Genomic DNA, 55233 nt, shown 5'->3' on the forward strand with positions numbered 1-55233 from the left:
AAGGGTGGGGTAGCAGTCTGCTTGAAGGCAGCCAGCGGCGGCAGCTGGGCCCCAGCGCCGCCAGCGCGGCCGCGGCGCGGCGCGGGTCGGCGCGCAGCTTGGGTAGCAGGTAGGGCCCCAGCCACTTCACGAAGGGCGGCATGGTGGCGTAGCGCCAGGGCCCCCGCCGCTTGTGGAAATAGGGCCAGGCGGCTACCACGCGGCTGTTTTCGCGGGCCAGCACTACGTCCCAGGTGCCACCTTCGGCGCAGGCATCGAGGTACCACGGCTGGGCAAACACCGGCAGGTCGGGCGCGGTGCAGCAGAAGGCGTGGTAGTCGGCGTGGGCGGGCATGGGGCAGGGGAGGGGGCGAAAATACGCCCCGCCGGGCGCGGGGTTATAAAATTTGGGGCCCTACCTCAACCATCGCCGCGCCCCAGCGTATTAGGCTCTAAGACGCCCTGCTGGGGGCCCTGGCCCGCAGCTCTTTCACGATTCTTTCACTTTCTACTTACCCCCTCCCCATGTCGTACTACGAAGAAGACAACAACGCCGGTAAAATCCTCCTCGCCGCCCTCGCCGGTGCCGGTGCTGGCATCATCGCCGGTATCCTGCTGGCTCCCGATAAGGGTTCGAACACCCTCGAGAACTGGAAAGGCGCTGCTACTAAGTACAGCAGCCAGTTGGGCGACCAGGCAACCAAAATCGGTGCTGACCTCGAAGAAAAATTCAAAGAATACTCCAGCAAGCTCGAAGACCTGACCGGTGCTGGCAACCTGCGCCTGCAAGGCAACTGGGACGACCTGAAAGGCAAGTTGAAGCAGCAATACGCCCAGCTCACCGACGACGACCTGACTTACGCCGAGGGCAAAGGCGACGAGCTTGTAGGCAAGCTGCAAGACAAGCTTGGTAAAGGCAAAGCCGAAATCACCAAAATGCTGAACGACCTGAAAGCCTAGTGCGCTCAGTTTAGTTGACTTGAAAAGCCCTGTGCCACCCGGTACGGGGCTTTTTTCATCGCTGATTTTGTTGATTAACCGTGATTACGCTGATTATCTTAGACTTTCCATTCGCATGAACGACGACAAAGGCAAAGTGATTTTCTCGCTGATAGCCGGTGCTACGGCCGGCATCGTGGCCGGCCTGCTGCTGGCCCCCGAAACCGGCGACGAGGCCCGCTCCCAAATCCGCGAATCGGCCTCTAAGTGGGCCGACGAGCTGAAGAAGCGCGCCCAGCGGGCCCTTGGCCAAACCCCCGGGGCCCCCACGCCCGGCACCGACGACCAAGCCGCCGCCGATGTGCTTCTGCGCTCGATGAGCCAAGAAGCAGCCGAAGCTTTGGATTAAACCGACGGCTGGAGCGGTTCCGGGCTTTGACCTGTACCACCAAGCTGTGCTTGGTCTTGCCCTGGGGCCCCATACGCGAGACCGAGCATAGCTTGGTGGTACGGGCTCCGCCGCCACATACGACCGATTTCAAAACGCAAAAAAGGCCCGCACGAATCGTCGTGCGGGCCTTTTTTGCGTTTTGTATTTCTGTTAATTAGTCCAGCTTTTCGGCCTTCATTTGCGGGAAGAACAGCACGTCCTGGATGGAGTTGGAGTTGGTCATGATCATGCTCAGGCGGTCGATGCCAATGCCCAGGCCGGCCGTGGGCGGCATGCCGTACTCCAGCGCCCGCAGGAAGTCCTCGTCGAGCACCATTGCCTCCACATCGCCGCGCTTGCCCAGCTCCAGCTGGTCCTCGAAGCGCTTGCGCTGGTCGATGGGGTCGTTGAGCTCGGAGAAGGCGTTGCAGATTTCCTTGCCGTTGCAGATGGCTTCGAACCGCTCCACCAGGCCCGGCTGGTCGCGGTGCTTCTTGGCCAGCGGCGACATCTCCACCGGATAATCGGTGATGAAGGTGGGCTGGATGAGCTTGGGCTCCACGTACTCGCCGAAAATCTCGTCGATGATTTTGGACTTGCCCATGCTGGGGTCCAGCTTCACGTGCAGCGTATCGGCCACGGTGCGCAGGGCTGCCTCGTCCAGGGCCCCAATGGCGTGGCCCGTAAACTTCTCAATGGCCTCGAACATCGTCAGGCGCTGCCAGGGGCGCTGGAAGTTGATGACGTTTTCGCCCACCTGCACCTCGGTTTTGCCGTGCAGCGTCATGGCCACGCGCTCCACCATTTCCTCCACCAGGTCCATCATCCAGTGGTAGTCCTTGTAGGCCACGTACAGCTCCATCTGGGTAAACTCGGGGTTGTGGAACCGCGACATGCCCTCGTTGCGGAAGTCCTTGCTGAACTCGTACACGCCATCAAAGCCGCCCACAATCAGGCGCTTGAGGTATAGCTCGTTGGCAATGCGCAGGTACAGCGCCATGTCCAGCGTGTTGTGGTGCGTTTTGAAAGGGCGCGCCGCCGCGCCGCCGTACAGCGGCTGCAAAATCGGCGTTTCTACTTCTAAATAGCCCTTGTCATTCAAAAAGTTGCGCATGGATTGCACCAGCTGCGTCCGCTTAACGAAGGTGTCGCGCACGTGGGGGTTCACCACCAGGTCCACGTAGCGCTGGCGGTAGCGCTGCTCGGGGTCGGTGAAGGCGTCGTACACGACTTTTTCGCCGGTGGCCTCGTCCACTTTCTCCTTTACCACGGGCAGTGGGCGCAGGGCCTTGGCCAGCAGTTTCAGCTCCGTCACGTGGATGGAAGTCTCGCCTACCTGCGTCACGAACACGTGGCCTTTCACGCCGATGAAGTCGCCCAGGTCGAGCAGCTTTTTAAATACGTTGTTATACAGCGTCTTGTCTTCGCTGGGACAAATTTCGTCGCGGTTGATGTAGAGTTGGATGCGGCCCGAAGTGTCCATCAACTCCGCAAACGAAGCCTTGCCCATCACGCGCTGCGACATCAGCCGGCCCGCCAAGCTCACTTCCTGGAAGTTGTTGAGCTCGGGGTGGTAGTTGTCGAGGATTTCCTTGGCGTAAAACGTCACGTCGAACAGCTCCGACGGGTAGGCTTCCACGCCCAGCTTTTCCAGCTCTTCGAGTTTGTGGCGGCGCTGGAGTTCTTGTTCGCTTAAATGAATCACGGATTTTTGCGGATTAGGGCGGATTTTTCGGATTTTGGGGACGGCGGCTAATGTTTTTTAGCCATGGGGCTCTGTATTTGGCGCGCCATTGAGCAAGTAGGCAACGGGGCAACACTGTCGCAAAAGTAGCCAATGAAAAAGCCGCTCCTAAAAAGGAACGGCTTTTCAATAATAAAACTCCGGCAAGTGCTACTGGTTTGGCCACCGACAATAATATTGCAGACGGCCGTCCCCAAAATCCGAAAAATCCGCCCTAATCCGCAAAATCCGTGATTTAGGCGGCCATGCGGTAGGTGGGGGCCTCCACGGCCACAGCTGGGGCCGTGGGCGGCGTGGGGGCCAGCACGGGCTCTACGCGGGTGCGCAGGCGCTCCTGGACAAAGCCGGCCTGCAAGTGAGCGGGCAGCTCGGCCACCAGCTGGCGGTAGCGCTCCAGGCCCAAGGCCTTGGCCACGTACGTTTCGTGGATGCCGTTGAGGTAGCTCACAATGTTGAGCAGCGAAGCGTGGAACAGCTTGAAGTCGATATCGGCCTCCACGTAGCGCTCAATCTCGCGGCTGCTCTGCGAGATGCGCAGGCGGCCCAGCAGGTCAAAGATGGTGGTGTAGCCCAGCCGCCAGGTAATCTGCTGCCAGTGCGCGCTGGTCCACTTATCAAGGGGCCGGCCGGTTTTCTGGCTGCGGATAGCCGTGTTGGGGTTGGCCTGCACCTGAGCGCGGGTCCACTGGGCCTTCATCTTGCGCGTGGTGCGCAAGAACTGGCCGATCTGAGCCTGGGCATCAATCTCCTGGCTGGCAATGTGCAGCCCGGCCTTATAGCCCGCCAGCGGCAGCCGGTGGATGCTAAAGTCGCCGTAGGCCCCCGCGGCGTAGAACGATACCGGGCGCGGGTAGGCGTTCTTCACCACCAGCCGGCCCACCTCGCGGCGCACCAGCTGGTTGTTGTTGCTGCGCACGCCGGTGGTGTATAGGAAAGCCTGGAGGCCCGAGAGAATGGCGTGGTAGGCCTGCGGGAACGTCCAGTGTAGGGCGTTGCGCAGGAAGTTGTCGTCGCCCAACTCAGCCGTGGCGCGCAGGGCGTACTCCGTACTCCAGCAGGTGTGCAACAGCTTGGTTAGGGCCGTCACATCGGCGTCGCCCAGCTCGGCCGCGTGGTTGCGGAAGAACGGCAGGTGCTGCAAGCCGCCCAGCGCGTCGTCGCTTTCCTGGATGTGGTAGTTAATGGCAAAGAAGTAGTTCAGAAACACCTGCGCCGGAATGGACTTGCGCCAGGCCTCATCGGCTACCAGTTGCTGCGGCTCGGGGGCCCCCAGGTCGGCCTGTGGGATGAGCGGGATGATGCGGGTTGCTTCGTGCGTCATAGTCATACCGAATAAACGTATTAAGAGAGCTTTTTAGTTGCTTGTTTGCTAATTATTTTAACAATCTATTATGATTAGTATAACACTGGTTATTAGTAAGTTGAAAAACATATTAAGCGAACATTAAAAATTATTTTTAGCAGTCGATTTACTAACTGGCCTAGTTGCTAACGGAACCTACAAAAAAAGCCCTCAGCCGCAGGGCTGAGGGCTTTGGAAACGGCAGGTGTCAGGGCCGCTACAACTGGTCCTGAATGATCGAAACGGCTTCGCCGATGATGATGTCCTTCTTAAGGTTTTTGGTGAAGCGCTGGTCGCGGTTGATCTTCACCGTGTCACCGTTAGCGGCTTGCACGTCGGCGCGCAATGGCGAGAAAGCCAGGGCCGTTGTTGCTTTCTGGGCAGCTTCGTACTTCTCCGCCTCTACCTTGTTCTGGCGCTGGTTTGTGCGGTACGTTACCAGGTTCAACGATTCCATCGATTCCTTCTTGCGGGCTAGCATCATCTGGCTGGATTCGGTCATCACCTTGAAGCCGGGGCTGGTGGCCACGCGGGCTTTGCTGGCGGCGCGCAACTTGTCGTAGGCCGGCTGCGTGTTCCAGGAGCGGTAGCGGGCGGGGGCAATCTCGTCCCACTTCAGCGGGTAGTCCGAGCCTTTCTCGCCCTCCTCCAAGTACGAGTACATGTCTGGGAGAATGATGTCCGGCACCACGCCCTTGAACTGGGTCGAACCCCCGTTCACGCGGTAGAACTTAGAGGTGGTGAATTTAAGCGAGCCGAAAGGCTTGAGGTTATTCAACTCACTCGGCAGGCTCTCGTCCAAGTCCACGATGCGCTGCACCGTGCCCTTGCCATAGGTGCTGGCCGAGCCTACCACCACGGCGCGCTTGTAGTCCTGCATGGCAGCGGCCAGAATCTCCGAGGCGGAGGCGCTGTACTTATTCACCAGAATCACCAGGGGCCCACTGTATTGCACCTGGGGGTCCTTGTCCTCCAACACAGTGGTGCGGCCGCGGCGTCACGAATCTGCACGATGGGGCCGCTGTCGATGAACAGGCCGCCCATGTCCACGGCGTCGTTCAAAGAACCACCGCCGTTGTAGCGCAGGTCCAGAATCACACCTTTCACACCTTCCTGGGTCATCTTAGCTAGCTCCTTCTTCACATCCTGCGACGAGTTCGGGCTGCCATCGTTGTTAAAATCGGCGTAGAACGTCCGCAAATCCAGGTAGCCAAACTTCTGATTTTTGTCCGTAATGGCGGCCGAGCGGGCATACGCCTCGCTGTTAATCACCACGTCGCGGATGATGGGCACCACTTTGGTCGTACCATCGGCCTTGCGCACCGTGAGGCGCACTTCCGAGCCTTTCTTGCCCTTGATAAGCGTTACGGCCTTCGTGATGCGCCAGCCCTCGATGCTCACCGGCTCGGCGGCACCCTGGGCCACGCGCAGAATGGCGTCGCCCTTTTTCAATTCGCCCTGCCGGGCCGAAGCTGAACCGGGCAGAATGTCCTCGATGTAAATCAAATTATCCTTTTCCCGTAGTTGGGCCCCAATGCCTTCGAAGCGGCCAGTGAGCTGGTAGTCGAAATCTTCCTTGGCCTTGGGCGCAAAGTAGTCGGTGTGCGGGTCGTAAGTGTTGGCAATAACGTTGGCGTAGCTAGCCAACTGGTCGTTGGCACTAACCTCTAGCAACTCCTCAAACTGGTCGTCATAAGTCTTCAGCACGCGCTTACGGGCTTCGGCTTCCATCTGGGCGGGGGTACGCACTGGTTCGGGGGCCGTAGGGGCCTTAGCGTTGGCGGCCGCCGGGGCAGCGGTGGCCACCGAAGGTTTGGCCGTTTTGGCTTTTTCCTGAGCATCCATCATCTCCGATACCCGGCTCAGGGTTTCGAATTTCAGCATTTTGCGCCACAACTCGTGCTGGGCAGCTTTGTCGGCGGGCCAAGTAGCTTTTTCAAAATCGGTCTGGAACGTCTCGGCGATAGTGAAGTCGAACGGCTTGGCCAGAATTTCGCGGTAGAGAATCTGCATCTCTTTCACTCGCTGGGTCATCAGCTGGGTGCTAAGGTCGAAGAAGTCACGCCGGCCGGTTTTCACCTCGTCGTCAATGTCGTTCCGGTACTTGCCTAAGCTTTGGATATCGCTGGCCAGCAGAAATGTCTTGCGATAGTCGTCGCGCTTCAGCGACAAGTCAAATACCCGGTTGGAAAACGTGTCGTCCAGCTTTTCGGGCTGGTAGTGGGCACTGTTCAGGCCCTGCACCATGGTGCCAATGAGTACCTGCTCTTTGGTGGGGCCCGCCGAAGTATTGCGGCGAAATAACCGATATGAAGCTAGGACGAACACTGCCATCACCAGGAAGGCATACAGTCCAATTTTTAAGCGAGGAAATGACATCAGCGAGGAGAAAACAATAGGAAAATCAAATATACGCGAAATCACCAGCGGCCCTGCGACGTAGCCGTTCACCTTTCAAACGCCCACAACGGGCGAATAAGTGCCCTGCGCCGGCTAACTAAAAATCTCTGTTAACTCTACGTAAAGCCAGTTTTAGCGGATGACACGGCGTAATAAAAAAGGCTGCTCCCATCGGGAGCAGCCTTTTTCTTATACCAATGCTAGCAATAAACTAGTAACGATAAATTTTGTCGCCGTTGTTGCGACGAAATTCCTCTTCGAAATACTGAGCGTCTTCGGCGTTGCGGGGCTTCACGCCCATCACAATGCCGCCGTTGTTAACGCCTTGCTCGTATTCAGCAGCGTGCTCCTCGGGGATGCCCGAGCCAACCAGTGCGCCTACCAAGCCGCCGGTCAGGCCGCCAGCGCCAGCACCCGCCAAAGCGGCGGCCAGCGGACCAGCGATGATCAGGCCCAGACCGGGCAGTGCTACCGACGTCCCGATGGCTGCAATGGCACCGATGATGGCGCCAGCCGTGCCGCCGATGGCCGAGCCTACACCCGCGCCTTCCATAGCCTTGTCACCAAGTTCAGTCTGGGCGGTGTCGTCGCCGAAGTGCGTTTTGCGGGTTTCATCCGACATCAGCAGGTTCACATCGTCTTTGCCATAACCGCGCGAATGCAGCGAGTTATACGTCTTCTCGGCGCTCTCGCGGTCGCTAAAGATGCCGCTCATCGTGCTCCCCTGTTTGTAATTGTTGTCGCCCGTTACTGCATTGCCTACTGCATTAGCAGCATCAGAAGCGGTGTTCTGCACAGCATCAATGCCAGCACCAACGGCAGCTCCGGCCGAGCCAGCTACCGCTGCGCCTTTTTGGGTTGCGCTGTAATCATGGTCGTTGTTTGTAGCATCCGTTACGGAGGCACCCGTCCCAGCATTGTAGCTGGTGCCCTCGTTGCTCATGCCGGTGCTGTTGCCTACGCCCGTGCCAGTGGTGGCCGTGCCGAAGTTAGCGCCAGCGCCAGTACCTGAGTTTTGCGGGTTGTTACGATCGTTGGTGTTCATAATAGAGTGGGAATTTGTGAATGAAGAAAAACAAAGCCCTGGCAAAGCCGCGGCCAGGTTTGTAACGGGGCAGCCCCGTGCGGGGTTGCGTTATCATTCATTATTCACGCCCATTCAGGGCCCCAACGTGGGGTTCAGGCGAACTCTTGAAAATTGGCGTCGTCGAGCCAAAAATCCCGGCACGTGCGCACCAAGTTTCTCAGGAAGTCCTCGTCTTGCTTGAGGGTGCGCCACTCGCCCATGCCGAGCTTTTCGCACAGCTTGTAAAAATTGTCGCCCTGGCCCTTCGAACCGGGTACCTTCACCAGGCAGCTCAGCGGGGGCCGGCCTTCGGTATGCTCGGTGGTGGATATTTCCGCGAGCATTTCATTCAGGCGCGATTTTTCGTGCGAAATGTCGAGGTTCAGGCCTAGCTCGGCTTCCTGCACCAAGGTAAGGTAGCTGGCGGTGCCAGTTTGCTGGCGGGCGTAACGGATGAGGTAGGTGCGGATGCGACCAGTCATAATAAACGAAAAGGGGGCAGCCTGTGCGAAAAAGAACAGGTGGGCCAGCGTACGGGCCCATAAAAATAGCCGAACCGGGTGGTGCCACCCCAATATAGGGATATGGCACCACGGTTCGGAAACGGAGCGGCCGGACGATTCCGGCCGCGACCGGCGCATTACCACAGGCAATTGTAGTGCCAGGCTGCGCAATGGGGCCCCATTACCGGCCCCGGCGGCGGCGCAACTCGCGCTGCACCAGCAAAAATTCGCGGCTGCTTTGGCCCGCAATGGCCGTGTTTTCGTTGGCGCGGCGCAGCAAATACGGCATCACGGCCTCGACGGGTCCGTAGGGCAAGTACTTGGCTACGTGGTAGCCGGCGTGGGCCAGGTTATAGCTTAGGTTGTCGCTCATACCATAGAGCTGGGCAAACCACACGCGGGCATCGCCCGGGGCCAGGCCCGCCTCCTGCATCAGCTGGGTGAGCAGCAGCGAGCTGGCCTCGTTGTGGGTGCCGGCGCAGAAGCTGATGCGGGCCACGTGCTGCACGCAGTAGCGCAGGGCCTCGTCGTAGAGGTCGTCGGTGGCCTGCTTGCTGGGGTTGATGGGCGTGGCGTAGCCGCGCTGCTTGGCGATGCGGGCCTCTTTTTCCATGTAGGCCCCGCGCACGAGCTTGGCCCCTACGAAAAAGCCGGTTTGGGCCCCCGTGTCGTGGGCGGCTTGCAGGGCCTCCAGGCGGTCGTGTCGGTAGAGCTGGTAGGTGTTCCACACAATGGCCTGCTCGCGGTTGTACTTGGCCATCATCTCGTCGGCCAGCGCGTCGATGGTGTGCTGGAACCAGCTTTCCTCGGCGTCGACAAACAGTCGGATGCCGTGCTGGTGGGCCCGGGCGCAGAGGGCCTCCACGCGGGCCACGGCGCGGGTGTGGGCGGCTTCCTCGGCGGCGCTCAGGGCTTGCCCGGCCTGGATTTTCTCCAGAATGGCCGCGCTGGCCACGCCCGTTACCTTAAATACGGAAAAGGGGATGTGCGCCGAGCGGTGAGCTTCCTCAATTGTCGCCAGCAGCTCGTCGCGGGTGCGGTCGTAACTGGCGTCGTTGCCCTCGCCTTCCACCGAATAATCGAGGATGGTGCCGATGCCGTAGCGCCCGAGGGCCGCCACCACCGGGCGGCACTCGGCAATGCTTTCGCCTCCGCAAAACTGCTCGAAAATGGAGTGTTTGATGAGAAACTTGGTGCCCGGCAGGCCCCATTTCAGGGCGGCCTGCATCAGCCCGCTGCCGGTTTTCACGAGCCCGTTGTTGTTCATGGCCGCAAACAGACCGTAAGTTTTGCGCAGTTGGGCGTCCGACTTGGCCGCGAAGGCAATCTGGGTATTATCGAACGATACGGGTGGGGCCAGGGTGGGAGTGGTCATACAAGAGCGGTTACGGTGGGGCCCCAGGGGCCCTAGCGGGTGCGAAGTTAGCCGCTAAACACCCGCCTCGGGGCTGAACGTTTCGTGGGCAGGGCCCCATCTTTGCGGCAACATGGAAATCACAACTACTCCCACCACTTTTTTTACCCGCTTGCTGGCCCGCAAGGGCCAGCCCATCCTCATCGCGGGGCCCTGCTCGGCCGAAACGGAGGCCCAAACGCTGGCCACCGCCCGCGGTGTGCAGGCGCTGGGCAACGTCGATTTGTTCCGGGCCGGGGTGTGGAAGCCGCGCACCCGCCCGGGCTCGTTTGAGGGCGCCGGGTCGGCGGCGCTGCCCTGGCTCCAGCGCGTGACGCAGGAAACCGGCCTGCCCGTGGCCATTGAGGTGGCCACCCCGCGCCACGTGGAAGAAGCCTTGGCCCACGGCATCCAGGTGCTCTGGGTGGGGGCCCGCACCACTGCTAACCCCTTTGCGGTGCAGGAGCTGGCTGATGCGCTGGCCGGCACCGGCGTGCCGGTGATGGTGAAAAACCCCGTGAACCCCGACGTGTCGCTGTGGGCGGGGGCCCTGGAGCGGCTGGCCCGCGCCGGCATCACCGACCTGGCGGCCATCCACCGCGGCTTCAGCACGTTTGCGCCCAGCAAGTACCGCAACCCGCCCACCTGGATGCTGGCCATCGAGCTGAAAACCCGCTTCCCGCACATCCCGCTCATCTGCGACCCCAGCCACATGGCCGGCCGGCGCGACTTGCTGCTGCCCATCGCCCAAAAAGCGCTGGACCTGGACTACGACGGCCTCATCATCGAAACCCACCCCGACCCCGACCAAGCCCTCAGCGACGCCGAGCAGCAGGTGACGCCGGCGCGGCTGGGCGAGATATTCAGCGAGTTGAAGTATCGCCGCCGCTCCTCCAGCAACGAAGATTACCAGGCCAAGGCCGAGGAGCTGCGCCAGAAGATGGACGTGGCTGACCGCGAAATAATGGAAGCCCTGGCCCGCCGCATGGCCCTGGTGGAGGAGCTAGCCGAATACAAGAAGGCCAACGACGTCAAAATTCTCCAGTTCGACCGCTGGAAGGAAATCTTCGCCACCCGTTCGGCCTGGGCCGAAACGCTGCACCTGAACAAGGACTTTATCGGCGAGCTCTATAAACTGATCCACCTCGAAAGCATCCGCAAGCAAACCGAAGTGCTGAACGGGGCCCCCGCCGAGGAACCCGGGCACCTGGGCCCCGGGCTGTAATTATTAGCTGCTAGCTATCGGCTTTCGTCCAATGCCGGCGTGCGTTTGCTTTTAGCTGGCTACCTGAAGTGCTAAGTAGCTGGCCCGCAAAATGGGCAAAAGAAAAGGGCTGCTCAATTGAGCAGCCCTTTTCTTTTGCCTTCCAGAGCTGTGCTGGACTAATCCACCACGTCCCAGAAGATTTTGGTGTACTGCGTAGTCCCGGTGGGGAGGTTGGCAGCGTTTGTGCTCACCTCGCCCAGCGGATAAATCAAGCGCGTGGGCAGCTTGTCGGCGCGGGGCGACTGCGACTGCGACGAGGCTGGCAGTTTTGGCTGCGCGGTGCGGCGGTAGTCATCCCAAGCCTCCGTGCTGGCCACCGAGTTCAGGGCCAGATACTTCTGGTAGATGATGATGTTCTGCTTGCCCAGTGCTCCATTGACAACGGCATTGTCAAAGCTCACCAACGGGTTGGTGGCATTGGTAGCGGCGTTGACGTACGTGTTGTACTGGTCGATGCCAGCAGCACCCGCCATGGTAGAGGCCTCGAGCGTGGAAGCGTTGATGGTGGCGTTGGTGGTAGCCGCCGCCCGGTAGAAGTAGATGAACGAGGCCTTGATGCCGTCGAGGTAATCTTGCTTGGCACTAACATCGCCGCCAGTGAACAAGTTACGAGTTTCAGCTTCCGCCTTTGAGAACAAGTGCTCCGACAACAGCATCAGCGCGGTGGGGGCAACGAGGCCCTTCAGGATGCCACCGGTAGCCGTAGCGGCGTTGGCACCGCGGAGGCGCGAGGCAACAATTGGGGCCACAAACGTGGGGGCGTTGCTCTGGCCCGGCATGGCCCCAATGTACTCGGGGGTCGTAACCGCATTAGCATCAGTACCTACGGTGCGGGCCCCAATCGTGTACAACTGCGTGAGACGCGGGTCGTTGTTGCTGATGTACTGGTTGAGGATGTACTGCGTAGGAATCTGGTACTGGCGCTCCGTGGCGCTGGTGCCGGCCGCCGTGTAGGCGTAGCGGTTGTAGAGCGGGTTTTGCTGGCCAGCGCTTTGGGCGTAGCCGGGCTGTGCCACAACATCGGCGGTGATGAAGCCATCGGCGGCGGTTTGCAGCGCCGCCATTTGCTGGGTCACGGAAGTGGTCAGGGCCGCGTCAGAAGTCTGCGACTCGCGCAGCAGAATCCGCAGCTTTAAGCTATTGGCAAACTTCTTCCACTTTTTCATATCACCGCCGAAAACGATGTCCTCGGAGCCCACCGCGAGCGGAGTGAACGTGGCCGTAGCTGTGGCGTCTGTCTTGTTAATGTCATCAATGGCCCCTGCCAGCTGCACGAGCAGATCCTTGTAGATGTCAGCCGCTTTATCGTACACGGGGGCAACGTTGGTGCCGCCTTGCAGTGCTTGGGTGTAGGGAATATCGCCGTATTCGTCCACCAGCAACTGGTAGTTGTAAACCTTCATGATGCGGGCAATTGCCGCGTGGTAGGGGTAGCCATTGGCTGCTCCCTGCGTCTGAATGATGTTGTAATCGTTCAGGTTGTCGTAGGTGTTGCCGAACAGGCCCGCGTAGTATGAAGAAGAGTAGTTGTAAGTAAGCTCTTCGCCGTAGCCGCTTACCACCCCCGTTTTGCCCCAATAGCTGGCCACCCAGCTGGCGTAGCTGTTGAAGCTGGGGTTGTTGCCCGTGTAGTTGGCCGCCGTGGTAGAAAGCGCAGTGGCCAGAATGGCACTGGGGGCCACGGTGAGCGCCTGGTTGGGGTTAGAGTTAATGTCGAGAAACGACGAGCAGCTGGAAGCGGCAGTAGTAAGCGCTGCCGCTGTAAGCATCTTAAAAAGTATTTTCATCGCTGATTAATTTAGAAAGTTGCGTTGAGGCTAGCACCGTAAAACTTGGTCGGCGGCGTCTGCAAGTTGGTGTTGATACCAATAGCGTTAGAGTTCGAGAAGCTGAATTCGGGGTCGGTGTATATGTTCTCCTTGGGCACCCACGTAAAGATATTTCGGCCGTAAACGTTCAACGACAGGCCTTTTATGAAACCGGTTTGCGCCAGCAAAGCAGCGGGCAAAGCGTAGCTCAGCGAAACTTCCCGGATTTTGAAGAATTTGCCGGAAGTCACGTAGTTCTCGGCTACCGTCCGGTTCCAGGTCGAGTTCTGAGCCCAGAACTCTGCCCCACCAGGCGTGAAGCCGGTCGTGTTGGGCACGTAAGTAGCACCATTGTCATTTGAGATGGCCGAATTTGGGTAGATGAAGTCTTGGCGACCGTACATCGCGCTGCGTGCGCCACTGCCCGTGAAGTCCAAGTCTTCGCCGATGGCGTTGTACACTACGTAGCCGGTGCGAAGCTCGCCCTGGCCCGACAGGGTCAGCCCTTTGTAAGTAGCGCTGGCGTTGAAGCCGTACTTGAACTTAGGCTGGGTGTTGCCGAAGTCGATGTTGTCAGCCGCTTTGAGGGGGTAGTAGTAGATGGTGGGGTCGCTGGCGTCGTAGGTGTTCCGGGTCGTAGCCATTTTAACGCGGCCATCCTCCGTGCGCTGGTAGTGCGAGCCCGACAAGGTGGGGTAGGGCAGGCCGGGCTTGGCGTAGAGCTGGGCGTTGCCACCCGTGGAGAGGGCCAGCTGGGTGAGGCCACCCGGCAGCGAAATCACTTTGTTGTTGTTGTAGTTGAAGTTGCCCCCAACGGTAATCGTCAGGCCGTTGTCGAGGCGAACCGGAACAATGTTCAGGTCGGCTTCAACGCCGCGGTTCTGTACCTCACCGGCGTTGAGCAGCAAGCTGCTGTAACCAGTAGCCCCCGAAATGCTCGTCTGAACCGTCTGGGCAGTGCTTTTCTGCGCGTAATAGGTGACGGCACCCGATACGCGACGCTTGAGGAAGCTGAGTTCGATACCGGCTTCAATCGAGCGCGTGGTTTCGGGCAGCAGGCCCGGCTGCACCAGGCCGCCGTTGGCGGTGAAGGAGGCCAGCGAGCCATAGGGGAAGCCCCCGCCGAGCGAGTAGGTAGAGTTAAGAGCGTAAGCGCCGCCGGTCTGGTACACGCCAATGCCGGTGTTGCTGGCCAGGTTTACCTGGCTAACCTTTGAGATGCCACCCCGGAGCTTGCCGTAGTCGAGGAACGAAACGTCCTTCAGAGCGGGGATGGCGTTGGTGAAGATGAACGAGGCATCTACGCCAGGGTAGAAGAAGCTGCGGTTGTTGGCGTCCAGCACGGAAGTGTTATCGAAGCGGCCCGAGCCGTGCAGGTAGAGGTAGTCCTTGTAGCCCAGGGTTACGTCGGCGTAGAATGCGTAGAGGCGCGACTTAGCGCTGGCATCACTGCCGGCTAGGTTGCCTACTCGGTTCGAGAGGTTGAACAGATCTGGGGTAGCCAGAGCGGTAGACGATACGGCATTGAAGCGGCTATCCAGCTGCTGCACGTTGTTGCCCACAATGGCCTGCACCGAGTAGTCACCGAAGGTCTTGTCCATGCTCACGAACAGGTCCGAGTTGATGCGGTTCAGGTTGCTGCTGAGGTCCTGCACGTAGCCCGTGGTGCCAGCCCCGCCTTTGTTGGTGTTGCCACCGCGGATGTAGGCGTTGTAGACGAACTTGTTCTGGGTGGTCAAGCTCGACTGGTTGATGTTAGTGCTACCGAGGCGGTACTGTACACGCAGCCAGTCAGTTATTTTGTACGACAGGTCGATGTTGCCGAGCAACGTGTTCTGGCGGTTGTTGGTACGGTTGTTATCAAGAATCCAGTACGGGTTGAAGTAGAAGGCATTGTAGTAGCCGTTCGGGTTCGCGTACTGGTCGTTCTGCCAGTCTTTGTAAGAGGTCAACGGAGCCATCGACGACGTGTTGAACCAGTTCCAATACACCGATTGGTCGCGGTCAGTGTTGTTCGTCTGGTCAATACGCTGCTGCGAGAACGAAACGTTGAAGCCAATCGTGAGGCGGTCCAGCTCGCGCGAAGCGTTGATGCGGAAAGTGTTGCGGTCAAACTTGTCTTTGGGGACAATACCGTTATTGTGCACGTTCTGGTAGGAAGCAAAAAATTTGCTTTTCTCGTCGCCACCGGAGAACGTGACACCGTTCTGCACTTGGAAGGCGTGGTTCCAGAAATTTCGTTTCTCGTTAGGACGGCCTTCGTAAGTCAGCATCTGGATGTCGCCGTTGGCCAGCTGCTCGCCAAAAGGCTGGAGTGTACCGTCGAAGCGAGGACCGAATTGCTGGTTTTCGAAGCTGTTGTAAGCGTAGTCTTCGTTGGTGTCGATGGCGCCGTTAGGAGCAAAGTCGGCACGCGAGTTTTGGCCGGGGCGCTGGCCGTTCCACGAGTTGGCACCCGGGCCGAAATCAGACTGGAACTTGGGCAGGAACGACACCGATTCAATCTGCGAAGTTTGCGAAAGCGTGATCTGGGGCGTAGTACCGCCCTTCTTGGTGGTGATAATTAAAGCTCCGTTCGAGGCTTGCGAACCGTAGAGAGCCGCCGCGTTGGCACCTTTCAGCACCGAGATGTTGGCAATGTCATCGGGGCTAAGGGCCGCGAGCACGTCGTTGGTCGTGATAACGCCGTCGACCACGATGAGGGCTTCGTTGTTACCCGTCAGCGAGCGAGAGCCGCGCAACGTCACCCGTACCTGGGGGTTGATGCCCGAGCCAATCGTCTGGATCTGCAAGCCCGAAACCTTACCGGCCAAGCCGTTGGTCACGTTGGTTACGCGGGCCTGAGTAATCTCCTTGGTGTCGAGCGTAGCCGTAGCGTAGCCAATCTCTTTCTGCTGGCGCTGAATACCCAGCGCAGCCGTTACCACTACTTCGCCCAGCTCTTTGGTGTCGGGAGCCAGCGTTGCGTTGATGGTGGCGGAAGTGCCGATAGGCTGGTCAATTGTAGTGTAACCCACGAAGCTGAACGTGAGAGTGGTCGCCGCTGCCGGCACGCTCAGCACAAAGGTGCCGTCGCTGTTGGTCGAAGTGCCGACGGTCGTGCCTTTGGCTAGCACCGTTACCCCGGGCAGGCCTTGGCTGTTGGTGCGGTCGGTTACCCGGCCAGAAATACTCCGATTCTGAGCGAAGGCCTGCTGCAGCAGGCTGGTCATCGCTAGAAGGAATAAAAGAGTAAACTTTTTCATATAAATGAAAAAAAGTGAGAAAAAAGAAGACTATGGCTATTAAACCTGAGGGCAAATTATCATTTGTTTTTCACTTAAGACGCGCTCAAGACAAATTTATTAAAGATTGTTTTTTGATTTAATAACACTTTATATCAGTAATTACTAGAATATCAAGGGGGTATGAGTTTTTTGTAGGGCTTAAATACCCGGTAAGCATAACATGGCAGTGCAGCCTTACCCGCTAAATGTTGCGGCACTACTTGGGAACATTGCCGGGTTTTTTGCAGACTTTTGCCACATGAATGCACCCGTCACCATTGGCCCTGCTGCCCTGGCCGAACTAGCCGCTTATGTGCGCCGCCCGGCTTTTAGCCAGGTGTTTGTGCTGGTAGACTCCAATACTGCTCGCCTATGCCTGCCGGTGCTGGAGGCCCAGCTGCCGGCGGGCCACCACATCATTGAAATTCCAGCTGGCGAAGAATTTAAAACCCTGGCTACCTGCGGCTTGGTGTGGGATGCGCTGACCCAGCGGCAAGCCGACCGCCACGCCCTGCTAGTGAACGTGGGCGGCGGCGTAGTGACGGACTTGGGCGGGTTTTGCGGGGCCCTCTACAAGCGGGGCCTGGCCTTCGTGCAGGTGCCCACCACGCTGCTGGCCCAGGTAGATGCCAGCGTGGGCGGCAAAACCGGCGTTGACTACCAGGGGTTTAAGAACCATCTGGGCGTGTTTCAGGAGCCAATGGCGGTATTTATTGCGCCGGTGTTGCTGGATACCCTCGACCCGCGCCAGCTGAAAGCCGGCTACGCCGAGGTGCTCAAGCACTGGCTGATTGCCGACGCCGATGCCTTTGAGCAGCAGCGCCGCCTGGGCTGGCTAACCGACGACTGGACGCCCATCATCCAGGAATCGGTGGCGCTTAAGCAGCGCATTGTGGCCAGCGACCCGCTGGAGGCGGGGCCCCGCAAGCTCCTCAACTTCGGCCACACCGTGGGGCACGCCCTCGAAAGCTACCTCCTCACCCAGCCCGGCCGCGAAGTGCTGCACGGCGAGGCCGTGGCCGCGGGCCTCATCTGCGAAAGCTGGCTCTCGGTGCAGCGCGGCCTGCTGAGCGCAGAAGAGCTGGACCGCATCGAAACCTTCGTGTTCTCGGTGTTCGACAAAATTCACTTCGTGCTGCTCGAAACCGAGGCCATTGCCGAATTTGCACGCCAAGACAAGAAGAACGCCGGCGGCGTCATCAACTGCACGCTGTTGCAAGGCATCGGCCACGGCGTGTACGACCAGCCCGTGACCGATGCTGACATAGTGGGGGCCCTGCGCTACTACCACAAATTGTAGGGCCCCAGCAGCCCATTTGTAACCTTAATATATACGAATCCCATCGACGCTTCCATTTCCCTGCGCTGGTCCGGGGGCCCCCTACGCGGCCTGGCCCACCTGCCCGCTTCCAAAAGCGAGGCCAACCGTGCCCTCATCCTGCACGCGCTGGCCGGCGGCGGTCAGCTCAGCAACCTCTCCGACGCCCACGACACCCAGCTGATGCAGGCCTTGCTGGCCGCTGTGCCCGGCACCGACCAAATTAACGCCGAAGACGCGGGCACCGTCATGCGGTTCCTCACCGGTTACCTGGCCGTAACCGGCTGGCGCGGCGAGCTAACCGGTACGCCCCGGATGCAGGAGCGGCCCATCGGCGTGCTCGTGGGGGCCCTACGCCAGGCCGGGGCCGACATTGCCTACGTGGCCAACGACGGCTACCCGCCGCTGCGGCTGAACGGGTTTGCTCCAACCGCCGCTGCTGACGGGCCCACGCGCCTGAGTGTGCGCGGCGACATCAGCAGCCAGTACATTTCGGCCCTGCTGATGGTGGGCCCTTACCTACCCGGCGGCTTGCAGCTGACCCTGACCGGCCCGGTTGGCTCGCGCCCTTACATTGACATGACGCGGGCGCTAATGGCCCGTTTCGGGGCCCCCAGCCAGGCCAACGCCGACGCCACCGAGCTAACCGTGGCCGCGGGCCGCTACCAAGCCGCCGACTACGCCGTGGAAAGCGACTGGTCGGCCGCCAGCTACTGGTACGCCATGGTGGCTTTGGGGCCCCGGGGCTCCGACATTACGCTGCCCGGCCTGCGGCAGCAGTCGCTGCAAGGCGACCAGGCCATTGCGGGCATCATGGCGCATTTTGGGGTCGAAACCACGTATTTGGCAGCTGAGGAATGCGTGCAGCTGCGCCAGGGCCCCCGGCCGTCCGGCGCGGAAATCCGCCGCCTGGACTTCACCAACTGCCCCGACCTGGCCCAAACCGTGGCCGTGGTAGCCGCCGCCCTGGCCCTGCCCGTGGACATGGTTGGGCTGGAAAGCCTGCGCATTAAGGAAACCGACCGCATTGCCGCCCTGCAAACCGAGCTGGCCAAGTTTGGCGGCGATTTGCAGGAGGTGGAGGCCGGCGTGTTCCGGGCTATGTCCCAGGGCTTCCGGGTAGCGGGCCAAACCGTGGCCACCTACCACGACCACCGCATGGCCATGGCCTTCGCGCCGCTGGCGCTGCTGGGGCCCCTGGTGGTGGCCGCGCCACAGGTGGTGCGCAAGTCGTACCCGCAGTTCTGGCGCGAGCTGGCCCAGGCCGGCTTCGCCACTAATGAAGCTGGTTGAGGTAGTCTGCCGCGTGCAATAGCCGGCTGCCGTACCAACTAAATAATTCACCATCAACCAGCTGAATACGGGCCAGTGGACATATTTGCTGAAGCTCGGCTATGTGCTTTTCCTTGAATGGATATGGCTCGGAGGATAGCAGAATGCGTTGGGGCGCGGCGCGGGCCAGCTGCTCCGGCGCAATTTCGGGGTAGCGCCCCAGGGCCCCAAACACGTTGGCGAAGCCAGCCCGCGCCAGCAGGTCGTTGATGAACGTGCCGGTGGCCGCTGCCATGTAGGGCTTGCGCCAGATGAGGTAGGCCACCGGCTCTGGGGGCCCCACAGCCGACAGGGCCCCGAACCGCGCGGCTACGTCGGTGGCCAGGGCCGCGGCCGCCGGGGCCCTGCCCGTTATCAGACCCACTTGCTTGATCATGCGCTGGGCCCCCGGCAGGTCGGCCACGTCGCTCAGCCACACCGGGTACTGAGCGGCCAGTTGCTCAATGCCTTCCTGGTAGTTTTCCTCCTTGTTACCGATGATGAGGTCGGGTTGGCAGGCAGCAACCTTGGCAAAATCAAAGTTCTTGGTGCCTCCGACGACCGTTGCTTGCTGGCGAGCCGCCGACGGATGAATGCAAAACTTGGTGACGCCCACCACCCGCGCGCCCAGCCCCAGATCGAACAGCAGCTCCGTCTGGGAAGGCACCAGCGATACGATGCGCTGCGGCGGAAACGGCACCGCCACCCGCCGCCCCAACTGGTCGGTCACGTTGAGCGGCGTCTGAACCACGGGTTTATCGGATTGAGTGAATGCCACGGATTTCGGGGACAATTTATTTGGTGGGGTATGCAATTTTTGCGAGCGCCCGGTTGCTTAAGGTTGTGGGCGTAGATGCAAAGGGTGGTCCGGCAACTCTTTCAGTCGTCGGGCCACTCTTACCTATAGAACAGCGAGCCCGAGGCATAATGAGAGTGGCCCGACGACTGAAAAAGTCGCCGGACCACCCCGGTCTGAAACACCGCTTTCTCAAGTATGTAGGCAACAACAAAAAGGCCGCTAAAAAGCGGCCTTTTTTATAAAGAAAGGATTAATCCGAATCGTCCCCCAAATTCGACGAATTCAGCTAACCCAATAAATCTGTGGTTCAGGCGAAATACCGGAAATCGTGGCCATCCTCAATCCGAAGCAAGCTTTCGTAGATTAGCTGGATAACGGCTTCCACATCGTCCTTGTGCACGGTTTCCACGGTGGTGTGCATGTACTTAAGGGGTAGCGAGATGAGGGCTGAGGCCACGCCTGCGCCCGAGTAAGCGAAGGCGTCGGTATCGGTGCCGGTCGAACGGGTGGCGGCGGCGCGCTGGAATGCAATGCCCTGCTCCTGGGCCGTGCCGATGATGAGGTCGCGCAAGTTGTTCTGCACAGCCGGGCCGTAGGTGATGACGGGGCCCTTGCCGCAGGAAATGTCGCCGGCCGTCTTCTTGTCGTACATCGGCGACTGGCTGTCGTGGGTCACGTCCGTCACGATGGCCACGTCTGGGTTGATGCGGTGGGCCACCATTTCGGCCCCGCGCAGGCCAATTTCCTCCTGCACGGCGTTCACGATGTACAGGCCGAAGGGCAGCGTTTTACCGTTTTCCTTCAGCAAGCGGGCCACTTCAGCCACCATGAAGCCGCCCACGCGGTTATCGAGGGCCCGGCCCACGTAAAACTTGTCGTTCAGCACCGTGAACTCGTCTTCAAACGTGACGACCGAGCCCACGTGGATGCCCATTTCCTCCACTTCGTCGGCGCTGGCGGCGCCGCAGTCCAGGAATACCGTTTCGATGGTGGGCGCCTTGTCCTGTTCCGCTTTGCGCACGTGAATGGCCGGCCAGCCAAATACGGCCTTCACAATGCCCTTGGTGCCGAAAATGTTGACGCGCTTGCTGGGGGCCACCAGCGGGTCGGAGCCGCCGTTGCGACGCAGGTACAAGTAGCCTTCCTTGGTAACGTAGTTGACGAAGTAAGAAATCTCGTCGGCGTGGGCCTCGATCACGACCTTGTACTTGGCCTCGGGGTTGACGACGCCCACCACCGTGCCGTACGTATCGACGAAGTAGCTGTCGATGTAGGGCTTGATGTACTCCAGCCACAGTTTCTGGCCTTCTTTTTCGAAGCCGGTGGGGGAGGGGTTGTTGAGGTATTTCTGGAGAAATTCGAACGATTCAGGACGCATAAAATACGGGTTGTCAGTGGCTGATTGGTCAATCAGCCAGCTAAACTAGTTAGAGGCCGAAAGAAATCGCGCAGCACTGTTTTTGAAACGGAATACGCAGGAAGCTAGCAAATGCCGAACTACAACGGAATGTTCCCGTGCTTCTTACGCGGCAGAGTGTCCACCTTGTTCTCCAGCATCTTAAAAGCACGGATGAGCTTTTGGCGGGTTTGTGAGGGTAGAATTACCTCATCTACGAAGCCGCGGTGGGCGGCGCGGTAAGGAGTGGCAAATTTTTCCTGATAATCGGCCACTTTTTCCTGGAGCTTGGCGGCGGGGTCGTCGGCAGCGGCGATTTCGCGCTTGAAAATAATCTCGGCCGCGCCCTTGGCGCCCATCACGGCGATTTCGGCGGTGGGCCAGGCAAAGTTCAGGTCGGCCCCGATGTGCTTGGAGTTCATCACATCGTAAGCCCCGCCGTAGGCCTTGCGGGTGATGACGGTGATGCGCGGCACGGTGGCCTCGCAGAAGGCGTAGAGCAGCTTGGCGCCGTTGGTGATGATGCCGCGCCACTCCTGGTCGGTGCCGGGCAGGAAGCCGGGCACGTCCTCCAGCACCAGCAGCGGAATGTTGAAGGCGTCGCAGAAGCGCACGAAGCGCGCGGCCTTGGTGCTGGCGTTAATGTCGAGCACGCCGGCCAGCACCGCCGGCTGGTTGCCCACAATGCCCAGGCTGCGGCCCGCCAGCCGCGCAAAGCCCACCACAATGTTCTCAGCAAAGTTCTTGTGCACCTCCATAAATGAGTCACTATCTACTAAGCCCTCAATTACTTCGCGAATGTCATAAGGTTGGTTGGCATTATCCGGAATAATGGCATCCAGCACTGGGCGGCTCTCGTCGCCTTGGGCCGTGTACGCCACGGCCGGGGCCGTCTCCTCGCAGTTCTGGGGCATATAGCTCAGCAGCTGCTTAAGCTGCTGGATGCACACCACCTCGTTGGCGGCCGTGAAGTGCGTGACGCCGCTCTTGGTGCTGTGGGTGCTGGCGCCGCCCAGCTCTTCGCTGGTCACGGTTTCGTGGGTCACAGTTTTCACCACGTTGGGGCCCGTCACGAACATGTAGCTCGTGTCTTCCACCATCAGAATAAAATCGGTGATGGCCGGCGAATACACCGCGCCGCCCGCGCAGGGCCCCATGATGGCCGAGAGCTGCGGCACCACGCCACTGGCCAGCGTGTTCTTATAGAAGATGTCGGCGTAGCCGCCCAGGCTCACTACGCCTTCTTGGATGCGGGCCCCGCCCGAGTCGTTCAGCCCAATCACAGGGGCCCCATTCTTCATGGCTAGGTCCATGATCTTCACGATTTTCTCGGCGTGCGTTTCGCTCAGCGAGCCGCCAAATACTGTGAAGTCCTGTGAGAAAACGTATACCAGCCGGCCGTTCACCGTGCCGTAGCCCGTCACCACGCCGTCTCCGAGGTAGTGCTCTTTATCCAAGCCAAAGTCGCGGGCCCGGTGCATCACGAATTTGCCGATTTCCTCAAACGAACCTTCGTCGAGCAGTAAATCCAGCCGCTCGCGGGCCGTGAGCTTGCCTTTCTTGTGCTGCGCGTCGATGCGGGCCTGGCCGCCGCCGAGCAGGGCTTCCTCATTTTTGCGGGCTAATAAATCGGTGTTGGAAAGGGCGTCGTGGGCGTGCGGATCGGGCATTGCGGGTGGGAGCGAGGCGAGAAAAGTAGGGCCCCAAAGATAGGCGGCGGGCCCAGCAAAAGCGCCGAAATGCCGGCTTAGGAATTCAAGCCCAGCACCAGCAGCATGAACGCGAATTGCCGCGCCGTATCATCAATGGACTTGAACCGGCCGGAAGCGCCGCCGTGGCCAGCGGCCATGTCGGTGTGCAGCAGCAGCAGGTTGTGGTCGGTTTTGGTGGCGCGCAGCTTGGCCACCCACTTGGCCGGCTCATAGTATTGCACTTGCGAATCGTGCAAACCAGTGGTCACCAATAGGTTGGGATAGGGTTGAGCCTTTACGTTATCGTAGGGAGAATACGAGAGCATGTACTTGAAATAGGGCTCGTCGGCGGGGTTGCCCCACTGGTCGTACTCGCCGGTGGTGAGCGGAATGCTGGGGTCCGACATGGTGGTCACCACGTCCACGAACGGCACGGCGGCGATGACGCCCTTGTAGAGGTCGGGCCGTAGGTTCACGATGCCGCCCATGAGCAGGCCCCCGGCGCTGCCGCCCATCGCAAAGAGCTTGGCCGTGGACGAGTACTGGCGCTGGCCGGCGTCGCTGGGCGAGGCGTGGGGCTTGGTGAGGAACTCCGAGCAGTCGATGAAATCGGTGAAGCTGTTCATTTTGTGCAGCATCCGCCCATCCTCAAACCACTGCCGCCCCATTTCCTGCCCGCCCCGAATGTTGCAAATGGCGTACACGAACCCGCGGTTGAGCAAGCTCAGGCGCGCCGCACTAAAGGTGGGGTCTGTTGAGTAGCCATAGGAGCCGTAGGCGTATTGCAGCAGCGGGGCGCTGCCGTCGAGCTTCGTGCCCTTTTTGTACACGACCGACATGGGAATCATCACGTTGTCGCGGCTCTTGACAAATACCCGGTCCGTCACGTAATCGGCTCGGTTGAAACCGCCGAGCACGGCCTGCTCCTTGCGCAGCGTGCGCTTATGCGTCGCAAAATCGTAGTCGTACACCGACGACGGCGTGGTGAGCGACGTGTAGTTGTAGCGCAGCGTTGGCGCATCAAACTCCGGGTTGACGCCAATGGTGGCCGTATAAGCTACCTCGTCGAAGTCGATTTTCTGCTCTTGCTTGTCCTTCCAACGGATGGTGCGCAATTGCAGTAAGCCCTCTTTGCGCTCGTTCAGCACCAAGTAATCCTTGAATAAGTCGAAGCCGGCCAGGAAAACCTCGGGCTGGCGCGGCAGCGCATCCTGCCAGCCGGCTTTGGCGGGGCTGGCCACGGGCGCCACCACCAGCCGGTAGTTGGGGGCCTGCCAATTGGTGCGGATGTAAAACTTGTCGCCCATGCTTTCCACCTCGTACAGGTGGTCGGGCTCGCGGGGCGTCAGCACTTTGAAGGCGCCCGCCGGGGCCCCCGCATCGAGGTAGCGGTACTCCGACGACAGCGAGCTACCCAGCTCGATGCCAATGTATTTCTTTGACTTTGTTCGGCTTACCCCCACGTGGAAAGTGTTGTCCTTCTCCTCGTACACCAAGGCATCCTGCTTAGGGTCGGTGCCCAGCGTGTGGCGGTACACCTGGTAGGGCAGCAGGGTGGTCGCGTCCTTCTTGGTGTAGAACACCGTTTTGTTGTCGGCAGCCCACACCGCTTCGCCGCCAGTGTTGGCAATGCTCTCGGGGTATAGCTTACCAGTGGTTAAGTTCTTGAAGCGCAGTGAGTACAGCCGCCGGCTCACCACGTCGTCTGAGTAGGCCAGCACTTGGTTGTTGTCGCTCACGGCCCAGCCGCCAATCTGGAAATACGTTTTGCCCTGGCCCAGCTGGTTGGCGTTGAGCAACACTTCCTCGGGGGCTCCCAGGCTGCCTTTTTTGCGGCAGTAGATGGGGTACTCGCCGCCCTGCTCGAAGCGCGTGTAATAGTAGTAGCCATTATCGCGGTAGGGCACCGAAGCGTCGTCTTGCTTAATACGGCCCTTAATTTCGGCCACCAGCTTTTGCTGCAACGCTTTGGTGCCGGCCATTTGCTGGTCGTAGTAGGCGTTTTCAGCGTTCAGGTAGGCCAACACTTCCGGGCTTTCCGGCTGGTTGAGCCAGTAGTAGTTGTCCGTCCGCGTAACGCCAAAGTTGGTGAATACCTTGGGCTTGATGGTCGCCACTGGGGCCGTCTGGGCCAGGGCCCCCGTGGCCAGGGCGGCGCCCGCGCCAGCTATAGCCGCTCGTTGTAGAATTCGCATAAAATCAGAAAAATTAGGATGCAAACAATGCGGCCGCTGCCGGCCAATGGTGCGTCAAGGTAACGGTGGCGTAACAAAAAAGCCGGCTCCCCTACGGGAACCGGCTTCTCATTGTGGCGCTTTACGCTTACTTCTTGTCCGTGTCGGGCGACTCAGGAGCCTCCGCGGGCCGCTCGTCGCTGGCCAGGTTAGGCTTCTCATCGCTCTTGCTCACCGAGAAGTTAAGTTCATCTTTACCGTCCTCGTAATCGGCGGTGATGATGTCACCGTGCAACACTTGGGCTTTGAGGATTTCCTCGGCAATCGGATCTTCGATGTATTTCTGGATTGCGCGGTTTAACGGCCGGGCCCCGTACTTGGGGTCGTAGCCTTTCTCCGCCACAAAATCCTTGGCCTTATCGGTCAGCTCCACCTTATAGCCCAGGGCGCTGACGCGTGAGAGCAACTTGCGGAGGCTGATTTCGATGATTTTGTGGATATCCTTCTTCTCCAGCGAGTTGAAGACAATCACGTCATCCAAACGGTTAAGGAACTCGGGCGAGAAGGTCTTCTTCAGGGCGTTGGTAATGGTGCCCTTCGTAATCTCGTCCATGTTGTCCTGCCGGGCCTTGGTGCCAAAGCCGATGCCGGCGCCAAAATCCTGCAAGTCACGGGCCCCAATATTCGAGGTCATGATGATGATAGTGTTGCGGAAGTCCACCTTGCGGCCCAAGCCGTCGGTCAGAATGCCATCGTCCAGCACTTGCAGCAACAGGTTGTACACGTCGGGGTGGGCCTTCTCAATCTCGTCGAGCAGGATTACCGAGTACGGCTTGCGGCGGATTTTCTCCGTCAACTGGCCGCCCTCTTCGTAGCCCACGTAGCCGGGAGGCGCGCCCACCAGGCGCGACACGCTAAATTTCTCCATGTATTCCGACATGTCAACGCGCACCAGCGAGTCTTCTTTGTCGAACAAATACGTGGCTAATACTTTGGCCAACTCCGTCTTACCTACGCCCGTGGGGCCCAAGAACACGAACGAACCAATCGGCTTCTTGGGGTCCTTCAAGCCCACGCGGGTGCGCTGAATGGCTTTCACCAACTGCTTGATGGCTTTCTCCTGGCCAATCACTTTGCCTTGCAGCTCTTCGCCCATGTTGAGCAGCTTCTGGCTTTCGTTCTGAGCCACGCGCGAAACGGGGATGCCGGTCATCATGGCGATTACCTCGGCCACGTTCTCCTCCTTCACCGTGTAGCGCTTCTTCTTGGTTTCCTCTTCCCAGCTTTTCTTAGCCGTTTCGAGTTGGTCCAACAACTTCTTCTCAGTATCGCGGAGCTTGGCGGCTTCCTCGTATTTCTGCGATTTCACCACGCGGTTTTTCTCGCCCTTGATGTTCTCAATCTGCTCTTCGAGCGTGAGGATATCCTCGGGCACCACAATATTGTTGATGTGCACACGGGCACCGGCTTCGTCCAAAATGTCAATGGCCTTGTCCGGCAGAAAACGGTCGCTCATGTAGCGGTCGCTCAGCATTACGCACTGCTCAATGGCTTTGTCCGTGTACACCACGTGGTGGTGGTCCTGGTACTTGTCCTTGATGTTGTGCAGGATTTCAATCGTCTCCTCAGGCGTGGTGGGGTCCACCATCACCATCTGGAAGCGGCGAGCCAGGGCCCCATCCTTCTCAATGTACTGGCGGTACTCGTCCAACGTGGTGGCGCCAATGCATTGAATTTCGCCGCGCGCCAAGGCCGGCTTGAACATGTTTGAAGCGTCGAGCGAACCCGAAGCGCCGCCGGCACCCACAATGGTGTGCAGCTCGTCAATGAACAGAATCACGTCGGGTGACTTCTCCAGCTCGTTCATCACGGCCTTCATGCGCTCCTCGAACTGGCCGCGGTACTTGGTGCCAGCCACCAGCGAAGCCAGGTCCAAGGTTACAACGCGTTTGTTGAACAGCACGCGGCTCACTTTTTTCTGGATGATGCGCAGGGCGAGGCCTTCAGCAATGGCCGTTTTGCCCACGCCGGGCTCCCCGATGAGGATGGGGTTATTCTTTTTGCGGCGGCTCAGGATTTGGGCAACGCGCTCAATTTCCTTTTCGCGGCCCACAATGGGGTCGAGCTTATCTTCTTCCGCCATTTTAGTGAGGTCGCGGCCGAAGTTGTCGAGCACCGGAGTGCGTGATTTCTCACCAGCTTTCTTGGTGCCGCCGGGGGCATTGCCAGCGCCTTGGCCGCGGCCTTGCTGGCCACCAAAGAGGCGGTCGTTGTCGTCGTCGTCGGTGTCGGGGGCTTTCGCGGCGGGCGTGGCGTTACCGTGGTAATCCAGCGAATCGCGGACGGTTTCGTAGTTCACGTTGAATTTGCTGAGAATTTGAGAAGAAATGTTGTCCTCATCGCGCAGAATCGAGAGGAGCAAGTGCTCAGTGCCAATGACTTCCGACTTGAAAATCTTGGCTTCGAGGTAGGTAATCTTGAGGACTTTCTCCGTCTGCTTGGTGAGCGGAATCGAGCCGGTGATGCTGTTGCCCTGCGTAGCGGTGTTGCGGGTGGCCTGCTCGAGCGAGAACTTTAGCTCGTCAAGTGCCACGCCCAGCTTGCGTAGCAAGCCGAGGGCTGTGCCTTCAGCTTCGCGGATCATGCCCAGCAGCAGGTGCTCTGTGCCGATGTAATCGTGGCCGAGGCGGATGGCCTCCTCCCGGCTCAGGGAGATGACTTCCTTGACGCGGTTTGAGAATTTAGCTTCCATGCGGATAAACGTAATGAAAAAAATGGATAGCCCCGCGTCGGGAATAGAAATAATTGACGAAAACGGGTTGGGCCGAGGTAGCTTGAAAACAAGCCGGTTCGGGCTAAGGTTCGGTCAGAATTAGAAACGAGAACGGGCGGGCGAAGTTTACTAAACCTTCAACCTAAATACGCGCCCGCCGCCGGCCCTTGGGCGAACAGCAAATCCAGGACGCTCAACCCGGGCTCAAAACCTGGGCCAAACACCTGTGGATAGGGCCGAACCACACTCAAAGCTGCCGGACTGTCAGGCCCGGGGCCCCCAGCCTTTGGGCTGAGCCAGTCGCGCCGGTCGAGGCAGCCCGGAGCCCCCGGGTGGCCGGGAACGCGGTAATTGGTGGTGAGTGTAACGGGTAACGTGAGGCGGAAGCAGCGCAGTTCCAGGCGTAAGAAGGCCAGGTTTAGCTCAAAAAGCCCAGTGGGCTTAGTGCGGTAGATGTCGTGCAGGTAGTCGGCGTAGTACTCGAAATACGGGCTATTGCCGTAGGCGGTTTGCAAGGTGCGCCAGTGGCGGTGCACCCAGTTTTGGCGGTAATCGATGTCAATATCGGACGTTTTGACTTTTTCGGCGCGGTTGCCGTCCACCACCGGCACCGTAAGGGCCTGCACGCCCTGCGCCGTGCGGATGAGGCAGCGGTTGCGGTAGGTTTGCTTGCGGTAGTTTTCCTGGGCTTCCAGCACCAAGCCATCGGCCTGGAGCAGGGCCGCAAAAAACGCCGCTGGTGGGTGATAGGGCAGTTCAGAAAGGATGAGCATTTATCGGAGAATAATTATCAGTGAGCAATTATCAATGAGTAACGAGTAATTGCTGGTGGTCAATTTGCAGATAAAAGTTACAGGTGTCCGCTGCAAACTGTTCATTGCCCATTCATAACTGCCCATTAAGCACCGCTTATTTTTGCACCATGCGTTTCCTCCTAATTTTATGGGCCTGCCTCGCCCAGGCGCTGGCTGCCCAGGCCGGCCCGCCGCGCCTGCTGCTCGACGTGGCCCGCTTCCGCAACCTGAACCAAGTGGAAAAAGGCGCCGAAGTGGAGCTGTACGTCACGGTGCCCACCCAGTCGCTCACCTACCGGCAGCGGGCCCCGCGGGCGTTCCAGTCGGCGGCCACCGTCACCCTCGAAATCCTCAAGGCCGACGGCAAGCCGGCTTACAAGGAAACGGTTATTCTGAAGCCGCCGGTCATCAACGACACCACGCTGGCCCTGAAAAACCCAGTTAGCTTCCTCAAGCGCATTCCGCTGCCCGACGGCCGCTACACGCTGCGCGGCACCGTGCGCGACCAGTACCGCGCCGGCAACGGCGAGGCCATGGTGGAGCGCCCGCTGGTGCTGGAAACCCCCACGGGGCCCACCCTGAGCGACGTGCTGCTGCTGGCCCGCCCCGCCGTGAAAAGCAACGGCGACGACACTTTCCTGCGCGGCGGCTACCTGCTAACCAGGGCCCCCAGCGGCTTTTTTGGCCGCGGGGCTGATAACCTATACTTCTACACCGAGTTGCAAGGGGCCCCCGCCGGCCAGCCCCTGCGCCTGCACTACCACTTATCAGCCCCCGACGGCACGGCTGCCGATGCTGACGCGCCCCTCACGCCCCAGGCCGGGCGTCCCACCACCATCGTCGGGCAGCTGCCGTTTGGGCCCCTGCCCGAGGGCGAGTTCACGCTGCTTGTGGACGTGTACAGCGGTAAAAAGCTGCTCACCAGCCACCGCGCCACCGGTAACCGCAGCACCACCGAGTACGCCCCCGCCGGGGCCGCGTCGCGTTGAGCGCACCCCAGGGCCGGCCCTACCCGTGGTACTACGCGCCGCTAAACTGGCTGCTGCTGGGCTTGGCCCACCTGCCGCTGGGGGCCCTGTACGTGGTAGCCGACGGTCTATATTATCTGCTGGCTTACGGGCTGCGCTACCGCAGCCGGGTGGTGCAGGAAAATCTGCGCAACTCCTTCCCCAATGAAAGCGAGGCCGAAATCCAGCGCATCACCCAGGGTTTCTACCGCCATTTCACGCAGCTCATCGTCGAAATTCTGAAGCTGGCGGTCATTAGGCCGGCCGAGCTGGCGCGCCGGGCCACTTGGGTGAACCCCGAGCTGATGGCCGGGGCCCTGGCGCGGCAGCGGCCTGTCATCACGCTGGGCTCGCACATGGGCAACTGGGAGTGGATTTTGGGCAGTGGGGCCCTGGCGCTGCCCGGCGTGATGGCCGGCGTGTACAAGCCCTTCAAAAACCCGTTTGTGGAAGCCTTTATGCGGCGGGTGCGCACCGCACCGGGGCCGAGGCCGTGCCCATGCTGGGCACCCTGCGCTACCTGGTGCAGCACCGCCGCGGCGGCCGCAACATCAGCCTGCTCACCGACCAGGCCGCGGGCCCCGAAGACCGGCCCTACTGGACCAATTTCCTGCACCAGGACACCGGCTTTTACAGCAGCGCCGAGCGGCTGGCGGCGCAGTTCGATTGCGCCGTGCTGTACGTGGGCATCCGCCGGCTGCGGCGCGGCTACTACGAAATCAAGTTTACAGAAATGCCCTCGGGGCCCGCCGTAGCAGCGGCTCCCAAGGGCACATTTCCCATCACCGAGGCCTTTGCCCGGCAGCTGGAGTTGGATATTCAGGCTTCGCCCGAGCAGTACCTCTGGACGCACCGCCGCTGGAAGCACAAAAGGCAATGAGTGAAGGAGAGAATTGTGAAAGAGTGAGTTGGTTAAGAATGATGGGAACTCAAAACAGAACGTCATGCTGAGCGCAGCCGAAGCATCTCTCCCGCGCAAGTAATTATTTACTGCTGCGGGAGAGATGCTTCGGCTGCGCTCAGCATGACGTTCTAATAACTTCTGGATGAATGCCAATAGCATCATTCACTCATTCACAACTCACTCCTTCACAATTACAAATACTGCTCGATGTCGCCGGCGCCCTGGCGGATCAATTCGAAGTCGTCGTTGGTGCAGTCAATGATGGTGCTGGGTACATTGCCGCCGAAGCCGCCGTCGATAACCAGGTCCACTAGGCCCCGGTATTTTTCAAAAATCAGGTCCGGGTCGGTCACGTATTCTTCGAGCGTGTTCTCATCGCTGCGCACCGAAGTGCTCACGATGGGGTTGCCCAGCTCCCGCACCAGGCTCAGGATAATCTGGTTGTCGGGCACGCGGATGCCTACCGTTTTGCGCTTCACGCCGCCGTGGCGCGGGGCGCTGGCGCTGGCCTCAAAGAGAAACGTGAAGGGCCCCGGCAGGGCTTTCTTAATAACCTTATAAGTAGTGGTGCTGATGCCGTGGGCATAGTCGCTGATGTGCGACAAATCTTGGCAGATGAAGCTCAGATTAGCTTTTTCGGGGTTCAGGCCTTTGATGCGGCACACCTTCTCCACCGCCTTGGCATTGGTCACGTCGCAGCCGATGCCGTACACCGTGTCGGTGGGGTAAATGATGACGCCGCCCTTGCGGAGAACGTCCACCGCCTGCTGAATGCGGTTGAGGGGCGGATTGTCGGGGTGGATGCGAAGGAGCGTGGCAGCCATATGGTTAGGAGTGGTAAGTAGGGGAGGGGCGGACCGCGAGGGCCTAAAACGAGCGGAAAAGTAAGCAACAACTACGTTTCATCCCCGCATAAAATTCCGGCCCGGGGCCCCAACGCCCGCCGGGGCCCCGGCGGACGGGTGCGTACTTTTGGGATTGCACTTTCGCTGACCCCCGTTTCTTCCATGCCCGAACCTGCCAAACTGTCAAGCGTTGAGCGCCGCGACCTCTCGGTGCGCCGCCGCAACCGCAACGCCGCCATTGTCTCCATCCTGGGCCTAACCCTGGTGTGCTTTTCGTACTATTTCTACCAGATTTTTTTCACGGCCAACATCGAAACCAAGGGCAAGCCCACCTACGTGCTCGTGCACCGGGGCGAGGATTGGAAGGCCGTGCTCGACTCGATAGACCACGCCGACGTGGTGGTGGACCGGCTCTCCATGCACTTCGTGGCCAAGCTGATGAAGTACAACCGCCCCGGGGCCGTGAAGCCCGGCCGCTACGAGCTGAAGGACGGCTACACCAACCGCCAGCTCATCGGCGTGCTGCGGGCCGGCATTCAGTCGCCGCTCAAGCTCACGTTTGCCAACGTGCGCCTGCGCCAGGAACTGGCCGCCAAGCTGGCCCGCCAGATTGACGCCCGCCCCGCCCACATCGACTCACTGCTGGCCAGCCCGGCCTATACCCGCAGCCTGGGCTTCGATACCACCACGGTGCTCACCATGTTCATTCCCAACACGTACCAGATTTATTGGAACACGTCGGCCGAGAACCTGATGCAGCGCATGAAGAAGGAATACGAGAAGTTCTGGACGCCCGCCCGCGACGCGGCCCGCGAGAAGGAGCACCTCAGCCGGGCCCAGGTGAGCACCCTGGCCAGCATTGTGGAAGCCGAGCAGCAGCAGCACGCCCACGAACGCCCCCGCATCGCAGCCGTGTACCTCAACCGCCTCCGCAAGGGCATGAAGCTGCAAGCCGACCCCACCGTGGTGTACGCCAACCGCGACTTCACCATCAAGCGCGTGCTGAACGTGCACCTGCAAAAAGACTCGCCCTACAACACCTATAAGTACGCCGGCCTGCCCCCGGGGCCCATCGACCTGCCCAGCATCGCCAGCATCGACGCCGTGCTGCACCCCGAGGACAACGACTACCTCTACTTCTGCGCCAAGGAGGATTTCAGCGGCTACCACGCCTTTGCCACCAACGAGCGCGACCACATCCTAAACGCCCGTCGCTACCAAGCGCCCTGAACCGGGCGGGGATTAAGTAATAGAATAGCTTTTAGCTGTCAGCCATTAGCTGTCAGCCATTAGCTGTTAGCTTCGGGTTAGTCTAAAAAAAAGCTAACAGCTAATGGCTGACAGCTAAAAGCTAAAAAAATGTACTCCTCTGACATCCAAATCCGCGTGCGCTACGCCGAGACTGACCAAATGGGCTACGTGTACCACGGCAACTACGCGGCGTTTTTTGAAGTAGCGCGCACCGAGGCGTTTCGGCAATTGGGCATTCGCTACAAGGACCTGGAGGCCGACGGCGTGGGCATGCCGGTGGGCGAACTGCGCACGCGCTTCCGCCGCCCGGCCCGCTACGACGACCTGCTCACCATCCGGTTGCTGCTGAAGCAGCCCGCCGAGGGTTCGCGGGTGCTGTTCGAGTACGAGATTTACAACGAGGCCCGCGAGCTGCTCACCGAGGGCCACACCCTGATGGTGTTCGTGAGCACCGCCACCGGGCGGCCGGTGCCGGTACCGGCCAATATTGCCGACAAGTTGGCGCCGTATTTTAGCGACGACGAAACGGCGGGGCCCCTCGGCGGTGTTCAGCCCGTGCCGACGGACGCGCCCGCGCCGGCCGCCTTCGGCAAGTAAACCCTTCTATCTATGCACTCGCCCGTCCTCCGCCGCCGCGCCCGCCTGCCCGACCTGCGCCAGCAGCGCTCGTACCGGCGCGTCATCGTGGGGCTGAAGCGGTTCCAACTGTTTGGCGGCCAGGCTTCGCTGTACGACGTGCTGGACCGCGTGCTGCTGGAACTGCGCCTCGACAGCCTGGAAAAGCGCGCCGCCTACATGGCCTTCAACCTCACGGTGGCCCTATTTCCGACCATTATTTTCCTGTTCACGCTCATCCCGTACATCCCGGTGCCGAACCTGAACGTGGACATTTTGCAGTTCCTGGGCGACTTCATGCCACCCGAGCTGTACGCCGCCACGGCTTCCACCATAGAGGACATCGTGAACATTCCGCACGGGGGCCTGCTCTCGTTCGGGTTTGGTACGGCCCTGGTGCTCAGCTCCAACGGCGTGATGGCCCTGCTCGACGCCTTCGAAAAAAAGTACCCCAACTTCAAGCACCGCAGCTACATCCGCAAGCGCCTCATTGCCACGGCGCTGACGTTCGTGTTGTCGCTCATTCTGGTGCTGGCCATTGCCGGCATTTTCTTCGGTACCTACCTCATCGATGGGCTGGTGTTCTACGAGATTGTGCCCGAGCGTTACACCGACCTTGTGCTGACGGCGGTGCGGTTTGGCTCGCTGCTGGGGCTGTTCCTGAGCACGACCTGCGTGATTTATTACTTCGTGCCGCCCGTGCACGATAAATGGCCGCTGCTCTCGGCCGGCGCCATCGTGGCCACGTTGCTCATCTTCTTGGTGTCGTTCCTGTTCACGCTTTACGTCCGCATTTTCGATTCTTACAACCACTTCTACGGCTCCATTGGGGCCCTGGTGGGCTTTATGGTGTGGCTCGAATTTGTGTGCATGACGCTCATCATCGGCTTCGAGGTGAACGTGAGCGTGGACGCGGTGACGGGCCGCATCAAAAAAATAACGGCTAAGGAGCCGTTGAAAATGAACCGCTAAGCCCCGCCTGTTGGGGCCCCGGCGATAAAAAAAGCGTGCGCTTTATTGTTCGGTGCGCCGCGGTTCTTACTTTTGCGGTCCCCGAACCACTCGGGGGCCCGATAGAGAGGTGGCAGAGTGGTCGAATGCGACGGTTTCGAAAACCGTTATACCGGCAACGGTATCGGGGGTTCGAATCCCCCCTTCTCTACAAAAGGCTTTTTCTACTTTAGAAAGAGCCTTTTTTTCTTGTCAGCAACCGGCCTTGCAGGCTTTTCTTACCCAGAGAAGTGGCAGAGTGGTCGATTGCGGCGGTCTTGAAAACCGCTGACTGTAACAGGTCCGGGGGTTCGAATCCCTCCTTCTCTGCACCGTCGCTTGCTGGCAGCCTTACTCCCCGTCTCCCTCCCGGAGGCGGGGATTTTTTTTGGTACTTGCCTTTTGGCTGGGGCCCCGGGCAACGCCAGGCGCATGTTCGTCGTTTGGGTCGTTTATTGTTGAGTTGCTATACTATGTTTGGTTATTATTCCTATTTCTACCCAGCCCTTACCCCTTAGGTTATCATGTTCCGGTTTTTTACGCTATTGCTGCTGGTGAGCGCCCTGGGCCTCGCGCCGGCCGCCGCCTACTCCGTGCTCACGCACCAGGCCAATGTTGATTCGTGCTGGAAGCCTTGCTTGCTGCCGGCCTTGCAGCGCCGCTACCCCGGCGCTACGGACGAAGAGCTGGTGAAAGCCAAGGCCTTTGCCTACGGCGGCGCCATTATTCAGGACATGGGCTACTACCCGCTGGGGGCCCCCCTGTTCACCAACCTTACCCACTACGTGCGCTCGGGCGACTTCGTGCGCAACATGCTTGACGAGGCCCACAACCGCGACGAATACGCCTTTGCCTTGGGGGCCCTGGCGCACTACGCCGCCGATTTGGAAGGCCACTCCGAGGGCACCAACCGCGCCATGCACTTAGTGTACCCCGAATTGGAGGCCAAGTTCGGCAAGGTCATCACCTACGAAGACGCCCCTAAGCAGCACACCCAACTGGAGTTTGCCTTCGACGTGACGCAGGTGGCGGCCGGGCGCTACCGCACCGAGGACTACCACAACGCCATCGGCTTCGAGGTGGCCAAGGAGGTGCTGGAGCGGGCCTTCGAGAAAACTTACGGCCTGCCGCTGGGCAAGGTGTTTCTCAACACCGACGTGAGCATTGCCACGTTTCGCTTCACCGTGCAGCGCATCATTCCGCTGGCCTCGCGCTCGGCTTGGCACTACCAGAAGAAGGAAATTCGCCAGCTGACGCCTGGCATCAAGCGCCGCGCTTTTGTGTACCATCAAGACCGCAAGGAATACCGCGAGCGCTACGGGAAGAAATACGAGCGCCCCGGGTTTGGGGCCCGGATGCTGTCGGTATTTATCGGTATTCTGCCCAAGGTGGGGCCCCTGAAGCCGTTCGCGTTTCGCCCGCCCACGCCCGAAGCCCTGAAAATATTCCGGACCAGCTTTGCCATTGTAATGAAAACCTACTGCGGCCTGCTGGGCCAGCAGGGGGCCCAAGCGCCCGCACCCGCCCTGGCCAACGAGGATTTTGACACCGGCGACAACACCCACTTTGGCGAATACGCGCTGGCCGACAAAACCTACGGCGAGTGGGTGCGCAAGCTGGCCCGCGAAAAGTTCGCCGGCGTAACGCCGCCCATGCGCGCCAACATCCTGACTTTTTTCGCATCGGGCAAGGCAAAGCCCGCCGATAAGGAGGAGCAGGAAAACGACAACCGCAAGGAAACCACCGAGGCGCTGGCCCAGCTGAAGGCTTTGCCCGCGGCGGAAATGGGAAAATAAGATATTGATTAATTGGTTATTAAGACAGTATCTAAATTATAAAAACTGGTAACTTTTCGGGGCCGCCGGTTGTCAGAAGAGGCACTGCTTGCGTATACGGTGAAGACCGTAGCGCTTGCACTTACCGCTAACCTCCCTTTTCTGATGAACCACGACCTTACCCCCGACGGCGCCGCGGCCGACGGCGCCGCGGCCGACGGCTCGCGCCGCTCCTTTGTGAAGCAGGCCGGGGGCCTGCTGGGCCTGGCCCTGGCCCCGCCCATTACCGGTTTTGCCGACCGGCTGGCCGGCCCTGCCAAAACCCTGGAGGGCCCCACCGACCTCACGCTGCGCATCAACGGCGCCGCCCGCACCCTGCGCGCCGAGCCCCGCGTAACGCTGCTCGACGCCCTGCGCGAGTACATGGACCTGACCGGCACCAAAAAAGGCTGCGACCACGGCCAATGCGGGGCCTGCACCGTGCTGGTGGACGGTCGCCGCGTCAATTCCTGCCTCACGCTGGCCGTGATGGCCCAGGGCAAGGAGATTACGACTATTGAGGGCCTGGCCAAGGGCGACGACCTGCACCCTATGCAGGAGGCGTTCCTCAAGCACGATGGCTTCCAGTGCGGCTACTGCACGCCGGGCCAGATTATGAGCGCCGTAGCCTGCGTGAAAGAAGGCCACGCCACCTCCGATGCCCAGTGCCGCGAGTGGATGAGCGGCAACCTGTGCCGCTGCGGCGCCTACCCCAACATTGTGGCCGCCGTGCGGGAAGTGGCCGGCAAAGCCTAAACCGGCGCCAGGGGCCCCACGGGTACGCTTTAGGCGCGTCCGTGCCCCTGGCCACCTGCGTTGCGCCCGCCCGCGCCTTGCTGCCTCCCCGCCTCTCAACTATCGACCCGATGAATAACTTTAGCTATACTCAGGCCAAAACGGCCAAGGAGGCCACCGGCCTCCGCCAGGGGGCCCCGCAGGCCGCCTACATTGCCGGCGGCACCACCCTGCTGGATTTGATGAAGGCCAACTTGGAGGAACACTCCCAGCTGGTGGACATCAACATGCTGCCCTTCAAGGGCATTGAGCAGACCAGCGACGGGCTGCGCATTGGCGCCATGGAGCGCATGAGCGACGTGGGCGAGCACCCACTGGTGTTGCAGCAGTACCCGGCCGTGTCAGAGTCGCTGCTGCTGGCGGCCTCGCCGCAGCTGCGCAACATGGCCAGCATTGGCGGCAACATTTTGCAGCGCACCCGCTGCGGGTATTTTCGCGACGCCGCGTTTCCGTGCAACAAGCGGGTGCCCGGCTCGGGCTGCCCGGCCATCAAAGGCGACAACCACAACCTGGCCATCCTCGGCACCAGCGATGCCTGCATTGCCACCGCCTACCCCGGCGACCTGAGCGTGGCCCTGGCTGCCCTCGACGCCGTGCTAACTCTGGAGAACGTCAAGGGCAAGCAGCGCCGCGTGCCCGTTACGGAGTTCTACGTGCTGCCCGGCAAGACCCCGCAGAAAGAAACCGTGCTGGAGCCCGGTGAGCTGATTGTGTCCGTGACGATTCCAGCCGCGGCCCACGCCCGCCGCTCCACTTACTTGAAGGTGCGTGAGCGCGCCAGCTACGCCTACGCCCTGGCCTCGGCCGCGGTGGGACTCGACGTGCAAGGCGGCACCATCCGCTCGGCCCGCGTGGCTTTGGGTGGGGTGGGCACCAAGCCCTGGCGCAGCCCGGAGGCCGAAAAAGTGCTGACGGGGGCCCCGGCCACCGAAGCCACTTTCCGCGCCGCCGCCGCCGCTGCCCTGCGCGGGGCCCAGCCCCGCGACGACAACCGCTTCAAAGTGGAGCTGGCCCAAAACACCCTCGTGCAGGCCTTACTAACTGTTAGCGCTTAGGGACTATCGGGATAGGTTGTCATGCTGAGCGCAGCCGAAGCATCTCGCGTGCAGCAGTAATACAATCCAATGCAACGAAGCACGCGAGATGCTTCGGCTGCGCTCAGCATGACCGTCGCTTTACTAGCATCTAAGAATTACTTCCTGATGGATACCGAACCTAAATTTTTCGAAACCAACCCCACCGCCGGCCTGGTGGGCCAGCCGCTGACCCGCATCGACGGGCGCGCCAAGGTAACGGGGGCAGCCAAGTACTCAGCCGAGTACAACAACCTGCCGGGCCTGGTGCACGCTGTGCTCAAAACCAGCGACGTGGCCAAGGGCCGCATCACGGGCTTCGACATTAGCGCGGCCCAGAAGCAGCCGGGCGTGCTGGCCATCCTCACCCACCAGAACATCCCGAAGCTGGCCAAAACGCCCAACGACGACGCGGGTAAAAAAGCCATTGGGGCCCCGATGGGCTTTTTGCCGCTTACCGGCGACCAGATTTTCTACGCCGGCCAGCCCGTAGCCATCGTGGTGGCCGATACCTTGGAGCGTGCCCAGTACGCCGCCGCGCTGCTTAAAGTGCAGGTGCAGGTGGAGAAGCCGCTGGCCTCCTACGAAGACCCGAAAGCCAAGCTGTTCGACCCCGAGAAGATCCAGGATGGCAAAGCTGACGGCCACACCCGGCGCGGCGACGCGCAGGCGGCCTTCGCGGCGGCCCCGGTGCAGCTCACTCACACTTACATCCACGCCATCAACCATCACAACCCGATGGAGCCCGGTGCCACCACGGCGCACTGGGAGGCCCCCGACCGGCTGACGGTGTACGAATCGACGCAGGGCGTGACGCGCACCCAGAAATCGCTGAGCACCATGCTGGGCCTTTCGGCCGAGCAGGTGCGGGTGGTAACCAAGTACCTCGGCGGTGGCTTTGGCTGCAAGGGCGCAAGCTGGCCCCACACCGTCCTCACGGTGCAGGCAGCCAAGGCGGTGGGCCGGCCGGTAAAGCTGGCGCTCACGCGGCCCCAGATGTTCACGAGCATGGGCCACCGCGAAGACCAGCAGCAGACCCTGAAAATTGGGGCCACGAAGGATGGCAAACTTACGGCCCTCATCCACGAGAAAACCTCGACGACTTCGCCGTGGGACAACTACGCCGAATCCAACAGCAAGATCATCAACCTGCTATACGAGTGCCCCACGTTTGAGGCGACGTACCAGCTGGCCCGCGCCGACGTGATGACGTCCACGTTTATGCGGGCCCCGGGCGAGGCCCCCGGCTCGTTCGCCATCGAGTGTTCGATGGACGACCTGGCCGAAAAGCTGGGCATCGACCCGCTGGAAATTCGCCTGCGCAACTACGCCGAGAAGGACCCCAGCACCGGCCAGCAGTGGAGCAGCAAAAGCCTGCGCCAGTGCTACGCCCGCGGGGCCGAGCTATTCGGCTGGAGCAAGCGCAACCCCAAGGCCGGCGCTACCCGCGACGGTAAGCTGCTGGTGGGCTGGGGCATGGCCACGGCCAGCTACCCGGTGCACAACTCGCAGGGTACGGCCCGCGCCCGCCTCTACGCCGACGGCCACGCCGTGGTGCAGAGTGGCGCCACCGACCTGGGCACCGGCACTTATACCGTGATGACCCAGGTGGCCGCCGACGGCCTGGGCCTGCCAATGGAGAAAATTCGCTTCGAACTGGGCGATACCCGGCTGCCCACGGCCCCCAACTCGGGTGGTTCGGTGGCCGCCGGTACGGTGTCGTCGTCGGTGTACATGGCCGTGCAGGACGTGTGGCAGAAGCTCATCAAGGTAGCGGTGCTCGACAAGAAGTCGCCGCTGTACCGGGCCAAGATTGCCGATGTGGAGGCCAAAGCCGGCCGCTTGCAGCTGAAGACCAACCCCAACAAGGGCGAAGGCTTTGCCGACGTGATGAAGCGGGCCGACCTGAGCGATATCGAGGGCAACGGCCAGGGCCGCTACGGCAGCGGCTACGAGGATGCCCAGGCCGCCGCCAACGCCGACCCCAGCAAGAAGGACGAGGTGGGCCACCACTCCATGCACTCCTTCGGGGCCCACTTCTGCGAAGTGAAGGTGGACCCCGAGTTGGGCACCGTGCGCGTGACCCGCTGGGTGAGCGTGCACGCCGCCGGCCGCATCCTGAACGCCAAAACAGCCCGCAGCCAAATCATCGGCGGCAGCATTTTCGGCATCGGCTGCGCGCTGATGGAAGCCACTGTGCGCGACCAGAACCTGGCCCGCTACACCAATTCCAACCTCGCCGACTACCACATTCCCACCAACGCGGACATTCCGGAAATGACCGTGGAATTCATCGACGAGCACGACCCTTACATCAACGCGATGGGGGTGAAGGGCATCGGCGAAATCTCGATGGTGGGCGTGTCGGCCGCCGTGGCCAACGCCGTGGCCCACGCCACCGGCCGCCGCGTGCGCAGCCTGCCCATCACGCCCGATAAGGTGCTGGGCGCGAAGGCCGTATCGTAGTAAGTGTTTCGGGTAGTGAGGTGGTCCGGCGAGTCGCCCGAAGGGTTTTATCGGGCCACTCTTAGGCTGCCCCGGGGCCCCTGGTCTTTAGTCAGAGTGGCCCGACGAAGCCCTTCGGCGATTCGCCGGACCACCCCGCTCTATATTAATACCTCAAATACTAGCAATAGAAAAGGCCGACTCCAGAAATGGGGTCGGCCTTTTTGTTGAGCAATAATAGGGCCCCTGGGGCCCCAATACTGCCCTACGGCGTGAGCAGCGCCGCGAGCTGCTGCAAGGTAATTTCCGCCGATACGGCATTGTAGCGGTAGTTCACCAGGCGGTAGCCGGCGTCCTCGAAACTCTGCTGGGCGATGCGCACGTCCACTAGGGTGGAGAGTCCAGCGTCGAGGCGCAGCTGCACCAGGTTGAGAAGCTTTTTAGCGGTGGTGTAGCTTTCCTGAGCGGTATTCACAAGGGCCAAGGTTTGCTGGTAGGCTTCCCAGGCTTTCAGGGCGTTGGTGCGGTAATCGCGCTCCAGGGCAGTACGTTGCAGCTGCGCAGTCTGGGTATTAAGCCGGGCAATTTTTACCAGCCGCTTGTTGGTGCCGCCCGTGTAAATGGGCACGCCCAGGCTGAGGCCGGCGTAGGGTCCGTAGCTCTGGTTGAAGAGCGTGGTGCCCACCGCGTTCTGGTTGCGGGCGAAGTTGGTGCCCGAGTTGAGCGAGAGTGACGGGTAGCGGTTGGCGCGGGCCACGCGCTCCAGCAGCTCGTTCACGCGCACTTGGCGCTCGGCGGCCAGCAGGTCGGGGTTCTTGGTGAGCGAGGCGCTGATATCCTCCCAGCGCAGGTTCTGGTTCACCGGAATGGTGTCCTCCACGGCCACGCGCGTATCGAGGTCGAGGGTGAGGGAGCGGAGCAAATCGGCGGTGGCCTGCTGGGCGGCCAGGGCCTGCTGCTGCTGGGTTTGCAGCTGCGCGTTCAGGTCGAGCTGGGCCTGGAACAGGTCGGCGTTGTTGGCCAGGCCCACGCTCTGGCGCGCCTTGATGAGCTTCAGCTTCTGCCGCGACACCTCGGCCGAGGCCTCCAGGGTGCGGATGTAGCGCTGCTGCTGCACCACGGCGTAGTACTTCAGGCTTACGTCGGCCAGCACGTTCTGCACCGTCGAGTTCAGCTGGAGCTGGCTGATTTGCTCCAGCTCGCCCAGGCGCTTGCGGGTGGCCACCACCAGCCCGCCGTTGTAGAGCAGGTACGAGCCCGTCAGGCCCACGTTGTACTGCGTCGAGCGGGCCCCCACGCGCGTCACCCCCAGGCCGGTGTTAAATTCCTGCTGCGTGTTGTTCACCACCACGTTGTTGCTGGCCGCAATGCCCACGGTGGGCAGCCCCCCGGCAAAGCCCGCCGAATTGTACAAATCCTGCACCGCCACGTTGGTCTGGCCGATCTGAATGTCGAGGCTGTTCTTGAGGGCCGTTTGCAGGGCCTCGCGCAGGGTGAGGGTAGGGGCCTGGGGGCGCGCCACGCTGTCGGCTGGCGGCAGGGTGGAGGACATCGTGGGCCGCGTTTGGGCCCCGGCGGGGCTCAGCACGCCGCCAGCCAAAAGAAGGAGCCAGGCAATAAATACTTTCATCGAATCGGGGAGGCGAATAGGTAAAGGTCGCCCGCTGCTTGGGGAATCGTTGTGACTGCGCCGGGGCCCCGGCAACTACTGGGCGGGCTACGCCGCCACCTCGGCCGGTTCGTGCGCCGCTACGGCTTCGCCCTCGCCTTCCGCCGGCTTGCGTTCCTTGGCGATGAACGTGTAAATGGCGGGAATAACCAACAGCGTGAGCACCAGCGAGAACAGGATGCCGCCCACAATAACGGTGCCCAGCGGCTTGCGGCTGGTGCTGGCCGCGCCCAAGCTCATGGCAATGGGCAGGGCCCCCAGCGCGGTGGCCAGCGAGGTCATCAGAATGGGGCGCAGGCGCTGCTGGGCGGCCAGCTGCACGGCCTCGCGCAGGGGCAGGCCAGCGTCGCGCTGGTGGTTGGCAAACTCCACGATGAGGATGCCGTTTTTGGTCACCAAGCCAATCAGCATAATCATCCCGATTTGCGAGAAGATGTTGATGGTCTGCCCGAACACCCACAGGCTGAGCAGGGCCCCCGCCAGCGCCAGCGGCACCGTGAGCAGGATGATGAGCGGGTCGCGGAAGCTCTCGAACTGCGCCGCCAGTAGCAAGTAAATCAGCACCAGGGCCAGCAGAAAGGCGAACGTGGTATTACCCGCGCTCTCGGCAAAGTCGCGCGACGAGCCGGTGAGGGCCGTTTGGAATACGTCGGGGTCCAGGACCTTATCGGCAATGGCCTGCATGGCGCGCACGCCGTCGCCCACGGTTTTGCCCTCGGCCAGCTGCGCCGAGATGGTGGCCGCCTTGAAGCGGTTGAAGTGGTAGAGCGTGGCCGGGTTGGAGTTCTCCACCTGGTGTACCACAGCCGAGAGCGGAATGCTCTCGCCGCGGCTGTTGGTCACGTAGAGGCGGCTGATATCATTAGGCGCGCTGCGGGCGTTGCGGTCCACCTGTCCGATTACCTGGTACTGGCGGCCGTCGCGCAGGAAATAGGCCATGCGCCGGCCCCCGAAGGCCCCTTGCACGGCGGCGGCCACGTCCTGGGTGGTCAGGCCCAGGTCCCTGATTTTCAGGCGGTCAAACGTGAGCTGTACCTCGGGCTTGTTGAACTTGAGGTTGGCATCTACGCTCTGGAAGGTGGGGTCTTGCTGGGCAGCGGCCAGGAACTTGGGCAGCGCCTGGCGGATTTGCTCCAGGTCGGTGGTTTGCAGCACGAACTGCACCGGCACGCTGCTCTTCGAGCCCGAACCCACGGCAATGGTCTGCTCCTGCACCACGAAAATGCGGGCGTCGTTGAAGCGCTTGGTGTTGCGGGTCAGGTACTTGGCTATCTGCTCCTGGGTGCGCTTGCGCTGGTCGGGCGGCACCAGGCCGGCGCGCACCTGCGCCGTGTTGGAGCTGCCGCCGGCGGGCGTGCGGGCAAATACGAAGTCATTTTCGGGCACCGAATCGTTCACGAACGCCGCCACCTCACCGCTGATTTTCTCCATCGCCCCGAAGCTCGTGCCCTCGGGCCCCGTCAGAACCAGGCGCACGCTGCTCCGGTCTTCGAGCGGGGCCAGCTCGGTGGGCAAGCCCTTGCCAATGAAGAAGATGATGCCCGCGCAGGCCGCCACCACCACCCAGGCCAGCGACCGCACCCGCAGGAACTTGCCCACGATGCGCCCGTACCAGCTCTCCATGCCCTGGAAAAAGGGCTCCGTGCGGTCGTAGAGCTTGCCGTGGCCGCTGCCGCCGTCCTTGTTGTCGCGGTGCAGCACCACGTTGAGCACCGGCGTGATGGTGAGCGACACGAAGGCCGAAATCAGCACCGCGCCGGCCACCACCACCCCAAACTCGCGGAACAAGCGCCCGGTGAAGCCTTCCAGAAAGATCACCGGCAAGAACACCACCGCTAGCGTGAGCGAGGTGGCGATAACGGCGAAGAAAATCTCCTTACTGCCCTCGCGCGCCGCGTCTTTGATGTTCATGCCCTCTTCGAGCTTGCGGAAGATGTTCTCCGTCACCACAATGCCATCGTCCACCACCAAGCCAGTGGCCAGCACGATGCCCAGCAGCGTGAGGATGTTGATGGTGAAGCCCGCCAGGTACATGATGAAGAACGTGGCAATCAGCGAAATCGGAATATCGATGAGCGGGCGCAGGGCGGTGAGCCAGTTGCGGAAAAAGAAGAAAATCACCAGCACCACCAGCCCGAACGAGATGAGCAGCGTTTCCTCCACTTCCTCGATCGAGCCGCGCACAATCTTGGTGTTGTCTACAATCACCTTCATCTGAATGTCGGCCTTGTTCTCTTTCTGCACCTCGGCCAGGCGCTTGTTGAACTCGTTGGCAATCTCGACGTAGTTGGAGCCCGGTTGCGGGATGATGGCCATGCCCACGGCGTAGGCGCCGTTCAGCTTCCAGCTTTGCTCGTAGCTCTCGGGGCCCAGCACAATGCGCGCCACGTCGCCGAGGCGCACGATGCCGCTCTTGTCCTCGCGCAGGATGAGGTTGCGAAACTGCTCCTCCGTAGAGAAGCGGGCCATCGTGCGGATGGTCAACTCGGTGTTGCCACCGTAGATTTTGCCCACCGGCACCTCCACGTTTTCGGCGTTCAAGGCCGCCTGCACGTTGGTGAACGATACCTGGTAGGCATCCATTTTGGTTGGGTCGAGCCAGAGGCGCATGGCGTAGCGCTGCTGCCCAAAAATGTTGATGGCCGACACCCCGTTGATGGTTTGGAAGCGCTGCTGAAGGTTGTTCTCGGCAAAGTCGCTGAGGTCCATCAGGTTCTTGGTGCTACTCTGCACGGCCAGAATCAGAATGAAGTCGGAGTTGGCGTCCGACTTCGACACCACCGGCGGCGCGTCAATGTCCTGCGGCAGGGAGCGCACCCCCTGGCCCACCTTGTCGCGCACGTCGGAGGCGGCAGCCTCCAAATCGACGCCCAGGTTGAACTCGACCGTGATGTTGCTGGAGCCCAGCGACGAGCTGCTGGTGATGGACTTGATGCCCGGAATGCCGTTGATCTGCTTTTCCAGTGGCTCCGTTATTTGGTTCTCAATCACGTCGGCGTTGGCCCCCGTGTAGGAGGTGTTCACGCTGATGATGGGCGGATCGATGGCCGGGTAGTCGCGCAGGGCCAGAAACGAGAAGCCCACGGCGCCGAACAGCAGCAGCAGCAGGTTGAAAACCGTGGCGAGCACGGGCCGCTTCAGGGATAATTCGGAGATGTTCATGCTTTGGTAGAATGCAGCGCAAAAAAGAACGTCATGACAGCGCAGGAAGGAATGTCATGCTGAGCGCAGCCGAAGTATCTCTACCGCGTAACTGCTTCCAATCGTTGGGATTATTTACGTGGTAGAGATGCTTCGGCTGCGCTCAGCATGACGGTCTTTTTAATTTACAGCCTTCGCTTTGCGCACCTGCACGGGCTTGCCGGGCTGGGTGAAGAGCACGCCGTTGGTTACCACCGAGTCGCCGGCGGCCAAGCCGCTGATGACGGCAATTTGGTCGTCTTTGCGGTCGCCGGTGCGCACGTTTTGCAGCACGGCCTTGCCGTTTTTCACCAGCGTTACCTGGTCCGATTTGTCGCCGGGTAAGATGGCGTTGGTGGGTAGCAGCACGCTGCTGCGCGCCGTACCGGTGCTCACGCTCACCTTGGCGAAGGCCCCGGGGCTGGCTTGGGCGCGGCCGGCAGCAGGGCCCGCACGGTGAGGTTGCGCGTGGTTTGGTTCAGCTGGCTTTCCTGGGCCACTACGGTGGCGGGGTAGCGGCGCGGCGGGTTGCCGGCCAGTTGCACCGTGACCACGGCGCCGGGGTGCACCACGCCGCCGTTGGCCTCGGGCAGCGTGAAATCGACCTTGAGCTTGGTGTCGGCCTGGAGCGTGGCGATGATGGTGGCAGGCGTTACATAGGCCCCGGGGCTCACCTGGCGCAGCCCCAGCACCCCGGTGAAGGGGGCCCGGATGACGGTTTTGGCCAGCATGGCCTGGGTGTAGGCGGCGTCGGCCTCGTTGCTGCGCACCTGGCTCACGGCCAGGTCGTAGTCGGCCTGGTTCACGCCCTGCACTTTCAGCAGCGTTTGCAGGCGGGTTTGCGAGAGGCGCGAGACTTGCAGCAGGGCCCTGGTTTTCAGCAGCGTGGCCTGCAAATCGGCGTCGTTGATGCGGGCAATGATGCTGCCCTTGCTCACGCGCCGGCCCTCGTTCACTTGCAGAAACGTGAGGCGGCCGCTCACTTCAGGGTGCAGCTCCACGAAGTCGTTAGCTACCACCGCGCCGTTGGCCTCGATGGAATCGGTGATGGCCGAGGGGCGGGCCACCAGCACATCGACCAGGGCGGGGCCGTTGTTCTTTTTACCGTCTTTGCCGCCTTTTTCGTCGGCTTTGGAGCTACAGGCGGCCAGCAGGGCCAGGGTTCCGCAGGCCACGAAGGGGCGAGCCGAAGTCAGAAAGCGCATGGGGAAAAAATAAGGCAAGCGGCGGGCCGGGGCAGGAGGGATGGGAGCGCGGGGCAACGCGCATGAAAATGAATAGCTTAGCAGCCAAAGCGTAGCCGGCGCCAAGTTCCGGTAACGGGAGGCGCCCTGATAGGGTTCAGCAAAAGACAAGGACGGGGGCCCCAGGCCGGGGTTGCACCGCCCCGGCGGGCCCGCGCGGCTTACTTTCAGCCCATGAAAACGCCCGCCCCGCCGCCCGCCGCCCCGCCGCCGGAGCGCAACTTCTTCGCCGACGTGCACCAGGTCACGCGCCTCGTGCCGTCGGGCCGCGTCACCAGCTACGGCGCCATTGCCCACTACCTGGGGGCCGCCCGCGGTGCCCGCACCGTGGGCTACGCCCTGATGGCCGCCAACCTCGACGCCGCCACGCTGCGCCGCGAAGAAGCCGTGCCCGCCCACCGCGTCGTCAACCGGCTGGGGCAGCTCACCGGGCGCGGCCACTTCCCCACGCCCACCGCCATGCAGGAGCGCCTCGAAGCCGAAGGCGTGCGAGTAGAAGACGACACCGTGGTGGACTTCGAGCGCCTGTTCTGGAACCCGGCCACCGAGCTGCCGTAGGGCCCCGGGGCTGCTCGTTTGGGGCCCCAGTGGCCGGCCGCTACCCCAACAAAGCACCTGCGCTGCCCGTGCTGGGGCCCCCATTGCAACGGAGCGAAAAATACGGTGTGACCCAAGCCCTTGCTTACCAAAGCGCTTTGCTGGCGTCTGAAAAAAATGCGCGTTTTAAGGGGGTGAGTGGTGCCCGGAACAGAAGGCGCCTTAGTGCCTTGGCTACGTGCCTTCTACGAGCGTCGCGTAAATTACCGCGGAGCAGTTGGGCCTGGTGGGGCCCCTGCGTGGTTCTCGCCCCGTTGCAGCGAGAAGCCCGCACGGCCCGGGGGCGGGTAATTACCGGTCATTGAAGGAGTGCGCGGGACGAAATGCTTTAATTTAGCCGACGTTTATGCCCAGAATCAGGCAAAAAGCGCTTCTTCCCCTTGCCACTTTTATGCGGTTTGCCTCCTTGGTAGTCCGGCCCGCAACGGGCTATGTCTTAGCGGTGCTGCTGGTGTGCAGCATCGGGCTCGTTGCTTCCTTAAACTTAAACCGACTGGTTGCGGATGAAAAGATGGTCGACAACACCCAGGAGGTTCTGAATCGTCTCGGTCAAAGCCTCTCCTTGCTTCAGGACGCTGAAACCGGGCAGCGCGGCTACCTGCTCACGGCGGATACGGCCTTTTTGGCCCCGCTGCGCCGTGCCCGCCGCGCCATCCCCGCCAACCACCAAGCCCTAGTTCAACTCACGGCCGACAATGCCGAACAGCAGCTGCGCCTGGACACGCTGCGGCAGCTCACGGCCCGGCGCCTCGACATTGTGGCGGGCAACCTGGCCTACTTCGGACGGGCGCGGGCCGTGGACGTGGCGCAGCTGCGGCAAGGCAAAGCCGCGATGGACCAGGCCCGCGCCGTGCTCGCGCGCCTGGCTGCGGCCGAACGGCACTTGCTGGCCGGCCACCGCGCCCATAGCCAGCGGTCCGCGCAGCGCGCCCTGGTGCTCATCGGGGCGCGCACGGGCCTGGCGCTGCTGCTGTCGGGGCTGGTAATCGGGCTGCTGCACCGCACCCGGCAGGTGCGGCAGGCGGTGCAAGCCGACGCCGACGCGCGTGCCAGCGAGGCCAAGGAAAGCCGCGCCCGGTTCCGGCAGTTGCTCGAATCCATTCCCAACATGGTTTGGACGGCCCAACCCAACGGCTTGCTCGACTACTACAACCAGCAGTGGTACGACTACACGGGCCTGAGTTTTGCCGATTTGGCCGGCATCAACTGGCAGCACCACATTCACCCCGACGACTTTGCCGCCACGATTACCGCCTGGCAGCACGCCGTGGCTACGGGCGAGCCGCTGACCACGCTGCGCAACCGCTGGAAGCGGGCCGCCAATGGCGAGTACCGCTGGCACTTGGTGCGGGCCGTGCCCTTGCGCGACGAGGCCACGGGCGCGGCTCGGCTCTGGGTGGGCACCAACACCGACATCCACGCCCAGCAGCTCCAGCAGCAAGAGCTGGAGCGCGTCAACGCCGACCTGGACACGTTCGTGTACACCGCCTCCCACGACCTGAAGACGCCCATCTACAACATTGAGGCGCTGCTGGGGGCCCTGCGGGAAGAATTGGCCGCGTGGCCGGCCCCGGCCGACGTAGCGACGCTGCTCGCCTTGATGCAAGGCGCGGTGGACCGCTTCAAGGACACCATCGAGCAGCTCACCGACGTGGCCAAGCTGCAACACCAGGCCGAGCCGCCCACGGCCGCCATCGACCTGGCCGCCCTGGTCGAGCACGTGCGCCAGGATTTGCAGCCCTTGTTTGCGGCCACGGGCGGCCGGCTGCACTTGGACGTGGCGGCCTGCCCCCGGCTGGTGTTCGCCGAAAAAAACCTGCGCTCGGTGGTGTACAACTTGCTCAGCAACGCCCTCAAGTACCGCCACCCCGACCGGGTGCCCGCCGTGTGGCTGCGCACCTACCCCGCCCCGGCGGACGGCAGCCGCAGCGCCGTGCTGGAAGTGGAAGACAACGGCCTGGGCTTGGCGCTGGGCCCAGAGCAGCAACGCAAGCTATTCGGCCTCTTCGAGCGCTTGCACGACCACGTGGAGGGCTCCGGCCTGGGCCTGTTCATGGTGAAGAAAATCGTAGAGAATGCCGGTGGGCACATCGAGGTGAACAGCCAACTGGGCCAGGGCACCGTGTTTCGGCTGCACCTGCCCGCTCCCCAGCCCGTCCTGCGGGAAAAAGCCTAGCGGACCCGTGCAAGCCGGCGACTTTTGCTTATTTTACCGCCCTTGTTTTGTCCTTCCGCCAATCTGCCCCCGCAATGCTCTCTACCGTTTTACTAGTTGACGATGACCCGACCACGAATTTTATTAACGAGCGGCTGCTGCGGCGCTTAAATGTGAGCCACGAGGTGCTCGTGGCCACAAACGGCCGCCTGGGCCTGGATCTGCTGGCCAAGCGGTGCGGGGAAGAATCGGTGGGTTGCCCGGCGCTGGTGCTGCTGGACATGAAAATGCCGGTGATGAGCGGGTTGGAATTTTTGGAAGTGTTCATGCAATTGCCGCTCCGCCAGCAGCATCCCATCGTCATCGTGTTGCTTACCAGCACCCAGCTCGAGCAGGACCTGGGCCAGCACCGGCACTTGCCCGTCACGGATTACCTGACCAAGCCGCTGACGCCGGAGAAAATAACGCACTTGCTGAGCCAGTATTTCAATAACGAGCATCCCCTCAATTAACGGCTGCCAGCCGGCAATGGTCGGCTGAGCCGCCCGCCGCCCGCTACCCCGCCGCCGGAGCGCAATTTCTTCGCCGACGTGCACGCCGTGGCGCGCCTCGTGCCGCCGGGCCGCGTCACCAGCTACGGGGCCATTGCCCGCTACCCGGGCCCGCACCGTGGGCTACGCCCTGATGGCTGCCAACCTCGACGCCACCATGCTGCGCCGCGAGGAATGCGGGTAGCGGATGATGCGGTGACGGACTTCGAGCGCCTGTTCTGGAACCCGGCCACCGAGCTGCCGTAGGGCCCCGGGGCTGCTCGTTTAGGGCTCCCAGCGGCGCGCCGGGGCCCTATTCTTACTCGCCACGCTATGAAAAAAAACGCGCTGCCCGTGCTGGGCCTCGACCAATTTCCGGCCGATTCGCAGCGGGCGCACTTCTACTACGTCGAGCGGCTCGAAGACCACCTCGTGCGCTACCCCTTCGTGAGCACGCCGCACGCTCACAATTTCTACCTGCTGCTGTACGTCACCCGCGGCCGTGGCACGCACACCATCGACCTGGTAACCCACGACTTGCGGCCGGGCAGCCTGTTTTTTCTCACGCCCGGGCAGGCCCACAGCTGGGCGTTGCCGGCCGAGGCGCAGGGCTACATTTTCTTCTTCAGCGCCGCCTTCTACCTGCGCCAGTACCCGGCCGAGCGCCTGGGGGCCTACCCGTTTTTCGACCCCGCCCGGGCCCCCGTGCTGTACCTGCCGCCCGACGAAACTGCCATCAAGGCCCTGTTCGCCAGTATTCTGGCAGAGAAAGCGGCGCCGGCCGACAACCAGTACGAGGTGGTGGGAGCCTACTTGTACTTGGTGCTGGAACTGGCCGCGCGCCCCTACGCTGCGCAGGCCGCACCGCACCCCACGGCGCTGGCCGCGCAGCAGGTACGCACCTTTGGCCAGCTGCTGGATGCGCACTTTCGCGCCGAGAAAACGGTGGGCTTCTACGCCGGCCGCCTGGCCCTCACGGCCAACCACCTGAACGCCCTGTGCCGGCGCGTGCTCAACAAAACCGCCAGCGCCCTGATCTACGAGCGGGTGGTGGCCGAGGCGCAGCGGCGGCTGGTGCACTCGGCGGAGCCCGTGGCCGCGGTAGCCGATGCGCTGGGCTTCGACGATGCCTCGTACTTCACGCGCTACTTCAAAAAGTACGTGGGCCAAACGCCGGACGAATTCCGGCAACACCCGCCGGCGGGGTAATCGTTGATTTGTCCGGTAGGTGCCCGCAATTGGGCTGGGGCCCCGGGGCGAGCCCCCGGACCTTTGTGGGGTAAAAAAGCCCTGTCAATTATGGCCCCAATCGCCTCCGATGCCGCCGCCCTGCTGGCCCTGCGCTGCCCCCGTTGCCACGAGGGCGCGCTGTTTTCGCACCCTGCCTACCGCCTCACCAAGTTTGCCGACATGCCCGCCGCCTGCTCCGTGTGCGGCCAGGCCTTCGAGCCCGAGCCGGGGTTCTACTTCGGCGCCATGTTCGTGAGCTACGCCTTTTCGGTGGCCATTTTCGCCATCACCACGGTGGCGCTCTACTTCCTGGCCGGCGACCCGGCGCTGTGGGTGTACATCGTGGGGGTGGGCGCGGCCGCTACCGCCTGCACCCCGCTGGCCCTGCGCTACTCCCGGGCCCTGATGCTGTACTGGTTCGGCGGCGTGCACTACCAGCCCGAACGCGCCCACCGGCCCGCGCCCGCTGCCCACGCCTAACATCAATGGCCGGGGCCCTAACCTACCTGTGGTTAGGGCCCCGGCCGTTGGGGCTGGCCCAACAATTACTTATTTTCCTGCAAGGGAGCCTGGGCAATGTGTAAGTAGCTAACCTTCCAGTCGTTCTTGCTGTCTTTGCTGGTTACCATCAGGTAAGAGCCAGTATCTGTTCCTCCCTGTTTGTATTTGGTCGCTTTAGTTGAAGGCAATACTTTTTGAGTGTAAAAGCCCGAGTAGTAGACCATATTGGCATCACCACCTTTGGTAAGCGGCGTAAATTTGAAATCGGCGGTTCTACCATTTGGTTTAAAGGCAGAAGCCACGGTGTCTTTGCCGGTCATCCGCTGTTTCAACGAAGTCCCAAGTAGCACTACGTTGTCTGCCAGCAGGCTCCCGATTTTAGTAGTGTCTTCTTTCACAAGGGCTTCCATAAACTGCTCGCCAACGGTAGTGGAAGCCATGGCCGTGGCAGGAGCGGTGGCGGCGGCCGGCGGCGTGGTGGCGTTGCTGGAGCAAGCGCCGAGTAGTACGGCGAGCGCCGGGAAGAGTAAGTGGTTTTTCATGGATGAAAATTGGGCGAACAGCGAAAGTGCTTGTCGTGAGGAAATGGTCGTTGGCGGCAAGATTGCAAATGCCGGAAGCGGGCAGTAGCTGCGTTGCCGCGCGGCCGGGGCCCGCCCGCCGAAGGGGCCCTAAAAAAGCTGCTGGGAAATGGGCCCCCAGCAGCTTTTTGTAGGTAAGAAGGCAGCCGTTACTTGTTGGGCTTGATGGGGTCTTCGGCCAGGTGTATGTAAGCAAACTGCCAGATGGCTCCTTCCTTGCGGCTTGCTATCATATAGGAGCCGCGTCCGGTGGCGCCTTTCGGAAGGTTGGCCATCGGCTTAATGTCGTAGGTATAATAACCGGTACCGTAACCCATCGTAGCGTCGCTGTTCATTTGCAGGGGAGTGGGTTTTAAATTGCTGGTGTTGCTGAACGACCGCTTCAGCCAGTACGTGGTTACCGAATCCCTGCCGCTCATCACTGGCTCCCCGTTGACGAGGAAACGCACATTCTTCGACATGCAGGCCGTGGCTTTGGCCATGTCCTGCTGCTGCATAGCTTCGCTCCACAGTTGCGCTAAAGCGGCTATAGTGGTCGGGCCGGCCGCAGCGGGGTGGGCAGCGGCGGGGGCCCCGGCAGGCTTCGGCGCCTTGATTGGCGGGGTGCCCGCGCTGCTGAACCACGCGCCTAGGAGGACGGCCAAGCCGGGGAGAAGTAAATGACTTTTCATAAGTGTGAGAGAGGATTAAGGTGATCGACAAATATATATAAAAATAATACACTTAATTTACTTAAATCAGCGCTAACTGCTTAAACCAGGTAGTTCTACCTGGTTTTGCTGTGCTACTTAATCGCCGTGATGGGGGCCCCCAACGTCACCGTTTTGGGGTCCACCGTGATTTCCTGGAGGCGCTGGGCCACGGCGGGCGACATGCTGGCCTGGTAGCGGCCGTGCAGCTGGCCGGCCAGGAATTTCTCGGCCGCCGCGTACATGGCCATGTTGTTCACGGGGCGCGCGAAACCGTGGCCTTCGTCGGGGGCCAGCAGGTACTGCACGGGGTAGTGGCGGTCGCGCAGGGCCACCACAATCTGGTCGGCCTCGGCCTTGTTCACGCGCGGGTCGTTGGCGCCCTGCACCACCATGAGCGGGGTTTTGATTTTATCGGCCGAGCCCAGCGGCGACATGCGGGCCAGGGCCGCCCGGCCTTCCGCGGTGGTGGGGTCGGCCATGCGGGCGTACATCTGCTTGCGCCCGGCCTCCCAGTAGGGCGGAATGGCGTTGAGCAAGGTCGTCAGGTTGGACGGGGCCACGATGGCCACGGCCGCGCTGTACACATCGGGCGTGAAGGCCACGCCGGCCAGCGTGGCATAGCCGCCGTACGAGCCGCCCATGATGCCCACGCGCTTGGGGTCGGCCAGGCCCTGGGCCACCAGGTACTTCACGCCCCAGGTCAGGTCGTCCTGCATTTTGCGGCCCCACTCGCCGTTGCCCGCGTTCAGAAACTGCTTGCCGTAGCCGGTGCTGGCCCGGAAGTTGGGCGAGAGCACCCCGTAGCCCCGGTTGGCCAAAAACTGGTGCATGGCACTGAAGCCGTAGGCCGTGCGCGACCAAGGCCCGCCGTGGGGCACCACGATAACGGGCAGGTTTTTGGCCGCCACGCCCTTGGGCAAGGTCAGGTACGCCTGAATTTCCAGGCCGTCCGACGATTTGTAGCGCACCACCTTCATGTCGGCCAGGTCGGCGGCGTGCAGCTGGGGCCATGTTTCGTACTGCTTGGTGAGCTGCTTGGTTTGGCGGTCGAAGAGGTAGGCCACGCTGGGCTGGGTGGCCGCGCTGGCCGAGAGCAGCCATAGCCGCTCGTCGGTGGTGTTCGATACCGGGCGCACGTCCAACCCCGGCAGCTGCGGCTCACGTTGGCAAAGTCCTGCTCAAAGGCCTTGTCCTTCCACACGCGGCGCAGGCGGTCGTCCTCAAAACCCACGTACACCGGCTCGTGCGTTTTTTCCGACAGCATCAGCTCGCCCACGTCCACGCGCTTCAGCGGGTCGGCCTGGTAGGGCTGCTCCTGGCCGGTGGCGGGGTCGAGCAGCACAATTTCGGCCAGGTCGCGGGCCCCGCCGCGGTTGGTGGCCAGGTACACGCGCTGGTTGTCCTTGGCAAAGCCCTCCACGTTGCTCTGCTCGTCAATCGTGGTTTTATAGAAGGGCGTCAGTTGAGCGCCTTCCACGCGCAGCCATTCGGTGCTACCGTCGGGGTTTGAGCGGGCCGCCAGCCGCAGCTGGTCGTTCCAGTCGAACACCCAGCTGCCGATGCGGTCGTTATTCTGGCGCACCAGCGTTTTCTCGCCCGTGGCCAGGCTGAGCTTGTAGAGGTCGTGCCAGGCTTTGTCGCGGTCGTTCAGGCCGATGTAGAGCGTATTGGGGTCGGTCAGGGGCACGTTCAAAATCTGTACCCGCACGCCCTTCAGGCCCGTGAGGTCGCGGGCGGCGGGCACGGCCTGGCCGGTGGCCGGGGCCCCGCCGGGTCCACGGCGTAGATGTTGAAGTTCTCGTCGCCGCCCTTGTCCTGCGCGTACAGCAGGTACTTGCCGTCGCGGCTCCAGAAGTAGTCGCGCACCGGCCGGGCCTGGTCGTTGGTCAGGGGCCGGGCGCTGGCGAAGGGCGCTTTCAACTCCTTCACCCACAGGTTGCGGGTGCCGTGGTAGGGCTTGATGAAGGACAGGAATTTACCGTCGGGCGAGAGCTGGGCCCCCGAAACCTCGGGGTCGCCGAACAGCAATTCGCGGTCGATGAGCGGCGGCAAAGTGGTTTGGGCCGCCGCGGGGCGCCCGGATAGGGCCAGGGCCAGCAACAGGGGTAAGAATTTACGCATGGCTGTAAAACAGATGAGTGAAGTACTGACGGCTAATTACTAAAATATAATCAATTATTACTATAATTTACTTTGCCCGGGCCCCTAGTGCCCCGCCGAGAGCTCGAGCTGGGCCGCCGCTAGCCACTGCTGGTTGCTGAGGCAACGTGCAAGGGCCCCCCAATTCGGCCCTCAATTGCCGCCCGGGGCCCCTACCTTTGCGCCCCCACCGTTTGGCCCCGCCTTGAAGGCATTCTTTGCCTATTTCCTCGTAGCCCTCGTGCTGCTGCAAACCTTCAGCCGCGAGCTGCTGGTGGTGGATTTTGCGCTGAACCGGGCCACCATCACGGCGCGCTTCTGCGTGAACAAGGCCCGGCCCCAGCTGCACTGCGACGGCAAGTGCTACTTCGCCAAGCGCCTCAAGCAGCAGGAAGACCGCGAAGCCAAGGCCCCCAACGCCCTCAAGGAAAAGCTGGAAATGCTGCCCTCGGCGTTCCGCGCCCTGGTGCCGGTGGCGCCCGTGCGCTGGGCCAGCGCGCCCGCCGGCCACGCTGCCTACCGGCCCGCCGGGGCCCCCGCCCGCGCCCCGCTGGGGCGTGTTCCGCCCGCCCCATGGCGTAAA

The 55233-nt window shown here is 61.5% G+C and carries 46 protein-coding genes, 2 tRNA genes and 1 pseudogene; 23 read left to right on the plus strand and 26 right to left on the minus strand.

Annotated features, from left to right (window positions below):
* A partial coding sequence (locus BEN49_RS05875) for a hypothetical protein (protein WP_204376065.1) occupies positions 1-334 on the minus strand: 334 nt, incomplete at its 3' end.
* Between the two features lie 170 nt (positions 335-504).
* On the opposite strand from BEN49_RS05875, the gene BEN49_RS30425 reads away from it, so the two are divergent.
* Positions 505-939, plus strand: a complete 435-nt coding sequence (locus BEN49_RS30425) for a CsbD family protein (RefSeq protein ID WP_083325816.1) — start codon at positions 505-507, stop codon at positions 937-939.
* Between the two features lie 115 nt (positions 940-1054).
* A complete protein-coding gene (locus BEN49_RS05885; protein ID WP_070742082.1) occupies positions 1055-1327 on the plus strand; it encodes a YtxH domain-containing protein in 273 nt (90 codons plus the stop codon).
* 196 nt (positions 1328-1523) lie between these two features.
* On the opposite strand, the gene lysS is transcribed toward BEN49_RS05885, so the two are convergent.
* The 7 genes from lysS to BEN49_RS05915 all read right to left on the minus strand — a co-directional run bounded on the left by lysS (position 1524) and on the right by BEN49_RS05915 (position 9778).
* On the minus strand, positions 1524-3053 hold the full coding sequence (gene lysS / locus BEN49_RS05890; protein WP_239691832.1) for a lysine--tRNA ligase: 1530 nt from the start codon (positions 3051-3053) through the stop codon (positions 1524-1526).
* A gap of 274 nt (positions 3054-3327) precedes the next feature.
* Positions 3328-4413, minus strand: a complete 1086-nt coding sequence (locus BEN49_RS05895; RefSeq protein WP_193415771.1) for a hypothetical protein — start codon at positions 4411-4413, stop codon at positions 3328-3330.
* Positions 4414-4651: 238 nt separating this feature from the next.
* Positions 4652-5410 (minus strand): carboxy terminal-processing peptidase, encoded by a 759-nt coding sequence (locus BEN49_RS29310; RefSeq protein ID WP_239691833.1) that lies wholly within the window; start codon positions 5408-5410, stop codon positions 4652-4654.
* On the minus strand, positions 5365-6813 hold the full coding sequence (locus tag BEN49_RS05900) for a S41 family peptidase (RefSeq protein WP_239691834.1): 1449 nt from the start codon (positions 6811-6813) through the stop codon (positions 5365-5367). Before BEN49_RS05900 ends, BEN49_RS29310 begins: the two co-directional genes overlap by 46 nt.
* A gap of 232 nt (positions 6814-7045) precedes the next feature.
* The gene (locus BEN49_RS30430; RefSeq protein ID WP_317040402.1) at positions 7046-7879 is read right to left on the minus strand and encodes a hypothetical protein; all 834 of its coding nucleotides are present in this window, start codon (positions 7877-7879) and stop codon (positions 7046-7048) included.
* Positions 7880-8013: 134 nt separating this feature from the next.
* On the minus strand, positions 8014-8382 hold the full coding sequence (locus BEN49_RS05910) for a hypothetical protein (RefSeq protein WP_070742085.1): 369 nt from the start codon (positions 8380-8382) through the stop codon (positions 8014-8016).
* A gap of 202 nt (positions 8383-8584) precedes the next feature.
* Complete coding sequence (locus BEN49_RS05915) at positions 8585-9778, minus strand: proline dehydrogenase family protein (RefSeq protein WP_070742087.1); 1194 nt, start codon at positions 9776-9778, stop codon at positions 8585-8587.
* 112 nt (positions 9779-9890) lie between these two features.
* On the opposite strand from BEN49_RS05915, the gene BEN49_RS05920 reads away from it, so the two are divergent.
* The gene (locus tag BEN49_RS05920) at positions 9891-11021 is read left to right on the plus strand and encodes a chorismate mutase (RefSeq protein ID WP_070742088.1); all 1131 of its coding nucleotides are present in this window, start codon (positions 9891-9893) and stop codon (positions 11019-11021) included.
* Positions 11022-11179: 158 nt separating this feature from the next.
* On the opposite strand, the gene BEN49_RS05925 is transcribed toward BEN49_RS05920, so the two are convergent.
* Together BEN49_RS05925 and BEN49_RS05930 are read right to left on the minus strand one after the other, a co-directional pair.
* Positions 11180-12850 (minus strand): SusD/RagB family nutrient-binding outer membrane lipoprotein, encoded by a 1671-nt coding sequence (locus tag BEN49_RS05925; protein ID WP_070742090.1) that lies wholly within the window; start codon positions 12848-12850, stop codon positions 11180-11182.
* 11 nt (positions 12851-12861) lie between these two features.
* Entirely contained in the window at positions 12862-16083 is a 3222-nt protein-coding gene (locus BEN49_RS05930; RefSeq protein ID WP_158022762.1) for a SusC/RagA family TonB-linked outer membrane protein, read from the minus strand.
* 313 nt (positions 16084-16396) lie between these two features.
* Here BEN49_RS05930 and BEN49_RS05935 point away from each other — a divergent pair, with 313 nt between their 5' ends.
* Together BEN49_RS05935 and BEN49_RS05940 are read left to right on the plus strand one after the other, a co-directional pair.
* Positions 16397-17437, plus strand: a complete 1041-nt coding sequence (locus BEN49_RS05935; RefSeq protein ID WP_070742093.1) for a 3-dehydroquinate synthase — start codon at positions 16397-16399, stop codon at positions 17435-17437.
* Between the two features lie 201 nt (positions 17438-17638).
* A complete protein-coding gene (locus BEN49_RS05940; protein ID WP_239691835.1) occupies positions 17639-18748 on the plus strand; it encodes a 3-phosphoshikimate 1-carboxyvinyltransferase in 1110 nt (369 codons plus the stop codon).
* Here the strand turns inward: BEN49_RS05940 and BEN49_RS05945 are convergent.
* The 6 genes from BEN49_RS05945 to BEN49_RS05970 all read right to left on the minus strand — a co-directional run bounded on the left by BEN49_RS05945 (position 18732) and on the right by BEN49_RS05970 (position 28372).
* On the minus strand, positions 18732-19517 hold the full coding sequence (locus BEN49_RS05945) for a helical backbone metal receptor (protein WP_239691836.1): 786 nt from the start codon (positions 19515-19517) through the stop codon (positions 18732-18734). The two genes, BEN49_RS05940 and BEN49_RS05945, sit on opposite strands and share 17 nt — an antisense overlap.
* 355 nt (positions 19518-19872) lie before the next feature.
* Entirely contained in the window at positions 19873-20943 is a 1071-nt protein-coding gene (locus tag BEN49_RS05950; RefSeq protein WP_070742097.1) for a M42 family metallopeptidase, read from the minus strand.
* 119 nt (positions 20944-21062) lie between these two features.
* Positions 21063-22631 (minus strand): acyl-CoA carboxylase subunit beta, encoded by a 1569-nt coding sequence (locus BEN49_RS05955; protein ID WP_070742099.1) that lies wholly within the window; start codon positions 22629-22631, stop codon positions 21063-21065.
* Positions 22632-22708: 77 nt separating this feature from the next.
* Positions 22709-24847, minus strand: a complete 2139-nt coding sequence (locus BEN49_RS05960; RefSeq protein WP_083325817.1) for a S9 family peptidase — start codon at positions 24845-24847, stop codon at positions 22709-22711.
* Positions 24848-24974: 127 nt separating this feature from the next.
* Positions 24975-27578: an ATP-dependent Clp protease ATP-binding subunit gene (locus BEN49_RS05965; protein WP_070742101.1), complete on the minus strand. Its 2604-nt coding sequence runs from the start codon at positions 27576-27578 to the stop codon at positions 24975-24977.
* A 158-nt stretch (positions 27579-27736) separates the two neighbouring features.
* Positions 27737-28372, minus strand: a complete 636-nt coding sequence (locus BEN49_RS05970; RefSeq protein ID WP_070742103.1) for a WbqC family protein — start codon at positions 28370-28372, stop codon at positions 27737-27739.
* 149 nt (positions 28373-28521) lie between these two features.
* Here BEN49_RS05970 and BEN49_RS05975 point away from each other — a divergent pair, with 149 nt between their 5' ends.
* The gene (locus BEN49_RS05975) at positions 28522-29382 is read left to right on the plus strand and encodes a hypothetical protein (protein ID WP_070742105.1); all 861 of its coding nucleotides are present in this window, start codon (positions 28522-28524) and stop codon (positions 29380-29382) included.
* Between the two features lie 92 nt (positions 29383-29474).
* Positions 29475-30280, plus strand: a pseudogene (locus BEN49_RS05980) (lysophospholipid acyltransferase family protein).
* Between the two features lie 215 nt (positions 30281-30495).
* Here BEN49_RS05980 and BEN49_RS05985 read toward each other — a convergent pair.
* Positions 30496-31128, minus strand: a complete 633-nt coding sequence (locus BEN49_RS05985) for an L-threonylcarbamoyladenylate synthase (protein WP_070742107.1) — start codon at positions 31126-31128, stop codon at positions 30496-30498.
* 183 nt (positions 31129-31311) lie between these two features.
* On the opposite strand from BEN49_RS05985, the gene mltG reads away from it, so the two are divergent.
* The 9 genes from mltG (at position 31312) to BEN49_RS06030 (ending at position 40153) form a co-directional block, all read left to right on the plus strand.
* Positions 31312-32379: an endolytic transglycosylase MltG gene (mltG, locus tag BEN49_RS05990; RefSeq protein ID WP_070742109.1), complete on the plus strand. Its 1068-nt coding sequence runs from the start codon at positions 31312-31314 to the stop codon at positions 32377-32379.
* Positions 32380-32508: 129 nt separating this feature from the next.
* Positions 32509-32997: an acyl-CoA thioesterase gene (locus tag BEN49_RS05995; protein WP_070742111.1), complete on the plus strand. Its 489-nt coding sequence runs from the start codon at positions 32509-32511 to the stop codon at positions 32995-32997.
* A 12-nt stretch (positions 32998-33009) separates the two neighbouring features.
* On the plus strand, positions 33010-33987 hold the full coding sequence (locus BEN49_RS06000) for a YihY/virulence factor BrkB family protein (protein WP_070742113.1): 978 nt from the start codon (positions 33010-33012) through the stop codon (positions 33985-33987).
* Between the two features lie 103 nt (positions 33988-34090).
* A tRNA-Ser gene (locus BEN49_RS06005) sits at positions 34091-34177 on the plus strand.
* Positions 34178-34250: 73 nt separating this feature from the next.
* Positions 34251-34335 (plus strand) — tRNA-Ser (locus BEN49_RS06010).
* A gap of 194 nt (positions 34336-34529) precedes the next feature.
* Complete coding sequence (locus BEN49_RS06015) at positions 34530-35801, plus strand: zinc dependent phospholipase C family protein (protein WP_070742115.1); 1272 nt, start codon at positions 34530-34532, stop codon at positions 35799-35801.
* A gap of 144 nt (positions 35802-35945) precedes the next feature.
* Complete coding sequence (locus tag BEN49_RS06020) at positions 35946-36575, plus strand: (2Fe-2S)-binding protein (RefSeq protein ID WP_070742117.1); 630 nt, start codon at positions 35946-35948, stop codon at positions 36573-36575.
* Positions 36576-36685: 110 nt separating this feature from the next.
* Positions 36686-37669 carry an FAD binding domain-containing protein gene (locus BEN49_RS06025; protein ID WP_070742119.1) on the plus strand — a complete coding sequence of 328 codons (984 nt, stop codon included), beginning with the start codon at positions 36686-36688 and terminating at the stop codon, positions 37667-37669.
* Positions 37670-37816: 147 nt separating this feature from the next.
* Entirely contained in the window at positions 37817-40153 is a 2337-nt protein-coding gene (locus BEN49_RS06030; protein WP_070742121.1) for a xanthine dehydrogenase family protein molybdopterin-binding subunit, read from the plus strand.
* A gap of 244 nt (positions 40154-40397) precedes the next feature.
* Here the strand turns inward: BEN49_RS06030 and BEN49_RS06035 are convergent, their stop codons facing one another.
* From BEN49_RS06035 to BEN49_RS06050, 4 genes are all read right to left on the minus strand, one after another.
* The gene (locus BEN49_RS06035; RefSeq protein WP_083325818.1) at positions 40398-41762 is read right to left on the minus strand and encodes a TolC family protein; all 1365 of its coding nucleotides are present in this window, start codon (positions 41760-41762) and stop codon (positions 40398-40400) included.
* Positions 41763-41849: 87 nt separating this feature from the next.
* Positions 41850-44963, minus strand: a complete 3114-nt coding sequence (locus tag BEN49_RS06040) for an efflux RND transporter permease subunit (protein ID WP_070742123.1) — start codon at positions 44961-44963, stop codon at positions 41850-41852.
* A 159-nt stretch (positions 44964-45122) separates the two neighbouring features.
* A complete protein-coding gene (locus BEN49_RS06045) occupies positions 45123-45377 on the minus strand; it encodes a permuted SH3 domain-containing protein (RefSeq protein WP_125916557.1) in 255 nt (84 codons plus the stop codon).
* A 2-nt stretch (positions 45378-45379) separates the two neighbouring features.
* Positions 45380-46186, minus strand: a complete 807-nt coding sequence (locus BEN49_RS06050) for an efflux RND transporter periplasmic adaptor subunit (RefSeq protein WP_070742127.1) — start codon at positions 46184-46186, stop codon at positions 45380-45382.
* A gap of 213 nt (positions 46187-46399) precedes the next feature.
* Between BEN49_RS06050 and BEN49_RS06055 the strand changes: the two genes are divergently transcribed.
* From BEN49_RS06055 to BEN49_RS06075, 6 genes are all read left to right on the plus strand, one after another.
* Positions 46400-46783 (plus strand): MGMT family protein, encoded by a 384-nt coding sequence (locus BEN49_RS06055; protein WP_070742129.1) that lies wholly within the window; start codon positions 46400-46402, stop codon positions 46781-46783.
* Between the two features lie 550 nt (positions 46784-47333).
* A complete protein-coding gene (locus BEN49_RS06060; protein WP_070742131.1) occupies positions 47334-48998 on the plus strand; it encodes a sensor histidine kinase in 1665 nt (554 codons plus the stop codon).
* 74 nt (positions 48999-49072) lie between these two features.
* The gene (locus BEN49_RS06065; RefSeq protein WP_070742133.1) at positions 49073-49489 is read left to right on the plus strand and encodes a response regulator; all 417 of its coding nucleotides are present in this window, start codon (positions 49073-49075) and stop codon (positions 49487-49489) included.
* A 78-nt stretch (positions 49490-49567) separates the two neighbouring features.
* Entirely contained in the window at positions 49568-49774 is a 207-nt protein-coding gene (locus tag BEN49_RS25380) for an MGMT family protein (protein WP_239691837.1), read from the plus strand.
* Positions 49775-49840: 66 nt separating this feature from the next.
* Complete coding sequence (locus tag BEN49_RS06070) at positions 49841-50716, plus strand: helix-turn-helix transcriptional regulator (RefSeq protein ID WP_070742134.1); 876 nt, start codon at positions 49841-49843, stop codon at positions 50714-50716.
* A 90-nt stretch (positions 50717-50806) separates the two neighbouring features.
* A complete protein-coding gene (locus tag BEN49_RS06075) occupies positions 50807-51217 on the plus strand; it encodes a DUF983 domain-containing protein (protein ID WP_070742136.1) in 411 nt (136 codons plus the stop codon).
* Positions 51218-51282: 65 nt separating this feature from the next.
* On the opposite strand, the gene BEN49_RS06080 is transcribed toward BEN49_RS06075, so the two are convergent.
* The 5 genes from BEN49_RS06080 to BEN49_RS26265 form a co-directional block, all read right to left on the minus strand.
* Positions 51283-51780 carry a DUF4440 domain-containing protein gene (locus tag BEN49_RS06080; RefSeq protein ID WP_070742138.1) on the minus strand — a complete coding sequence of 166 codons (498 nt, stop codon included), beginning with the start codon at positions 51778-51780 and terminating at the stop codon, positions 51283-51285.
* 188 nt (positions 51781-51968) lie between these two features.
* Positions 51969-52463: a YybH family protein gene (locus BEN49_RS06085; protein ID WP_158022763.1), complete on the minus strand. Its 495-nt coding sequence runs from the start codon at positions 52461-52463 to the stop codon at positions 51969-51971.
* Between the two features lie 140 nt (positions 52464-52603).
* The gene (locus tag BEN49_RS26255; RefSeq protein ID WP_239691838.1) at positions 52604-53488 is read right to left on the minus strand and encodes an alpha/beta hydrolase family protein; all 885 of its coding nucleotides are present in this window, start codon (positions 53486-53488) and stop codon (positions 52604-52606) included.
* Positions 53485-54255, minus strand: coding sequence for a hypothetical protein (locus tag BEN49_RS29315; protein WP_070742143.1), 771 nt, complete (start codon positions 54253-54255; stop codon positions 53485-53487). Before BEN49_RS29315 ends, BEN49_RS26255 begins: the two co-directional genes overlap by 4 nt.
* Positions 54225-54632, minus strand: a complete 408-nt coding sequence (locus BEN49_RS26265; protein WP_070742145.1) for a TolB family protein — start codon at positions 54630-54632, stop codon at positions 54225-54227. The genes BEN49_RS29315 and BEN49_RS26265 overlap by 31 nt, the downstream gene beginning before the upstream one ends.
* Positions 54633-54855: 223 nt before the next feature.
* On the opposite strand from BEN49_RS26265, the gene BEN49_RS06105 reads away from it, so the two are divergent.
* Positions 54856-55233, plus strand: a 378-nt coding sequence (locus BEN49_RS06105; protein WP_070742147.1) for a hypothetical protein, incomplete at its 3' end; no start/stop codon positions are given.

Origin of the sequence: Hymenobacter coccineus (genome assembly GCF_001816125.1) — a bacterium.
In the GTDB taxonomy this organism is placed as follows: domain Bacteria; phylum Bacteroidota; class Bacteroidia; order Cytophagales; family Hymenobacteraceae; genus Hymenobacter; species Hymenobacter coccineus.

Excerpts from the sequence above, each read along its gene's own strand:
- BEN49_RS05950 (WP_070742097.1), bottom strand. The coding sequence starts at position 20,943 with ATGCGTCCTGAATCGTTCGAATTTCTCCAGAAATACCTCAACAACCCC.
- BEN49_RS05975 (WP_070742105.1), top strand. The coding sequence starts at position 28,522 with ATGCGTTTCCTCCTAATTTTATGGGCCTGCCTCGCCCAGGCGCTGGCT.
- BEN49_RS06070 (WP_070742134.1), top strand. The coding sequence starts at position 49,841 with ATGAAAAAAAACGCGCTGCCCGTGCTGGGCCTCGACCAATTTCCGGCC.
- BEN49_RS06030 (WP_070742121.1), top strand. The coding sequence starts at position 37,817 with ATGGATACCGAACCTAAATTTTTCGAAACCAACCCCACCGCCGGCCTG.
- BEN49_RS05920 (WP_070742088.1), top strand. The coding sequence starts at position 9,891 with ATGGAAATCACAACTACTCCCACCACTTTTTTTACCCGCTTGCTGGCC.
- BEN49_RS06025 (WP_070742119.1), top strand. The coding sequence starts at position 36,686 with ATGAATAACTTTAGCTATACTCAGGCCAAAACGGCCAAGGAGGCCACC.
- BEN49_RS06075 (WP_070742136.1), top strand. The coding sequence starts at position 50,807 with ATGGCCCCAATCGCCTCCGATGCCGCCGCCCTGCTGGCCCTGCGCTGC.
- BEN49_RS05925 (WP_070742090.1), bottom strand. The coding sequence starts at position 12,850 with ATGAAAATACTTTTTAAGATGCTTACAGCGGCAGCGCTTACTACTGCC.
- BEN49_RS06035 (WP_083325818.1), bottom strand. The coding sequence starts at position 41,762 with ATGAAAGTATTTATTGCCTGGCTCCTTCTTTTGGCTGGCGGCGTGCTG.
- BEN49_RS06060 (WP_070742131.1), top strand. The coding sequence starts at position 47,334 with ATGGTCGACAACACCCAGGAGGTTCTGAATCGTCTCGGTCAAAGCCTC.
- BEN49_RS05960 (WP_083325817.1), bottom strand. The coding sequence starts at position 24,847 with ATGCGAATTCTACAACGAGCGGCTATAGCTGGCGCGGGCGCCGCCCTG.
- BEN49_RS30430 (WP_317040402.1), bottom strand. The coding sequence starts at position 7,879 with ATGAACACCAACGATCGTAACAACCCGCAAAACTCAGGTACTGGCGCT.
- BEN49_RS05940 (WP_239691835.1), top strand. The coding sequence starts at position 17,639 with ATGCAGGCCTTGCTGGCCGCTGTGCCCGGCACCGACCAAATTAACGCC.
- BEN49_RS05930 (WP_158022762.1), bottom strand. The coding sequence starts at position 16,083 with ATGACCAGCCTGCTGCAGCAGGCCTTCGCTCAGAATCGGAGTATTTCT.
- BEN49_RS05965 (WP_070742101.1), bottom strand. The coding sequence starts at position 27,578 with ATGGAAGCTAAATTCTCAAACCGCGTCAAGGAAGTCATCTCCCTGAGC.
- BEN49_RS06020 (WP_070742117.1), top strand. The coding sequence starts at position 35,946 with ATGAACCACGACCTTACCCCCGACGGCGCCGCGGCCGACGGCGCCGCG.
- BEN49_RS05885 (WP_070742082.1), top strand. The coding sequence starts at position 1,055 with ATGAACGACGACAAAGGCAAAGTGATTTTCTCGCTGATAGCCGGTGCT.
- BEN49_RS06065 (WP_070742133.1), top strand. The coding sequence starts at position 49,073 with ATGCTCTCTACCGTTTTACTAGTTGACGATGACCCGACCACGAATTTT.
- BEN49_RS06000 (WP_070742113.1), top strand. The coding sequence starts at position 33,010 with ATGCACTCGCCCGTCCTCCGCCGCCGCGCCCGCCTGCCCGACCTGCGC.
- mltG (WP_070742109.1), top strand. The coding sequence starts at position 31,312 with ATGCCCGAACCTGCCAAACTGTCAAGCGTTGAGCGCCGCGACCTCTCG.
- BEN49_RS05895 (WP_193415771.1), bottom strand. The coding sequence starts at position 4,413 with ATGACGCACGAAGCAACCCGCATCATCCCGCTCATCCCACAGGCCGAC.
- BEN49_RS05915 (WP_070742087.1), bottom strand. The coding sequence starts at position 9,778 with ATGACCACTCCCACCCTGGCCCCACCCGTATCGTTCGATAATACCCAG.
- BEN49_RS05935 (WP_070742093.1), top strand. The coding sequence starts at position 16,397 with ATGAATGCACCCGTCACCATTGGCCCTGCTGCCCTGGCCGAACTAGCC.
- BEN49_RS05910 (WP_070742085.1), bottom strand. The coding sequence starts at position 8,382 with ATGACTGGTCGCATCCGCACCTACCTCATCCGTTACGCCCGCCAGCAA.
- BEN49_RS06015 (WP_070742115.1), top strand. The coding sequence starts at position 34,530 with ATGTTCCGGTTTTTTACGCTATTGCTGCTGGTGAGCGCCCTGGGCCTC.
- BEN49_RS05900 (WP_239691834.1), bottom strand. The coding sequence starts at position 6,813 with ATGTCATTTCCTCGCTTAAAAATTGGACTGTATGCCTTCCTGGTGATG.
- BEN49_RS30425 (WP_083325816.1), top strand. The coding sequence starts at position 505 with ATGTCGTACTACGAAGAAGACAACAACGCCGGTAAAATCCTCCTCGCC.
- BEN49_RS06055 (WP_070742129.1), top strand. The coding sequence starts at position 46,400 with ATGAAAACGCCCGCCCCGCCGCCCGCCGCCCCGCCGCCGGAGCGCAAC.
- BEN49_RS05955 (WP_070742099.1), bottom strand. The coding sequence starts at position 22,631 with ATGCCCGATCCGCACGCCCACGACGCCCTTTCCAACACCGATTTATTA.
- BEN49_RS06080 (WP_070742138.1), bottom strand. The coding sequence starts at position 51,780 with ATGAAAAACCACTTACTCTTCCCGGCGCTCGCCGTACTACTCGGCGCT.
- BEN49_RS05995 (WP_070742111.1), top strand. The coding sequence starts at position 32,509 with ATGTACTCCTCTGACATCCAAATCCGCGTGCGCTACGCCGAGACTGAC.
- BEN49_RS06040 (WP_070742123.1), bottom strand. The coding sequence starts at position 44,963 with ATGAACATCTCCGAATTATCCCTGAAGCGGCCCGTGCTCGCCACGGTT.
- BEN49_RS26265 (WP_070742145.1), bottom strand. The coding sequence starts at position 54,632 with ATGCGTAAATTCTTACCCCTGTTGCTGGCCCTGGCCCTATCCGGGCGC.
- BEN49_RS26255 (WP_239691838.1), bottom strand. The coding sequence starts at position 53,488 with ATGAAGGTGGTGCGCTACAAATCGTCGGACGGCCTGGAAATTCAGGCG.
- BEN49_RS05985 (WP_070742107.1), bottom strand. The coding sequence starts at position 31,128 with ATGGCTGCCACGCTCCTTCGCATCCACCCCGACAATCCGCCCCTCAAC.
- BEN49_RS05970 (WP_070742103.1), bottom strand. The coding sequence starts at position 28,372 with ATGCTCATCCTTTCTGAACTGCCCTATCACCCACCAGCGGCGTTTTTT.
- BEN49_RS06050 (WP_070742127.1), bottom strand. The coding sequence starts at position 46,186 with ATGCGCTTTCTGACTTCGGCTCGCCCCTTCGTGGCCTGCGGAACCCTG.